Source organism: Pseudomonas sp. 7P_10.2_Bac1 (assembly GCF_025465935.1).
Taxonomy (GTDB): Bacteria; Pseudomonadota; Gammaproteobacteria; order Pseudomonadales; family Pseudomonadaceae; genus Aquipseudomonas.
Map to the genome: position 1 here is coordinate 112,595 of NZ_JANLNV010000085.1, position 57,671 is coordinate 170,265.

A 57,671-nucleotide genomic window follows, 5' to 3' on the forward strand; every position below is an offset into this window, starting at 1 on the left:
TTATTTCTCAGGGTGTGCTGGTTGTTCCTGCTGCGGGCGCAGGCCGACTTCGGCGGTGAGCTTCAGCTCTTTGCCATTGCGCAGTACCTGAATCGCAACCTTGTCCGAAGGCTTGATCCGCGCGACCTGGTTCATTGAGCGACGACCGTCGTTGGCCGGTTCGCCATCAATGCTCAGAATCACATCACCCAACTGCATACCGGCTTTTTGCGCCGGGCCATCACGGAAAATGCCCGCCACGACAATCCCTGGTCGGCCATTCATGCCAAACGACTCTGCCAGATCCGGCGTCAGCGACTGCACCTCGATCCCCAGCCAGCCGCGAATGACCTGGCCGTGTTCGATGATCGACTTCATGACCTCCATTGCCAGATTGATAGGGATGGCGAAGCCGATCCCTTGGGAACCGCCTGACTCCGAGAAAATGGCGGTGTTGATCCCGGTCAGGTTGCCATTGGCGTCCACCAGCGCGCCGCCCGAGTTGCCGGGGTTGATCGCGGCATCGGTCTGGATGAAGTCTTCGTAGTTGTTCAGGCCCAACTGGTTGCGCCCCGTGGCACTGATGATGCCCATGGTGGTGGTTTGCCCCACGCCAAACGGGTTGCCGATAGCCAGCGCGATGTCGCCGATGCGCAAGGCGTCAGAGCGGCCAATGGTGATCGAGGGCAGGTTTTTCAGGTCAATCTTGAGCACGGCCAGGTCGGTTTCAGGGTCGCTGCCGATCATGCGGGCCAGGGTTTCGCGACCGTCCTTGAGTGCCACGACAATCTGGTCGGCGCCGGCAACGACGTGGTTATTGGTCAGCAAATAGCCTTCCGGGCTCATGATGACGCCCGAGCCGAGACTCGATTCCATGCGCTTTTGCTTGGGAGCGTTGTTGCCGAAAAAACGTCGGAACTGTGGGTCTTCAAACAGCGGGCTGGCGTTCTTGTTCACCACTTTGGTGGTGTAAAGGTTCGCCACCGCAGGTGCTGCGCGGGTCACGGCGTCGGCATAGGTCACCGGGCCTTGCTGCACATAGGTGGTGCGCGGGGCTTGTTGCAGATTAACGTCCAGCGTCGGCAAGCCAACCCATTCCGGGTAACGTTGAATAATCAGCAGAGCGATAAGCACGCCGGCCAGCAGTGGCCAGCCAAAAAAACGCAAAGCCTTGAACATTGAACTTAATCCTGAAGGTTGCAGAGCCATCATGACGGCCCATAATGGCGGCCATTATACGAGTGCCCGAGCGCCTCTGAACGCTATATTTAGGAGTCTTTTATGGCTGTCGCCCTGAGCACGCTGGTACAAGAAGCAAATCGTTACCTGAACAGCGCTGCAATCAGCGATTACTGCCCCAATGGCCTGCAGGTCGAAGGCCGCCCGCAAGTATTGCGAATTGTTAGCGGGGTCACCGCCAGCCAGGCGTTGCTGGACGCCGCTGTCGAAGCTGAGGCCGATCTGGTCCTGGTGCATCACGGTTACTTCTGGAAAGGCGAAGACCCGTGTGTCACCGGCATGAAGCAGCGCCGTCTGAAAACCCTGCTCAAGCACGATATCAGCTTGTTGGCTTACCACTTGCCGCTCGACCTGCACCCTGATGTGGGGAATAACGTGCAATTGGCGCGGCAACTGGAAATCACCGTCGAAGGCCCGCTGGACCCGGCCAACCACAAAGTGGTGGGGTTGGTAGGCTCACTGGCCGAACCGATGACCGCGCGGGACTTTGCCCGTCGCGTTCAAGAAGCGCTCGGTCGTGAGCCGCTGCTGATTGAAGGCAGCGAAATGATCCGTCGTGTGGGCTGGTGCACGGGCGGTGGCCAGGGCTATATCGACCAGGCGGTGCTGGCCGGTGTCGACCTGTACTTGAGTGGCGAAGCGTCTGAGCAAACCTTCCACAGTGCGCGGGAAAACGACATCAGCTTCATCGCCGCCGGCCATCACGCCACTGAGCGCTACGGCGTACAGGCGCTGGGCGATTACCTGGCGCGGCGCTTTGCCCTGGAACACTTGTTCATCGATTGCCCGAACCCGATTTAACCCACATCTCCAATGTGTAGGCGCGAGCTTGCCTGGCGATCTTTTGATCTTGCAAAAGCTCGCAAGGCAAGCTCGCTCCTGCAGGAGGACGGTCAAACCTGACGATCTATTCTTAGATCGTTTAGGTCTACCCGGCGCCCTCAATAGAAGAGGGCGCTGTGCTAGCATTTGCCCCTCGAACACGGCCCGCAGGCCGTTAATAAGATAGTTTTCGTGAGTAGCCATGGTCGACAAACTGACGCACCTGAAACAGTTGGAGGCGGAGAGCATCCATATCATTCGCGAGGTGGCCGCCGAGTTCGATAACCCGGTGATGCTGTACTCCATTGGTAAAGATTCTGCCGTAATGCTGCACCTTGCTCGCAAGGCGTTTTTCCCTGGCAAGCTGCCGTTTCCGGTGATGCATGTCGATACCCAGTGGAAATTCCAGGAGATGTACCGCTTTCGCGACAAGATGGTTGCCGAGCTGGGCTTGGACCTGATCACTCACGTAAACCCGGACGGCGTGGCACAAGGGATCAACCCTTTCACCCACGGCAGCGCCAAGCACACCGACATCATGAAAACCGAAGGCCTCAAGCAGGCGCTGGACAAGCACGGCTTTGATGCCGCTTTCGGTGGAGCACGTCGCGACGAAGAAAAGTCCCGCGCTAAAGAACGCGTGTACTCCTTCCGTGACAGCAAGCACCGCTGGGACCCGAAAAACCAGCGCCCCGAGTTGTGGAATGTCTACAACGGCAACGTCAACAAAGGCGAGTCGATTCGCGTGTTCCCGTTGTCGAACTGGACCGAACTCGATATCTGGCAGTACATCTACCTTGAAGGCATCCCGATCGTGCCGCTGTACTTCGCGGCAGAACGTGACGTCATCGAGAAGAACGGCACCCTGATCATGATTGACGACGACCGCATCCTTGAGCACCTGTCTGATGAAGACAAGGCGCGCATCGTCAAGAAAAAGGTCCGTTTCCGTACGCTTGGCTGCTACCCGCTGACCGGCGCGGTGGAGTCCGAGGCGCAAACCCTGACCGACATCATCCAGGAAATGCTCCTGACGCGAACTTCCGAGCGCCAGGGCCGAGTCATCGATCACGATGGCGCAGGCTCGATGGAAGATAAAAAACGTCAAGGTTATTTCTAAGGGGTTGTCATGTCGCACGTATCTGATTTGATCAGCGAGGACATCCTCGCCTACCTGGGCCAGCACGAGCGCAAAGAGATGTTGCGCTTCCTGACCTGCGGCAACGTCGATGACGGTAAGAGCACCCTGATCGGGCGCCTGCTGCACGACTCCAAGATGATCTATGAAGACCATCTGGAAGCCATTACCCGCGACTCTAAAAAGAGCGGCACGACCGGCGATGACATCGACCTGGCGCTGCTGGTCGATGGCCTGCAAGCCGAGCGCGAGCAGGGCATCACCATTGACGTGGCGTACCGTTATTTCTCGACGGCCAAGCGCAAGTTCATCATTGCCGATACCCCGGGCCATGAGCAGTACACCCGCAACATGGCCACCGGTGCGTCCACCTGTGACCTGGCGATCATTCTGGTGGATGCCCGCTACGGCGTGCAGACCCAAACCCGTCGTCACAGCTTTATCGCCTCGTTACTGGGCATCAAGCACATCGTAGTGGCCATCAACAAGATGGACCTCAAAAACTTCGACGAAGGTGTATTCGAGTCGATCAAGGCCGATTACCTGAAGTTCGCCGAAGGCTTGAAAATGAAGCCTTCCAGCCTGCATTTCGTGCCGATGTCCGCCCTTAAAGGCGACAACGTGGTGAACAAGTCCGAACGCTCGCCGTGGTACACCGGCCAGTCGCTGATGGAAATCCTCGAAACCGTTGAAGTCGCGGCCGACCGCAACCTCACCGACCTGCGTTTCCCGGTTCAATACGTCAACCGTCCGAACCTGAACTTCCGTGGTTTTGCCGGTACGCTGGCCAGCGGCATTGTGCACAAGGGCGACGAGATCGTAGTGCTGCCGTCGGGTAAAAGCAGCCGCGTTAAATCCATCGTCACCTTTGAAGGTGAACTGGAGCAGGCAGGCCCGGGTCAGGCGATCACGCTGACCATGGAAGACGAGATCGATATCTCCCGTGGCGACTTGCTGGTGCATGCCGACAACGTCCCACAGGTGACCGATAACTTCGAAGCCATGCTGGTGTGGATGGCAGAAGAGCCGATGCTGCCGGGCAAGAAGTACGACATCAAGCGGGCAACCAGCTATGTACCGGGCTCGATTGCCAGCATCGTCAACAAAGTCGATGTGAACACCCTCGAAGAAGGCCCGGCCAGCGCGCTGCAACTGAACGAGATCGGCAAGGTCAAGATCAGCCTCGACGCACCGATTGCCCTGGACGGCTACGACAGCAATCGCACCACCGGGTCGTTCATCATTATCGACCGCTTGACCAACGGCACCGTCGGCGCGGGCATGATCATTGCCTCGCCGGTGGGGCATGGCAACGCGACGCATCACGGTGAGCTGGCGCACGTGACCACCCAAGAGCGTGCCCAGCGCTTTGGCCAACAACCGGCGACCGTTTTGTTCAGCGGCTTGTCCGGCGCAGGCAAAAGCACATTGGCCTACGCGGTAGAGCGCAAGCTGTTCGACATGGGCCGTGCGGTGTTCGTCCTGGATGGTCAGAACCTGCGCCATGACCTGAACAAAGGTCTGCCACAGGATCGTGCGGGCCGTACCGAGAACTGGCGTCGAGCCGCCCACGTGGCGCGTCAATTCAACGAAGCGGGTTTGCTGACCCTGGCCGCTTTCGTGGCGCCGGATGCGGAAGGCCGCGAACAGGCCAAGGCGCTGATCGGTGATGACCGCCTGCTGACCGTCTATGTGCAGGCATCCCCAGCCGTGTGCGCCGAGCGTGATCCGCAAGGTCTGTACGCCGCGGGTGGCGACAACATCCCGGGCGAATCTTTCCCGTATGACGTGCCGTTGAATGCCGATCTGGTGGTCGACACTCAAGCCCTCACCGTCGAAGAAGGCGTCAAGTTGGTGCTGGACCTGTTGCGTCAACGCGGCGCGATTTAACAGGGCAGCGGCAAACTTTTAGCTTCAAGCTGCAAGAAAAAACCCGTCACCGGTAAATGGGAGACGGGTTTTTTTTGTGCCTGGTAAATGTTCTGGAGGGGGATGCACGATCTATTCAATTGCACCCGTTATAAGCTCACTCAATGTGGCAACGGCGCGGGGAAGCGTGTGGATGTTTTAGTCAGGGCCCATGCATCGATCGCTGCATCCATTTGGTTGCGAATCTCGGCTACCCGACGCAAGTAACGTGCGCTGTTCATATCGGGTGACTTACGTAACAACTCATTCAATTGCTCAAAATACGGGGAGGTAAGCCCCGAAAATTCGTCTGGGCTTTTGCTGATCAAGTAGTTACGCCAAAACTCGGCGGTACTGACAAACTCGCTCAAGGCTGCCGTCTTTTCAATCACGTCTACCCGTGCCTTTGCAGTATCGAGATTGGCTTGTGTGACACCGGCAAGGACTGTGAACGTCATGCTCTTAGGTTGCCCTGGCAACTCAAGCGCATCTGCTAAACCGATGCGATAGGCCAAAAGAATTTCAAGCTCATCCGGTGCTTGTCCGCCTTCGACCAGCCGTGCAGCAAAATCCTCTGCGGCGATTTTGCTCACCTGCTCTAATCTGAACAACTTTGTTCCCAGTTTTAAAAGTTCAGACTCTTGGGGCGGCTTGTCTGAGGTCAGTTTTGCCAACTCCATTTGCACTTCCATCTCACTGAAAACGATTGCCACACTATCGATGCAACTGCGCGGCGCCGCCGCTACATCCATAAGGACGCGTCGCAATGTTTCGTTTTCATTAGCCACTTCAATCATTTCCCAGACACGACGACTGAGGTCTTGGCGGACCCGTTGAGCATCTGCCGACGCGGTCAAACGACTGAGCACTGTAAAAAAGTCATCGGACGCCGAATCGGTTCTCAGGGTATTCCACAGCAGTTCGCGACGGTTCAGCTCATGGCTGGTGATTCCAGCTGTCCAAAACTCGAATGCGGCCGCTTCACTCATCAACTGCTCACTGTTGATACCCATGCTACTGCCGCCTTGAAGGGCGTAACGTGCGAGACGTAATCGACTGGCGGGTGATAACGGGTTACCCGGCAAGGAAATATTACGTGTGACTGAAGCAGGCGCCTGATAAACCAGTTCGGGGATGTCGACAATCTGGTTTTCACGCAAATCGGCGAGTTCAAGCAGAGGCCGCGAAACCAAGCCTTCAGGCCATACAGCTATCCAGGTGCGGCGTAAGTACACACGGCGTAAGGCCGGCAGGTTTCTGAGATCGAGCAACGCCCCTAACAAGTTGTCATTCAAGTTGAGCATCTCAAGGGTACTTAATGAACTCAGTATCGAAACATCGTCTGCGGTCAAATACAGTAAGTTTCGCGCCATGGACACACTGCGCAACTTGGGCATTTGCTGCAATTGTGCGGGAAGATGATCCATTCGATTGTTGTCCATCTGCAAGGACACCAAGCCCGTGAATTGCGCCAGAAAATCATCTGCGGTTTCTCTACAGTCCATGTTATTGAGGTTCAACTCACCGATATGAGTGAAGTCGACATTAGTCGGAAATGTTGGCAACTTCGCTACCCGCAAGCCATCCAGACTCAAACTGAACACTCGGTTGGGGTTAATCCATGGCATATGGGCAGGATTGTTACGCCAGCTACGCTCAATCAACTTGGCCGCTTGGTATCGACTTTCCATGTAGTCATAGTTTGAAGAGGGCTGGGTGGGATAATTCTGCTTTCGCGCATCATCGATCCAGGCCTGTAAAGTCTCGCGCAATACCCGTCGCTCACGTTTGCGACCGCGTAAAAAGGTGAGCGGTTCCAAGCCACTATCGGTCACAGACTCGAGATAGGCGTGCACGTGTTCGTCACTGAACTCAGGATAAAGATCGCGTACGCGTCTCTGTATTGAACTGGAATATCGGCCCGCATCCAGACCGCACAAAGGGTAACCCAGCTGGCCGCTGGTCATGCGTGTTGGGGCTTTGAAGCCAGGGTTGACCGGTTGCATTCCCAGCACTTGAGCGGATGCTGGGCGGTCGTGGATTGCGAGCGTGGTAATCGCTGATTTGAACGAAATCTCTTGTTCCGGTTGAGCAAAGCCCAAGGCTTGGCGCTCAGTACCTGTGAGGGAGTTGAAGATAGCGGTGGACAATGATGATTCTGGGTAGACCTCGGCAATATGGGTGCGACCGCGAGTGCTGTAACGTTGATAACCTTGATCAAGCTTGACGATGACGCGCGTAGTGGCAAGTCGCGCATTGCCCCAGTGGTGAAGCACCTTGCCCTGTGCCGATCCTTCACGCAGCTCGAATGCGGCTGTCGAGGGCCAGTTTGGCAATTTCGTCAGGAAGTGCCGTATCAGCAATTCCGTATCGTTGTTGGCCTGAGTCTCCAGATAAAAGCCTTCAAAGGCGCGATTAAGCCGAGCGTCGTGTAAATACTCTCGTGCTTGCACCGCCAATTCGAAAGGCACTTTGGCAGTGCGTAACCTGTCACGTTGTACGTCACTGGCTGAGTCCACAATTAATTGGGTCACCGTCCTGGGCAAGCCAGAAAAGACTTTTTCTATAGGCAGTGCTTCGCCAGAGCTGGAGACATTAAAGCGCGCATACAAACGTTCAAAAACGGAGGAGCGGTTAGTGCTCGCGTAAGTGCTTAGTTTCTCTGCCAGAGCAAATATGGGTAACGGCGAGAGCGGTGTTCGGCTTCCCAATAATGCCTTCAATTGCTCTTGCGACAAGTTGGCCAACACCGTTTCCAGCACTTTGCCCTGTTTGCGCACCTCCGATGTGATTTTTATAGCGTTAGGGGTGCTTAAGAGTGCATCTGCATGGTCATCTAGCAGCAGTAACCCTTTTTCTGCGGGCCAGCCAGACAAGGAAGGCAGCAGCAAAAGTTGCAGTTCGACCAAATGAGCTCCGCTGTATTGATCGTTATTCATTTGCTCGATAAAGGTACTTATTTCCCGATCAATTTCGAATCGGCGCAAACTGACTTTCAGCAATGGCGGAGGTGCCAGGCTGTCCAGATGCACCTGTCGCATAACCCCAGGCTCCGTGTTGGTTAACAGCCTGACTCGCTCTAGGGTTTGTTCATCCAGTGTCGCTGCCGCCGCGCTTAAACGACCCACCAGAGTTTTGCTGCCTTGCCACTCCAGCGGATGCTCATGTGCAAGTTGCCACGCGCCTTGTTGATTGTGCAAAAGCCCGGGCTTGAACGCAGTCGCCCTGCGCGGATGGACGATGCGCCACTGTTTGAGCGCCTGATCCATCTCCACAGGGTAATGCTTGCCATCCACCGTGACATGTTGCTTGCCATTAACACTAAAAAAGCCCTGCTGATCACTGGCGTGAGTGTATTCGCCAGTGCTTTGGTGCTCGTAATGGCCAAGCTCTTTATTCCACAAACGGGCTGTACCGTCGTCGAGCTTGACGGGTTGAAAGCCTTCAAAAAACTGTTGGGTGACGCTACTTAAGCCACTGGCGGCTTTTTTGATTACAGCCGCACCGACCACAACGGCAGCAGTGCTCACTATATCCGTGGCAACATTCAGCAAGTGCTGGCGAGCGTGATCGATATCCCCATGTGCCCAATCATCAACCCCCTCAAATACTTCGCTCAGCATTTGCCCAACAGCCGCGGCCAGCATCAACTCTCCCAGTACCGGCACAAACAGTGCAGCCACATTGACTAAAAATAATCCGGCGCTTTCATATAGCTTCCACTGCTCTTCCCGGTTTCGCGCATCCAATACTCCAGTCGGCACTGCCAGCATTTGAGCGTCGGCAAACATGTTCTTGAGCTGAACCGAGCACAAGTAATGCCCTGCGCTCATGCCCAGCGGCTTCGATGTCAGGCTCAACCGCTCGGGTTTCTCGCTGACTTTTTGCATGAACGCTGCTCTTGCACTCAAGGCGACAAAACGAGAGAAAAAGGTCGCGTATTCAGCTCTCTGCAATCGGCCTTTGAGCTCATCAGTAAACTCGTGGAGTGAGCTGAATTCAAAAAAAGGCGCGACAGGATCATTCGGGATATAAACGATCAATCGATTGCCAGGATTTAGCAGTAAATCATCGGCCGAGAACACTATGATCCCCTCAATGAGCGTATCCAGAATCGAGATAGCGCTTTGAAGTATCAGTTTTCCATCCAGCCTCACGGACGTTTGAGAGGGTGAGTCGATATGTTCTGCCAGTAACTTCAACAACGCCGCATAAGCAGTGGCATTTATATTTTTTTTGAGATAAGCCGTGTGGGCATCAACTTCCATGTCGTAGCCTTTGAGCAATCGCAGATTGGACGCTGTCTCCAATTGCATTGCCGTCGGGTTTATTTCCCCTGTGGCTGCAACTCCGAGAAAACGCTGTAAATACTCTTGATACTTGCGACCAAGATCCAGCGTGCGAGTCATTGCTGCAAACTGATGGGGCCGGATTGGGCAGGGGTAGTTGGGCAAGCCTGCCATGTGAATATGACTTTGTGGATTAAACCCGGAAGAGACGGCCTCCTGCGCAGAGAAGTTCTGCAGCGCAGCCCACAACAAGGTTTTAGGCTCATCGTATGTTGAATAATGGCGAATCGTTACCAGCAGCGTGTCGTCAGTGATCAAGTGGGTGTGAACGACTTTCAACTGGTCACGAAAAATATCCAGTTCCCAGCCAAACTGGCGCTTTAGTGCAGCCAATAACAGAGGTGCACAGAAAGCCTCAACTCCTTCGAGTTCAGAGAACTTCTGCCCCACACGAGCATGATAAGAGCGGCTCTGGGACATGGCGGTATTTAATGCTGCAATGACTTCGGGTGTGGCCTCCAGCAACCACTTGGGCATATGGCTGCGAACCAGTTCGAGCGGCTCTAAATCACTGAGGGTTGATTCACGGGCATTAAGTGGGGGATTTTGCATGGCTTTGATCATGACAATTAATCCAGATAAGAGGACGGGGATTAATGGCTAACCTAATGTCATCCCGCGCATGTCATGACCTACATAGATATTTCCGCCTTGAACACTGCGAAAAATTGCTCCCTGCACTGGTACCGTTCACGGTGGTAAAACTTGATTAGGAACAACACACCCTTCGGCCAATAATTGTTTGGCGCGGTGAACTGCGCTGCACCGAACACGGCAACCCTTTTAGGTGCGTTTTACCTGATCAAAGGCTGGCGGCGTTGCAGGTGGTGTATCCCGGTAAATCGGTAACCACTGCCGGAACACATTGGCGGCAATAGCGTGGCTGATGGCGACGCCAGAGATGAATGCACCAGGTTGCAGGTGCTCCTGGACAACCTGGGCTGTGATCTAGGCTCTGTAGGAAATGAATCTGGGCCCGGTTATGCGGCGTTGAAAACGGGTCGAAATGCTCATTTACAACCCGCAAACTCCGTTGCTTTGTCTGTTTTCGCCTGACCTAACGTTGCGGGTATTCCCGGTGCAATTCGGCCAACAGTCGGTCTTTGTCTTCCCACAACTGGTTGATCCAGCCCTGGAACGCCAATTTGTAGGCCGGGTCCTGGTCGTAGTTTTTGCCGATAAACTCCGCCGGGATCTCCAGTTCTTCAAAGATCACCACCACGTCACGCACGTTGCCGCACAGCAAGTCCCAATAACCCGGGCGTCCGCCAGGGTAATGAATCGTCACGTTGATGATCGACTGCAACTGTTCGCCCATCGCATCCAGCACAAAGGCAATGCCCCCGGCCTTGGGCTTGAGCAGGTAGCGAAACGGTGATTGTTGTTCGCCATGCTTGGCTTCGGTGAAGCGTGTGCCTTCGACGAAGTTGAAGATACCCACAGGCTGGTGTTTGAACTTGGCGCAGGTTTTACGCGTGGTCGCCAGGTCGGCGCCTTTCTTGTCCGGGTGCTTGGCCAAGTAGGCCTTGGAGTAGCGCTTCATGAACGGGAAGCCCAGGGCCCACCATGCCAGGCCAATCACCGGTACCCAGATCAGTTCTTGCTTGAGGAAGAACTTTAGCGGGCGAATACGTTTGTTGAGCACGTACTGCAACACCATGATGTCGACCCAGCTCTGGTGGTTGCTGGTCACCAGATACGAGTGTTCATAGTCCAGCCCGTCGAGACCCTTGATGTGCCAGCGGGTGTTGCCGAGCAGGTTCATCCAGCGCTTGTTATTGCCGACCCAGGCTTGGTGAATGTGCCGCATCAGCTCATCGGTCACCCGTTGCGCTGGCTTGAACGGCAGGCACAGCTTGAAGATCGCGACAACAAACAGCGGCGTGCAACACACCACGGTGTTGATCGCCAAAAATAGTGAAGCAATGACGCCGCGTACCGGCGCAGGCAGAAAATCCAGCATTTACACATCCATAGGTCGGTTGGCGGCTTGAATCGCCGTGAGGGCGATGGTGTAGACGATGTCGTCCACTTGCGCACCACGGGGCAGGTCGTTCACCGGTTTGCGCAGGCCTTGCAGCATGGGCCCCAGGCTCACGCAATCAGCGCTGCGTTGCACGGCCTTGTGCGTGGTGTTGCCGGTGTTCAGGTCCGGGAATACAAACACCGTCGCACGACCCGCCACCTGGCTGTTCGGTGCAAGCTGGCGGGCCACTGCTTCGTTGGCGGCGGCGTCGTATTGCAACGGGCCGTCGATCAGCAGTGCGCGTTGGGTCTCGTGGGCCAGAAGCGTCGCTTCACGGACTTTTTCGACTTCTTCACCGCTGGCCGAGTCGCCGCTGGAGTAGCTGATCATCGCCACACGCGGGGTGATGCCGAACGCGGCGGCCGAGTCCGCACTCTGCAGGGCAATTTCGGCCAGTTCCGCCGCAGACGGGTGCGGGTTCATCACACAGTCGCCGTACACCAGCACCTGTTCCGGGAACAACATGAAGAACACCGACGACACCAGAGTGCAGCCCGGCGCGGTCTTGATCAGTTGCAGGGCAGGGCGGATGGTGTTGGCGGTGGAGTGAATGACGCCGGAAACCAGGCCGTCGACTTCATCCAGCGCCAGCATCATGGTGCCGATCACCACCGGGTCTTCCAGTTGCTGCTCGGCCATCGGTGCGTTAATGCTTTTGGTTTTGCGCAGGGCCACCATGGGCTCCACATAACGGCCGCGAATGGTGTCTGGGTCGAGAATCTCCAACCCCGGTGGCAGATCAAAACCGTGCGCCTTAGCCACGGCATGAACGTCTTCGGGCTTGGCCAGCAGCACGCATCGAGCGATGCCGCGGGCCTGACAAATGGCGGCGGCCTGAACCGTCAGAGGCTCGCTGCCTTCGGGCAGAACAATGCGCTTATTGGCGTTCTGCGCCCGCTGGATCAACTGGTAGCGGAACACTGCAGGCGTCAGGCGCATTTCCCGTGGTGTGCCGCAGCGTTGGTGCAACCACTGGGCGTCGAGGTGGCTGGCGACGAAATCGGTGATGATTTCTGCGCGCTCGCGGTCATCAATCGGGATTTCCTTGTTGAGTTGGTTGAGCTGGTTGGCGGTGTCATAAGAACCCGTACTTACCGACAGCACCGGCAACCCGGCTTGCAACGCGCCACGGCACAGTTCCATCAGGCGCGGGTCAGGCTTGGTATCACTGGTCAACAGCAGACCTGCCAGCGGCACGCCATTCATGGTGGCCACGCTGACGGCCAGGATAATGTCGTCACGATCGCCGGGGGTGACCACCAGTACGCCGGGCTTGAGCAGTTGCAGGGTGTTCAACACCGTGCGGGCGCAAAGGATGATTTTCGACATGCGCCGGGTTTCATAATCACCGGCGTTCAGCACCTGCGCCCCGAGCAGCTCAGCGACGTCACGTGTGCGCGGAGCATTGAGTTCAGGCTGGTACGGAATGCAGCCCAGCAGCTTGAAGTCGCCTGTACGCAGTAATGGCGAGTGCTCCTTGAGGCGTGCCGAGAACACTTCCATGCTCTCGTCGGTTTTCACCTTGTTGAGGATCACCCCGAGTACTTTGGGGTCCTTGGGGCCGCCGAACAGTTGCGCTTGTAACTCCACTCGGCCAGAGAGTTCGGTCAGCACTTCGTTTTCCGGGGCGGAGACCAGAATCACTTCGGCGTCCAGGCTTTTGGCCAGGTGCAAATTGACACGCGCGGCGTAACTGGCGGTGCGCGTGGGCACCATGCCTTCAACGATCAACACATCCTTGCCAACGGCGGCTTGTTGATACAGGCGGATGATTTCTTCGAGTAGCTCATCCAGCTGGCCATCACCGAGCATGCGCTCAACGTGGGCCAGGCCCAGGGGCTGTGGCGGTTTCAGGCCGTGAGTGCGGGCTACCAGTTCGGTTGAGCGTTCAGGCCCTGTGTCGCCGGGGTGCGGTTGGGCGATGGGCTTGAAAAAACCGACTTTCAGGCCTGCACGTTCCAGGGTACGAACCAGGCCGAGACTAATGGAGGTCAGGCCCACACCAAAATCAGTGGGGGCGATAAAGAAAGTTTGCATGCGAGCTTCCTGACGTAGCAGTGCAAAAGCAACACTCGATAAACGAGCCATGTGCTGGAATCAATTGCCAAGGTTAACGCTATCGGCCTCTTGAGCACACCAGCCACAATCAAAGGGTTGGCCTATTTTTTTCTGTCGCTGCTGGGGATCAAGCACCCAGGGGCGTGATTGCCAGGGTGGAAGATGGCGCTGATGCTGGGTATGACCACAAGAGAGCAGAACAATCCAATACTGTTCTTGATCTTGACGCCAGCCAATGATTATTGATGTTTTCAAAGTTACCCGTTGGTCTTGGTTGTGTTCGCTTTCGTACGAATGCTTGGTTAAACTTGCGAACTCATTATTTTTTTGCAAAAGGTCTCGCCCCATGACGATCGCCGCCAACAAGGCTGTCTCCATCGAATATACCCTGACCAACGACGCTGGTGAGGTCATCGACAGCTCTGCCGGCGGCGCTCCGCTGGTTTACCTGCAAGGCGCAGGCAATATCATCCCGGGCCTGGAAAAAGCCCTTGAAGGTAAAGCTGTAGGTGACGAGCTGAACGTTACCGTTGAGCCGGAAGACGCCTACGGCGAATACTCCGCTGAACTGGTCAGCACCCTGAGCAGCAGCATGTTCGAAGGCGTTGATCAACTGGAAGTGGGCATGCAGTTCCACGCTTCCGCGCCGGATGGCCAAATGCAGATCGTGACCATCCGTGATCTGGACGGCGACGACGTTACTGTAGACGGCAACCACCCACTGGCTGGCCAGCGTCTGAACTTCAAGGTCAAGGTTGTTGCAGTACGTGACGCGAGCGAAGAAGAAGTTGCTCACGGTCACGTACACGGTGAAGGCGGTCATCACCACTAACAGTGGCTGCTACGCTCACCTGCGAGCTAGTTGAAAAAGGCGCCTGTTGGCGCCTTTTTTGCACCCTTTAAACGATGGCAATCAGCGTCCTGCACGATTGTCTTACTGTAACCAGCACCTGTTGGAGATTGTCATGAGTGCTTTTCACGACCTAACCCTAAACGCACTGAAGGGCGAATCGCTGCCCCTGGAAACTTTCAAAGATCAGGTGGTATTGGTAGTAAACGTCGCTTCCCAGTGTGGTTTGACCCCGCAGTATGCAGCGTTGGAAAAGCTGTATCAGAAATATAAAGCCCAAGGTTTCAGCGTGCTGGGTGTTCCGTGCAACCAGTTCGCCGGGCAAGAGCCGGGCACAGAAGAAGAAATCCAGGCGTTTTGCAGCCTCAACTATGGCGTGACGTTCCCGTTGAGCAGCAAGATCGAGGTCAATGAGCCTGGCCGTCATCAGCTTTATCGGCTGCTGGCCGGTGAAGGTGCGGAGTTCCCGGGGGACATCACCTGGAACTTCGAGAAATTCCTGGTGGGCAAGGATGGTAGCGTGCTGGCACGCTTTTCACCCCGCACAGCACCGGATGACGCCACCGTTATTCAGGCAATTGAAAAAGCGCTGGCTTGACCTGCACGCCCGTAGGAGCGAGCCTGCCTCGCGATCTTTTTGATCTTCAAAGATCGTGAGGCTCTTGTCGTAGGCGCAGTTATTCTGGCATTGGCAGGGCGCCGGTCTGGCCCTGGCAGGCGCGCTGCAACTGGTTTTCGAACTGTTCGATAATCTCTGGCCAGCCTTGGCGGCATGCATGGTGACGCGCATTGAGGCGCACGGTGCGCAAGGTTTCCGGCTCTTCGAGCAGCCAGGCGGCGGCGTCGATCCAGGCGTATTCATCGCCCGGCATGGCCAGGACGCCGTTGTACCCGTGACGAATATGCTGGCCAGCCGCTGCTGCGTCATACGCCACCACGCCCAGGCCCGAGGCCAGGGCTTCAAGTACGACATTGCCGAAAGTTTCGGTCATGCTCGGGAACAGAAACACATCGCCGCAGGCATAGTGGCGAGCCAGGTCTTCGCCCGATTGGGCACCACAGAAGAATGCATCCGGCAGTGAAGCTTCCAGCGCGGTCCGCTTGGGCCCGTCTCCGACGATGATCAGCTTGAAGCGGCGGCTGGGGTAACGTTCTTGCAAGGCTTCCAGGCAGCGCTTGAGCGCCCCCAGATTCTTTTCCGGCGCCAGGCGACCCACGTGTAGCAGTGCAATGTCGTCTTCAGCCAGCCCCCAGCTTTGGCGCAAGGCGCTGTGGCGTTTGGATGGGCTGAACAGCCGGCTGTCGACGCCACGCTCCAGTAACTCCAGGCGATCAAAGTGGCGGCGCTCCAGCTCAAGGCGCTGGCTGGCGCTGGGCACCAGGGTCAATGCCGAGCGGTTATGAAACCAGCGCAAGTACTGGGTGAGCAGTCGGCTAAACACACCCAGGCCGTACACACTGGAGTAGTACTGAAAGTTGGTATGAAAACCGCTGACCACCGCAATGCCGAGTCGACGCGCCACCCGTAGCGCACATAATCCCAGCGGCCCTTCGGTGGCGATGTACACCACGTCCGGGCGCTGCAGTTGCCAGCGTTTCATCAAGCGATGAGTCGAGGCCATGCCCCATTGCAGCCCTGGATATCCCGGGATAGACCAGCCTCGGCACAGCATGACCTGATCGGTACTGCGTTGATTGCCATCGATGGTCTGGCGCGGGCGCACCAGCTCCACATGATGGTCACGCGCGCGCAGGCCATCAAACAAACGCCCAAGGGTGTTGGCCACGCCGTTTATTTCAGGTGGAAACGTTTCGGTGATCAGGGAAATATGCAAGGCAGTTGTCATAGCAACAGTCTCAACGTGGTCTGTGTCGACTACGTGTCAGCTTAATGATGAATTTGTGGCGAGCTCAGCCTCAGACAACAAAGGGACAGATTAGGTGCCGTGTGGCTCTCATCACATTAGTCGTTGCGATGAGAGCCATGGTTTTAGGCAGGCAGGTTTAAGCGGGCATTAACAGAGGAGGGCCGTTTTTTCGGTCATGACTCAACGTTTTTTTGTGGATAACGCCTCTTCGCCCCGTTCACGCACCCAGAACAGCGTGGCACCGGCCACCGCTGCCGGCATCATCAGCAGGTTGACGATCGGCACCAGCAGCACCAGATAGACGATGCCGCCGAAACTCAGGCTCTGCCAGCGCTTCTGGCGCAGCCAGGCGAGCATTTCGTTCCAGCCCAGTTTGTGGTTGTCCGCCGGGTAGTCGATGTATTGGATGGCCATCATCCAGACCCCGAAAATCAGCCATAGCGGCGCGGCGACCAGGTTCACCACTGGCACAAACGAGAGAATCAACAGGGCAATTGCCCTGGGCAGGAAGTAGCCCAGTTTGCGCATTTCACGTGCCAGTGTGCGGGGCACCATGGCAATCAGTTCGCCCCACGTAAACGGCGGCGAGTTATCGACACCACGCACTACGGCCTCGACCTTCTCCGACAAAAAACCGTTAAACGGCGCGGCGATGATATTGGCGAACATGGTGAAGGTGAAAAACACCATCAGAATGAGCAACACCACAAACAGCGGCCATAACACGTAGTTGAGAAAACTCAGCCAATTGGGCAGCGTCGGCATCAACGTGTCGACCCATAGGCTGAACTGATGCCCGGCGAAGTAAATCAGCCCGACAAACAGCACCAGGTTGATCAGCAGCGGCAACAGCACAAATAAACGCAGGCCTGGGCTCAGGACCAGCTTCAGGCCTTCACGCAGGTACTGCGGGCCAGATAGAACAGGGGCGGGCATAGTGGGCTCCGGGCAATGGAAAACCGGCCGACCTTAACGGCTTTGCGCACAGGGCGAAAGCCTGCAGGCGGATTCGACAATTACTGTAACAAAGACGTCCAATGTTGAATTTGAGCACATAGAGACCTGCTATGAGCTGGATTGTTAATGCGTATTTCCTTACTCTCAGCGGCCTATATACGCTGCACCTACATTTTTCAGGACCTGCGGGTTACAGGCTTGGCCTGAGCAGGTGAGCGGTTTCTTTTTATTCCAGCCGGTAAATCGGCGTTCCGCCCTTATTTCTACACGGGCGGCCTTAGGAGTGAGTCATGTCTGAAGTACGTCATTCGCGTGTGATTATTCTGGGTTCTGGCCCTGCCGGCTACAGCGCCGCGGTTTATGCTGCCCGGGCTAACCTCAAACCACTGCTGATCACGGGCATGCAGGCGGGCGGTCAACTGACCACCACCACTGAAGTCGACAACTGGCCGGGCGACGTTCATGGCCTGACCGGTCCGGCTCTGATGGAGCGCATGCGTGAGCACGCCGAGCGTTTTGAAACCGAGATCGTGTTTGATCACATCAATGCCGTCGATCTGAAAAACAAACCGTTCAGCCTGACGGGCGACAGCGGCACTTACACCTGCGACGCACTGATCATCGCCACAGGTGCCAGCGCGCGCTACCTGGGCCTGCCGTCTGAAGAAGCGTTCATGGGCAAAGGTGTTTCGGCCTGCGCAACGTGCGACGGTTTCTTCTACCGCAACAAACCGGTAGCTGTCGTAGGCGGTGGTAACACCGCGGTTGAAGAGGCGCTGTACCTGGCCAACATCGCCAGCAAAGTGACTTTGGTTCACCGCCGCGAAACCTTCCGCGCTGAAAAAATCCTGATCGACAAGCTGAACGCCCGTGTGGCTGAAGGCAAGATCGAGTTCAAGTTGAACGCCACCCTGGACGAAGTTCTGGGCGACAACATGGGCGTGACCGGTGCTCGTCTGAAGAACAACGACGGCAGCTTCGATGAAATCAAAGTCGACGGCGTATTCATTGCCATCGGCCACACGCCGAACACCTCGCTGTTTGAAGGCCAACTGGAGCTTAAAGACGGCTACATGGTGGTGAAGGGCGGCCGTGAAGGCAACGCCACTGCGACCAGCATCGAAGGCGTGTTCGCGGCGGGCGACGTGGCAGACCACGTTTACCGCCAGGCCATCACCTCGGCCGGTGCCGGCTGCATGGCGGCACTGGACACCGAGCGTTACCTGGACGGCTTGCAGAACGCTGAGTTCAAGTAATCCGCAGTGTCTGAAAAAACCGGCTTCGGCCGGTTTTTTTACGGGCAAAAAGCGTTTGGCGCACTTTGCGCTTTTCAAAGTAGCACGGCGTAAGGCCGGAACCCTAAGTGGCCGTTGCTGCAGCAATGGATAAGGTACTCAAACCCTCTCAAATCAAAAGCCCCTCACCCTAGCCCTCTCCCGAAGGAGAGGGAACCGATTGGGGGATGCTGAAGATATTCGGTGGCCTGCTTGCGGCGCGACAGCGCAGCGTCGAAGACGGGGCGCCGCCTCCTGCAAGGCTTTTTAAGCCTTGCGGGTCAGCGGTTGGGCCTGGAACTTGACCCCGGCCAACCCGTGCGCAATCAGCGCGCGGATATTGCCGTGGTCAGTGCCTTCAGGCGTTGCCAGTACCGAGCGGTAGTGTTCGCCGAACGCCAGCAGTGCTTCTTGATCGCTCAACCCTTCGAGCAGGGCCAGGCCCAGAGTCTTGCATGAGCCTTCGTTCTGACCGGCCGCGTTCTCGACGCCGCCGTTGTTAAAAGCCTGCGGTTGGTAATCGTACTGCGCGGCGACAAAGGCCAGCGTGTCAGCGAATACGTGTTCGCCACTATTGAGGCTGGCGCGCAGGGTGTGCAAATCAGTCATGCTGTTTTCCTTTGGCAAACGCCGCCACTTGTTCGGCGCTGGCTTCTTTCTGGTAGAGGGATTTCCATTCGGCGTACGGCATGCCGTAGACCACTTCACGAGCGTCATCGAGGCTCAGCTCGATCTGACGCTCGTCTGCCTCGGCCTTGTACCACTTGGACAGGCAATTACGGCAAAACCCCGAGAGGTTCATCAGGTCGATGTTCTGCACGTCTTTGCGGCTGTCCAAATGCGCCACAAGGCGGCGAAAGGCAGCTGCTTCAAGTTCCAGGCGTTCTTGGGGCGTCATTGGCGTTCTCGTTGTGTTCGGGACAGGGGGAAGCAGCTTGGCGCTTATCGACAAGCCGCTAGCGTAATCGATACCGATTCAGCAAAGCGCAGGGCGTGGGGTTTGTCGACTTCGACTTCGGCGTACTGCACGGCGGTGTTGCTCATCACCAGGTCCAGCAGTTCCTGTGTCAGGCGCTCAAGCAGGGCGAAGCGGTTTTCTTCTACGTGCTGAATCACCGCCTTGGTGATGGTCCGGTAGTTCAGGGCGTGGTCGATGTCGTTGTCACGCACTGCTTCTTGCGCGGCATACAGGATGGTGAGGTTGATCAGCACATCCTGCTTGTTGAGGATTTCATCCTCATTGATCCCGATAAAGGTGCGCAGACGCAGGTCTTTGACACGGATGCGGGCCGTTCCTGGCTGAAGTTGTGGCATTACGACTTGCTCCGTCCAATCAATTGCAGAAACTCCATGCGGGTGCTGCTCGAGTCGCGGAACGCGCCAAGCATGACCGAGGTGTTCATGGTCGAATTCTGTTTTTCTACACCGCGCATCATCATGCACATGTGCTTGGCTTCGATCACCACGGCAACGCCGGCGGCCTGGGTAATGCTCTGGATGGCGTCGGCGATTTCGCGGGTGAGGTTTTCCTGGATTTGCAGCCGGCGGGCAAACATGTCGACGATGCGGGCCACTTTCGATAACCCCAGAACTTTGCCGGTCGGGATGTAGGCCACGTGTGCCTTGCCGATAAAGGGCAGCAGGTGGTGTTCGCACAACGAGTACAGCTCGATGTCGGCGACAATCACCATTTCATCGCTGTCAGAGGCAAACAGGGCGCCATTGACGATTTCTTCAACGCTCTGGCTGTAGCCATGACACAGATACTGCATGGCTTTGGCAGCGCGCTTGGGTGTGTCGAGCAGGCCTTCGCGTTCAGGGTTTTCACCGAGGCCGACCAGGATCTCGCGGTAATGCTCAGGCAATGATGTGCTCATGAAAGTGTTTCCTCGCGGACGTCTTACTTGACGTGTCGTCCGCCATTGACGGTCAAGGTAGTGCCGGTCACGTACGGGTTATCCAGCAGGTAGCGCAGGCTTTGATAAATCACCTCGGCGCCAGGCTCGAAGCCCAGTGCAGACTTGGCCAAGGCTTTGGCGCGATACGCCGCGTCGTCGTCAGGGTTGAACATCAGCAAGGCCGGGGCGATGCCGTTGACTTTGATGTGGGGCGCCAGTTGCGCGGCAAACGACAGCGTCAAGCTGTCGAGGCCAGCCTTGGTGGCGCAATAGGCGATGTGCTTGCTGCTGCCTTTGCGCGTCACGTCATCGCTGATATGGACGATGTCCGCCGGGCTTGAGCGCAACAATAACGCACGGCAATGCAGGTTGATCAGATACGGGGCGAGCATGTGCACGCTGAACATCTGTGCAAAGGCGCTGGTTTCGGTCCCGGGTGTTTCCGCCAGCCATGCCGAGGCATTGTGCACAATGGCCCGCAAGCAGTCGGTATGGCTTTTAAGGCGTTCAATAAAGTCGAGAATGCCGGCTTCTGTGGAAAAGTCGGCATACAACGCTGTCGCACCCAGCTCGCGCAAAGCCTGGACACCCGGCTTGTCGGTTCGATAGCTGACAATCACGGAAAAGCCGGCCGCCAGCAGTTGTTTTGCGCAATGCAAACCAACACGCTGGCCCGCGCCTGTGATCAGAATCGGAGCTGTGGGAGAGAACATGACGGACTCTGTGTGGGAAAACAGGAATAGTTTTAAGAGAAAATCAAACTATACCAGCGTCCGCGACAGAACGGCCAAGCCTGAATCAGTGTTTGGTGGGGTGGGCCGTGATGGCGTTGGCCACCGTTTTGTTGGATGAACTGTGCAGCCAGCCCGCGAGCAAATGGGTCGAGAGCGGGATAAACCAGTAAACCATCAATGGCGTCAGGGCGAGGGTGCTGACGAACACGCGCGGCAATAGGCTCAACTCGCCCAGGAGCGGGCCCAGAGCAAAGTTAAACAACAGTGATACGGGAAAGAACGCCAGCCAGATAGCCACGGCCTGTTTCCAGCGGGGAGGGCGTTGAGCGCTGGCGAACCAGCCATCAATTCCGCTGACCCGATGTTCTGAGGGGTGGGCGAACAAGTGGCTGCCGCGTTGCAGCCAGGCCTTGCGCGAAACGGAGTGTTCCCAGGCATGCAACGTGGATTCGTCGGCAAAGCGGAACACCATCTGAAACTCATCGTCGCCCGGAGGCGGTGCCAGAACGCCTGAGCCCAGATAACCGGGAAAGTCGGTGGCTAATTGTTCGCCTTCGTGCAGCCAGGCGATCATTTCCTGGTAACGGCCTTTCGCGACACGGCGCGCGACCATCAAGGTGACAGGGGCGGTAGACATTGTGTATCTCCATGAGGCTGATGCTGCCCGGGTAGGGCAATCACAAAACACAGCGCCGGGGTGGTGGGCCGTGTGTGAAAAAACAAGCAAGGATTGTTCCTTAATGAGCTGCTGAGCCTGCACGTTTACCCTGCTCGGCAAGCGCTCTTGGCAAGCTCGCCTCCACAGGCAGTGGCAGGGAGCGTAGAATCCCTCCAAACACCTTTGCTCCAGGCCCTGATAATGCCCGTGATGACTGAAATTGAGCCCGTTGCGCTAGCGACCGATGAGCCTGAACTGCCGGGTTTATACCCGATCAGGGAAGTTGCCCGACTCACCGGAGTTAACCCGGTGACGTTGCGTGCCTGGGAGCGGCGCTATGGTTTGATACAGCCGACACGCACCGAAACAGGGCATCGGTTGTACACGATGAGCGATATTGAGGCAGTGCGTCAGGTCATGGGCTGGCTTGAGCGCGGCGTTGCTGTCAGTAAAGTGGCTGAATTGCTGGCGCGACCGGCAACTGCTGAGAACATGCCGCGAGAAGCCCTGGCAGACGAGTACGCACAGTGGCAATCGCGGGTTCAAGGTGCGCTCAGTGCCTTCAACGAAATCGAGCTGGATCGCCTCTACGGGCAGATCTTCTCCAGTTACCCGCTCGACATCGTGTTCCAGCGCATCTTCATGCCGCTCTGGCAGCAATTGTTGAAAGTTCAGGATGAATTCGGCCGCACCAGTGAATGGTTGCTGCTCGATGGTTTCTTGCGTGGCCGCGTGCAACAGCGTCTGCACCTGCAGCCGACGGATGCCCGCGAATGCGTGCTGCTGGTAGGGCTGCCTGAGCTGTGTCGTGAACTGCAGCTGTTGGTCGCCGGTTTACTGCTGAGCCGCAATGACCGCGCTATCAAGGTGTTGGCTATCGGTCAGCCGCTGGACGAATTGCCACTGATTGGTGAGAAGGTTAAGCCGCAGGCCGTGGTGGTGTTCGCCCATCACGTGTTGAGCGCGGCTCATCAACGCCGATTATTACGTTTGGCACAATCCCTTGATTATTCGTTGGCGCTGGCCGGTGAGGCGGCGAATGTGGCGCAAGAAGCGCTGGCCGGCTCATCAATTGTTTGTCTGGGCAGCGAAGCCCGGCTGATGAACCAGCGTCTGGACGCTGAACTCAGGGAAGCTGCGGTTCGCTGACGCGATTTGCGGCTTTCAGGGCTTCCAGTTCTGCCTTGACGGCCGCCAGTTCGATTTCCAGCTGGGCCGCTTTTTGCTGGGCCTTGACCTGCTGGGTGACATCTTTTTGCACACCAATAAAGTAGGTCAGTTGATCGCTGTCGTTGAACACGGGGGTGATCGACAGTTCGTTCCAGAAGTGCGAGCCGTCCTTGCGGTAATTGCGCAGTACCTGACGTGTGGGTTCACCGCGGATGATGGCCTCGCGGATCAACTGCAGACCGGTCTGGTCGCGGTCGCCGGACTGCAAAAAGCGGCAGTCCTGATACAAAATGTCGTCGCTGCTGTAGCCCGTCAACGCTTCAAACGCTTTGTTGACGTAAATAAGGATATTGTCCTCACCTTCCTGTTCAGCCACCACGATACCGTCCTGGGACGCGTCCACCATGCGTTGCAGTAAACGGGCATTGATCATGGTGCAGCACTCCAGAGGTCAGATAAATTCAAGTCATTCTAGGACATCGCGACAAGCTGTCCACGTGCTATCACCGAAAGCGCCGTGGCACCTGTTAGTATCCCTGCCTTTTAGTCAGTTACAGGATCAGATTGATGAAAGTCGCCATCCTTTCCGGCTCGGTGTACGGCACCGCAGAAGAAGTCGCCCGTAATGCCAAGCAACTGCTGGCCGATGCCGGTTTTGAGGTTTTGTTCAATCCGCGCGTCAGCCTGGCCGATATCGAGGCCTTTGAACCTGATGCTTTTTTGGCGGTGACTTCCACCACCGGCATGGGCGAACTGCCAGATAACCTGATGCCGTTGTACAGCCAAATCCGTGATCTGCTGCCTCCCGCCTGGCGCGGTCTGCCGGGCGCTGTGATCGCCTTGGGCGATTCGAGCTACGGCGATACCTACTGCGGTGGCGGTGAGCAGATGACAGAGCTGTTTGCCGAGCTGGGCCTGCGCGAAGTGCAGCCGATGCTTCGTCTGGATGCCAGCGAAACCGTTAACCCGGAAGGCGACTCCGAGCCGTGGGTGCAAGACTTCATCACAGCACTGAGCCAGTAATCGGCCGCTCACGCAGCAGCTCCAGCCAGGCTTGAGCTGCGCGTGACAAATACGCGCCTTCGCGCCAGATAAAGGCAATGTCCCAGCGCAGATAGTCCGGAGCAATGAGCTTCAAGCGCACCACGTCAGGGCGCACCAGTTCGCGGGCAACCACGCTGGGCAACAGCACTACGCCTTGGCCTGCCGCCACCAACGCCACCAAAAAGTCCGACTGGGCGCTGCGGCCGCCTTCTATGGGGGTAAAGCCCATTTGCTGGCAGGCCTGCACCACGCGATCGTTGAGCACAAAACTGCGCTGATAGAGCAAAAACGGGGTCTCGGCCAATTGCTCCAGTCGCACGCTGCCATCTTCGGCCAGTGGGTGATCGGCTGGCAGCAAGGCATCCAGCGGCTCGTCACAAAAGGGTTGGTAGGAAAAGGTGTGGCCGTGTTTCGGGGTCAGGCTGCCACCCAGCTCCAGCTCGCCGCTCAACACGGCCTGTTCAATATTCAGGCTGCCGCCTTCGAGCAACTGCACCTTGATATTGGGATAGCGGCGGCGATATTCGGCAAACAGATTGGCAAACAGAGCGTTCCCGCCCAGTAGTGGCAGCCCGAGTTTCAATTCGCCCCGGGCCAAGTGGCTCAAGTCATCCAGCTCACTGAGTAGTTCATTGTGCAACCTCAGCAGGCCTTCGGCGCGTTGCAGCACCACGCTTCCGGCGGCAGTGAGGCGCACCTGTGAACCCAGCCGATCGAACAGCGGCGTGCTGAGGCTGTGTTCCAGTTGCGCAACCTGTTTGCTCACCGCCGATTGGCTGATGTGCAGGTGCTGGGCGGCCTGGGTAAAACCGCCATGGCGCGCCACTGACACAAAGGTGCGTAGTTGTTTGAATTCCATGAGTGTGATTCCAGATTGGAATGTCGGTCAGTCTAACAATTCGTTTCAGGTATGGAAGGTGCATCTTTAAACTGGAGCTCTGTCTGGACTGGAAACAATATGAAACGCTTCGATGTAAAACGTGTGGGTCGGTTGATCACTGAAATTACCGTATTGCTGGCTATTTATTTTTTGGGCAGCCAGATCGCCGCGTGGCTGCACGTGCCGATCCCGGGCGGTGTGATGGGCATGGCCCTGTTGCTGCTGGCGTTTGCCCTGGGCTGGGTCAAACCCGCGACGTTGCAGTTAGGGGCCGGAGTGCTGATGGCCGAGATGCTGCTGTTTTTCATCCCCGCCTTGATGAGCCTGCTCGATTACGGCGCATTGGTGCGCAATGAAGGCTGGCGCATCTTGCTGGTGATTGGCATCAGCACCGTGCTGGTGATGATCGTCACGGCATTTACCGTCGAAGCGGTGTGCCGCTGGAAGCTACGTCATGAAGCTTGAATGGATGTCGATGTTCTGGCTGTTTTTTACGCTGGCAACCTATGGCTTGAGCCGCTGGCTGTACCGACGCACAGGGCGCTATCTGTTTTCACCGTTGATATTGGTGCCTGCTTTATTGCTGGCGGTCGCCGCGCCGTTGCACACCGCCTACGCCGAATACTCCCGTGATACCCATTGGCTGATGCTGGTGCTGGGCCCGGTGACCGTGGCGTTCGCTGTGCCGATCTGGCAGCAACGTGCCTTGCTGGCGCGGCATTGGCTGGCGTTGTTGCTGGGCATGCTGGCGGGCAGCCTAGCGTCGATTGGCAGCTCGTACTGGCTGGCCAAGGCGCTGGCGCTCGATACCTCTCTCACTTTGTCGTTGGTGCCGCGTTCAATTACTACACCGTTTGCCATGCCCGTGGCGCAAAGCCTGGGCGGAGTGCCGGAGCTCACGGCAGTGTTCGTGATGTTCACCGGAGTCTTTGGCGCGATGCTGGGCGGCATCCTGCTCAAGTGGTTGCCGTTGCGCAGCAGCCTGGCGCGCGGCGCGCTGTTTGCCGTCGGTGCGCACGGGGCGGGTGTCAGTCGTGCCCGGGAAGTGGGCAGCGAAGAAGGCTCGGTGGCGGGGCTGGTCATGGTCCTGACCGGGATTCTCAACTTGCTGGCCGCGCCTTTGCTGATGCTGGTGGTTTGAAATCCACAAGGGGTATTTCAAATTTCGGGCATAAAAAAGGCCGCTGTAAAACAGCGGCCAAGGAAGACGTTCATCAAGGAGCAGCAAATCAACGTCAGGGTAAACAGTTCGAGCAGAATCGCTGAGACTCGATGCTCTGGCGGGCGGGTTGTGCCCGGCAAGTGCGGCAAGAATAAGGGCTCGCTGGCCTGGGAGTAAGACCGGTTTATGACAAGCTCTGTTACAAATTAGGCAATAGTCCTCGGGTCCTGCAACGCTCTGCGTCGCGGCTTGCCACGGCATGTGCAGTGAAGCGATTCATGCAAATCGTTCACTAAGGCATCCCTGATTTCGGTCTTAAACCGACGTTGTTTCCCGCTCAGACTGGTCGGACTTCTGAAAGGGGATCCACATGAAAAAAACCATGTTAATCACAGGCAGTTCCAGTGGCGTTGGCGCCGCAACGGCCAAATATTTTGCCGAGCACGGCTTCAATGTGGTCGCGACCCTGCGCAATCCCGACGCCGCGCATGGGTTGGAGGGCATTGCGAACCTGGAGGTGGTGCGCCTGGATGTCGAAGACACCGCGAGCATCGACAACGCGCTGAAAGTCGCGGTGGAGCGCTTTGGCCGTATTGATCTGGTTATCAACAATGCGGGCTATGGCCAGTACGGAGTGATCGAAGGGATGCCCATTGAAAAGGTCCGTAAAAATTTCGATGTCAATGTGTTCGGCGTCATCAATGTGATTCAGCGTGTCATCCCGATTTTCCGCCAGCAGGGCGGTGGGATGATCCTGAACGTCGGTTCCTGTGGCGGTATTTTCGGCCTGCCCAACAGCTCGGTGTACCTCGCGACCAAGTTCGCCCTCGAAGGCTTTACCGAATCGATTGCCTATGAATTGGCCTCGCAGAATATTGTCGTCAAGCTGTTCGAGCCGGGCGGGATTATGACGCCTTTCCATGAGCGCTCTGCTCGCGAGAGCAACGGTGATGGCAACGTGCCGGGTTACGACGTTTTTCTGGCCCGCACCGAGCAAGCCATGGCCAAGCTGGCCGAAGGCGTGGCCACGCCGCAGCAGGTTGCGCAAGACATTTATGCTGCCGCCACCGATGGCACTGACCGTCTGCGTTATTGCGCGCCGTATGGCGTGGAGCATTTGGTCAAGGCGCGGCGCGAGTTGGATGATCACGCCTACGAGCGCTTCATGCGGGCCCAGTTTCCTGGTGTGAACTGATGCGTGCGTCGAACAGGCCCTACGTCATCTGCCATATGTTGACGTCGATCAATGGCAAAACCACGGGTAGTTTTTTAAAGGACCCACACACGCTGGCGGCAATCAGCGCGTATGAGACCACCAATGAGACGTTCAACAGCCGCGCTTACTTGAGCGGCCGTGCGTCGATGGAGGAGCACTTCACCCAAGGCCGAGCACCCGTGCTGGACGATAATGCGCTGTTGTACCCGCGTGAGGACTTTATCGCCGACCCTGCGGCAGACGCTTACCTGGTTGTGGTGGACACGGCTGGCAAACTGGGCTGGCAGCGCAACATCATTGAATACATGGATCGCCCGCCTTGCCATGTAGTGGTGTTGCTGACAGACAAAGCACCGGCCGCGTACAGGGACTTCCTCAGGAAGCGCGAGATCTCATACATCTTCGCAGGGGACAACTCGCTGGACGCTCGATTAGCTTTGCACAAACTCAACCGGTTGCTGGGCATTGACACCCTCGTGCTCTCGGGTGGCGGCAAGACCAATGAGTACTTTCTGCAGGCGCAGTTGATTGACGAGATCAGCCTGGTGGTTGCGCCGATCGTCAGTCATGACGTTGAAGAAACCGACGTGTTTCAACACTTAGCCAGCCGTTCAACCGACAGCGCATTGCCCTTGACCCTGATGAGCATTGAACAAGTGGCCGAAGGCACAGTCTGGCTGCGCTACCAGTTCAAGCCGTCACTCTGATAAACCCCGTAGGAGCGAGCTTGCCTCGCGATCTTTTGATCGTTTAAAGGTTCGCGAGCAAGGTCAGTTTTTAAGCGGGCGATCACTGCGCAAACTGTCTATCAATGCCCGCAATCCAGATGGCACAAGCCGATGCCCTGGGTAATAAAGCGCCAGCCCTGAGAAGGGCTCGCACCAGTCGAGCAGCAAGGGGACCAATGCGCCCCTGTCGACTTCGGCCCTGACGCTGGCGTCATCGACGTAGGCGATCCCCGCACCGTGTTTGGCGCCTTCGACGATCAAGGTCTGGGCATTGACGATGAAATTGCCTTGCGGCTTGATCAGCGTACGCTCATGCCCGCGCACAAACTCCCAGTGGTAGATTTGCCCGTTCGAAAAACGGTAGGCCAGGCAGTTGTGCTGACTCAGTTCATCGGGTGATTGGGGCGTTCCGTGGCAGGCGAGGTAGTCGGGGGAGGCGACCACCAGTGGGCGAAACACTTCCGGGCCCAAGGCCACGGCAATCATGTCTTTTGGCACTTGATCGTGCAGGCGGATGCCTGCATCCAAGTTGTCCGCCACGATATCGACCAACCCTTCCTGCACTACGAACTCGACCTGCATATCTGGAAAACGCTGCAAAAATGCCGTGAATGCCGGGTACAGCACAATCCGTGCGGCCGTTTCCGAAGCGCTGATGCGCAGCGTGCCCTGGGGCGATTGCCGGAAGGCATTGAGGTCTTCTTCGGCCAGTTGAATCGCATCAAGCGCCGGGCCGATGCGTTCGACAAACACTTTGCCCGCTTCTGACAGCGACACCGAGCGGGTGGTCCGGTTAAACAACCGGGTGCCCATGCGGGCTTCCAGATTGGTGATGGCGTGGCTCAATGCCGACGCTGATATCTCGAGTTCATCGGCCGCCTTGCGAAAGCTCCTGTGGGTGCTGATGGCCAACACCGCATGCAAGTCGAACAAGGTGGTTTTACTGGGTTTCATCGAGCGCGGCCTGGACGGGTTGGAAGCCCATGCGCCAACTGATGGCGTTGGCGGCGGCCAGCAGACGCTGCGCGGCCGGGCCATGTTCATCGGCATGGAACAGCGAAGTGGGGCCCACCACGGTCAACACACCCGCCACCTTGCCGGTTGCCTCAAACACGGGGGCCGATAAGGCATCGACGCCGGGCATCAACAAGCCATGTACAAAATGCAGGCCGCGGGCACGAATCTGCTCGCTGATCGCAGCGTAGGCCGTGGCAGGTTGCAGTGGGTGCAGTTGCTCGGTGGTGAGTTCCAGTTCGCGTAGTTCGGCGGTTTCGCGGTCTGGTAAAAAGGCGTTGAACACCAACCCCGTGGAGGAGCTCAGCAGCGGCAGCACCGAGCCCAGTTTGGTCACCACCGTGACCGCGCGAACGGCGGCTTCAATGTGCACCACGGTCGCCCCTTGATTACCCCACACCGCCAGAAAACAGGTTTCGTTCAGCTCATCCCGCAGCTCAGCCATCGGCAGGGCGGCGACTTTCAACACGTCCATGCTATTGAGCGCGGCCAGGCCAACGCGCAACGCTTCGCGGCCCAGGGCGTAATGGTTGGTGGCGGTATTTTGTTCGGCAAACCCGCTCGCAATCAGCGCCTGCAAGTAACGGTGAACCTTGCTCGCCGGCATTTGCACATGTTCGGCCAAGCGCGATAACGAGGTCGAAGGTGACAACTGGGCCAAGGCCTTGAGGATGTCGGTACCGACTTCTGCGGAGCGCACTTTCTGTTTGCCGGTGCTGTCAGTGGAGCTGGGAGGCTTTTGCATGGAGGCGCGGGTTCTCGGGAGGAATGGGCGTCTTTATAGCTTGACGCTGATTACCAATCAAATTACGTTATGCGTAATTCGATTACGATAAAAATAACGCAGTGACACAGACAAGGTTCCAGCGTGTGTGAGTCCACTGCCTTCTCCACTCTGGAGGCTCCATGAACCTCGACTCGTCATTGTCTGCCCTCACGTATCAATCCGGGTTTGGCAACGAATTCAGCAGCGAAGCGTTACCCGGTGCATTGCCTGTCGGGCAGAACTCCCCGCAAAAAGTCCCCTATGGCTTGTACGCCGAATTGTTATCCGGCACGGCGTTCACCATGGCTCGTAGCGAGTCGCGGCGAACCTGGATGTACCGGATCAAGCCCTCCGCCAATCACCCGGCCTTCATCAAGCTTGAGCGCCAATTGTTGGGTGGCCCGCTCGGGGCGGTGACGCCCAATCGCTTGCGTTGGAACCCGCTGCCGATACCTGTCGAACCCACAGATTTTATCGACGGTCTGGTCGGCATGGCTGCCAACAATGGTCCGGACAAACCGGCCGGGATCAGCATTTATAGCTACTGCGCCAACACCTCGATGCAGCGCGTGTTCTTCAATGCCGATGGCGAGTTGCTGTTGGTGCCAGAGCAGGGCCGTTTGCGCATCGCCACCGAGTTGGGGCGCCTGGACCTTGAGCCGTTGGAAATTGCCGTGATCCCGCGCGGGCTCAAGTTCCGCGTTGAACTGCTCGACGCCCAAGCGCGTGGCTACCTCGCAGAAAACCATGGCGCACCGCTGCGCCTGCCCGACCTGGGGCCGATTGGCAGCAATGGCCTGGCCAACCCGCGTGACTTCCAAGCACCGACGGCACACTACGAGGACACCCGGCAACCGGTCACTCTGGTGCAGAAGTTTCTTGGCGAGCTATGGGGGTGTGAGCTGGACCACTCGCCGCTCAACGTGGTCGCATGGCATGGCAATAATGTGCCGTACAAATATGATTTGCGCCGTTTTAACACCATCGGCACGGTCAGCTTCGATCATCCCGACCCGTCGATCTTCACCGTGCTGACCTCGCCGACCAGCGTGCCGGGCATGGCCAACCTCGATTTTGTGATCTTTCCGCCGCGCTGGATGGTGGCTGAAAACACCTTCCGGCCGCCATGGTTCCACCGCAATTTGATGAACGAATTCATGGGCCTTATCCAAGGCAGCTACGACGCCAAGGCTGAAGGCTTTTTGCCCGGCGGCGCTTCGCTGCACAGTTGCATGAGCGCCCACGGTCCGGATGCAGAAACGTGCGCCAAGGCCATTGCGGCGGATCTGAGCCCGAGCAAAATCGACAACACCATGGCCTTCATGTTCGAAACCAGCCAGGTGCTGCGTCCCAGCCAATTCGCCCTCGAGTGCCCACAACTGCAACCGCAGTACGACGCGTGCTGGGCTTCATTACCCTCGACCTTTAATCCGAACCGGAGATAACCATGACCCAGTCCTCCTTGACCCGTAGCTGGATCGCCTCCGCCAATGGTCATAGCGATTTCCCATTGCAAAACCTGCCGTTGGGAGTGTTCAGCATCCAGGGTGGTGCCCCACGCAGCGGCGTTGCGATTGGCGAACATATTTTTGATCTGCAAGCCGCACTGGCTGCCGGCCTGTTTGAAGGGCACGCCAAAATCGCTGTGGAAGCCTCGTTGGGCGGCGCCTTGAACGCCTACTTTGCCTTGGGCAAAAGCGCTCGCGTTGCCTTGCGTGAACGCTTGCTCGAACTGCTGAGCGAAGGCAGTACCCTGCGCGGCAAGATCGAAGCCCAGGGCGCCAAACTGCTGCCGCTGGCGGCGGATTGCCAACTGCACCTGCCGGCAAAAATCGGTGACTACACCGACTTCTATGTCGGCATCGAGCACGCGAAAAACGTGGGCAAACTGTTCCGCCCGGACAATCCATTGCTGGCGAACTACAAATACGTGCCCATTGGTTATCACGGCCGAGCCTCAACCATTCGCCCATCGGGCGTCGATGTGCGCCGTCCTAAAGGCCAAACCCTGCCAGCGGGGCAGACCGAACCTACTTTCGGCCCTTGCGCACGTCTGGACTATGAGCTGGAACTGGGCATCTGGATCGGCCAGGGCAACGACATGGGTGAAGCCATCGCGATCAGCGAGGCGAGCGAACACATTGCTGGTTATTGCCTGCTGAACGACTGGTCGGCGCGAGATATTCAAGCGTGGGAGTACCAGCCGCTGGGTCCGTTCTTGTCCAAAAGCTTTATCACCAGCATCTCGCCGTGGGTGGTCACAGCTGAAGCGCTGGAGCCGTTCCGTCGTGCACAACCAGCGCGCCCGGCAGGTGATCCACAGCCGTTGCCGTACCTGCTGGACGCCATGGACCAGGCCAATGGTGCGCTGGACATCGAACTGGAAGTGCTGCTGTTGACCGAGTCGATGCGCGAGCAAAACCTGCCTGCGCAGCGTCTGGGCTTGAGCAACAGCCTGAACATGTACTGGACAGCCGCGCAACTGGTGGCCCACCACAGCGTCAACGGTTGCCAGTTGCAGCCAGGGGACCTGTTCGGTTCGGGCACCTTGTCGGGGCCTGATCACTCGCAACTCGGTAGCCTGCTGGAAATCACCGAAGGCGGTAAGCACCCGGTGGAATTGGCGTCGGGAGAAGTGCGCAAATTTCTTGAAGACGGCGATGAGATCATCTTGCGCGCCCGCTGCACGCGCGAAGGTTTTGCTTCCATCGGTTTTGGCGAGTGCCGGGGCAAGGTTGTCGCTGCACGCTGACAGGAGTGAGCCATGGAACTCTTTGCCTATTACCGTTCGACGTCTTCCTATCGGCTACGAATCGCGCTGGCGCTCAAGGGCCTGGATTACCAGACCGTGCCGATCAATCTGCTCAAAGGCGAGCATCGTCAGCCGGTGTATCAGACCATCAACCCGCAAGGCCGCGTACCGGCCTTGCGTACAGACGACGGCAACGTTCTGATCCAGTCACCGGCGATCATCGAATACCTGGAAGAGCGCTATCCGGTGCGGCCCTTGCTGTCTGATGACCTGATCACCCGTGCTCACGAGCGCGCTGTTGCGGCTCTGATCGCGTGTGATATTCACCCGTTGCACAACGTCAGCGTGCTTAATCAACTGCGCCAACTGGGGCAGGGCGAAGAGCAGGTCACGCAGTGGATTGGCCATTGGGTCAGCCAAGGGTTGGCAGCCATCGAGCAATTGATTGGCGACAGCGGCTATTGTTTTGGCCCGGAGCCGGGCTTGGCAGATGTGTACCTGATCCCGCAGGTTTATGCGGCGCAACGATTCGATGTACCGCTGGCGGCCTACCCGCGCATTGCGCGGGTGGCGGCGCTGGCCGAGCAGCATCCGGCTTTCCTCAAGGCCCATCCGGCCCGGCAACCGGATACCCCGGCTTAACAGGCTCGCGATCTTTTGATGTCAACGATCAAAAGATCGCGAGGCAAGCTCGCTCCTACTGTTTTGGGGTGAAGTTGCCGAGCTCCACAAGGCTACGTCCGAGTGCAGATCAATCGAAAACCCGTACCTCGGGTCTAACAGGCAATCCAATAAATCGCTGCGGGTACCCGCGCTGACCAAAAGCAGGTCGCGTGGCATTGCCGGGCCTGTGGATGTCCCCATATATCTGCAACCCCCACAAACCCCTGAACCTTATTCCTGCTCGCTTCAGCAACTTTTTTGCATCGGCCTATACTGGCGATTAACTTTCACCGATCGAGGGCTGGTTGATGTTTGCTCTCATGCAAAGCGCCCATGTGGAGTCGCTGCACCTCAGTGTTGATCCCGTCACAGGGCTCAAGGCCGTTATTGCCATCCATAGCAGTCGCTTGGGGCCAGCGTTGGGAGGTTGCCGTTATCTGGCGTATCCCAATGACGAAAGTGCAGTCAACGATGCGATCCGCCTGGCTCAGGACATGAGTTACAAAGCGGCCCTGGCTGGCCTGGCAGTCGGTGGGGCAAAGGCCGTCATCATGCGCGCGCCGCATGTTGAAAGTCGGTCGGCGTTGTTTGAAGCCTTTGGTCGCTGTGTGGAGCAACTTGACGGTCGCTACATCACGGCCATCGATAGCGGCACCTCCACCGCCGACATGGACTGCATTGCTCAATACACCCGTCACGTCACCAGCACCACGGTGGCAGGTGACCCTTCGGCCCACACGGCCATGGGCGTATTTGCCGGCATTCGCAGTACCGCGTCATCGCGCCTGGGCAGCGACAACCTCGAAGGCCTGCGGGTCGCCATTCAGGGGCTGGGCAAAGTTGGATACGCCCTGGCCGAGCAACTGCACGCGGCAGGTGCCGAGTTGCTGGTGTGTGACACCGATCCGGGCAAAGTGCGCTTGGCCATGGAGCAGTTGGGGGCTCACCCGATTGCTTGTGAAGCGTTGCTCAGTACGCCGTGCGACATTCTGGCACCGTGCGGCCTGGGCGGTGTCTTGAACTGGCACAGCGTCGCCCAGTTGCGTTGCTCGGCCGTGGCCGGCTGCGCCAACAACCAGCTGACCAACCTGCAAGTGGCCGATCAGCTAGAGCGTCGGGGCATTTTGTATGCCCCCGATTACGTCATCAATTCGGGCGGGCTGATCTACATGGCCTTGACCCACCAAGGGGCACAGCCAGAAAGTATCAACCAGCACCTGCTGCGCATCAGCAAACGCCTGACCGGCATTTACGCCCATGCCCAAGCAGAAAAACGCTCACCGGCCCGGGTCTCGGATGAGTTGGCGAAGAAGCTGTTGTATGGGGGGGATTAGGTTGCGAGCGGCAAGCTTCAAGCTGCAAGCCCGAGCCTAAAGCCCCGGGTTACTCGCTCTCTACCAGCAGCTCGGACAGTGCGTCGGGCTGGCTCTTGAACGCCTTGGCGAATACATCGCGGTTCTTCGCCATGTAGATGCCGGCTTCTTCAACTTGCTGCTCGTTCAACGACGGCACAGCCTTTTGCAACACTTCAGCCAGCAGCTCGGCCAGTTCGAGCATTTTGTCATGACGGTCAGCTTCGGCTTTATCCATGAACAAACGCTCCAGATCTCGGCTGCTGCGGTATACCACTTCGACGGCCATTTACCACCTCATATGCCTTCACGATAAGTTATCTTGCTAGTACTGTGTTTTTATACAGCTAAAAGCATAAGCCAATCGCTGCGCTTTGGGTAGCGACTTTTTGACTCTAGCTGCAAATGGCCGGTGACGTGTCTAATCGCTGCTGGCCATCATCTTACTGGCGATGACTGGCCTTTTTTCTGCATGCAGAAAGCGTCACGTTCATCGCGGATGATCCGTTTTAACCGACTCAAGGAGCTTCATCGTGAGAGTAAACAAAGCTGAGAAGCTACGACGCCGGGTCCATGAACTGGCCGAATCGATGGGCAATTTGTTCGTTGAAACCTTCCATTACATGGCCTTGTTCGCCATTGGTGCTGTCACTGCCTGGGCGGCGGTGATGGAGTTTCTGCAGATGGTGGAAAAGGGCAACATCACCATCGACGATATTCTGCTGCTGTTCATCTACCTGGAACTGGGAGCGATGGTCGGGATTTATTTCAAGACCAACCACATGCCCGTGCGTTTCCTCATTTACGTGGCGATCACGGCGCTGACCCGCTTGCTGATTTCCAACGTCTCGCACCACAACCCGCCAGACATGGGCGTGGTGTACCTGACCGGGGCCATTTTGCTGCTGGCGTTTGCGATTCTGGTGGTGCGCTATGCGTCGTCACAGTTCCCGTCGGTCAAGATCGAGAACCCCCATCGCAAGACCGGCGCCGGTTCCGGCGAGCACCCGGAGGTGGAGAAGGGCGAGTTGTAATCTGGCGCTTTTTGCACCACAAAAAAGGGCGGGCTTACCTAAGTAAGCCCGCCCTTTTTAATGCGCCCCTGGCGCTGAATCAGCTATTGAGGACGGCCTGTTCTTTTTCCAGAAATTCTTCTTCGAGCAACGCATCTGCGCTTTCTTTGTGCTCTTTGACTCCAAACCCGTCAACGGGCAGTTTGGCGGTGTGTTTGCCACGCAGCTTGCCGAACAAATGTGCCAGAGCGTGCTCCAGTTTGGTCGCAGCGCCTTCAACGGCGAGTGTCAGTTCATCAGCGTCGTGGGATACCAGAATCGGCTGGTGACCTTTTGGACGAGCCTCCATTTTGCAGCGTTTGTCTTTGGGACCGGATTTACCGCCGTTCTCGTCGGTTACATGCACGATCACTCGAGTCAGGTCTAATAAATGACGTTCGAGCGTAACTTCAACTGTAGCTGTCACCCAATTTTGGGTACGTACGTCAACAGCGATGTTCTTATCGGAAAAGACTTCAGTTTGCATAATTCTTCCCTTTTATAACGTGCTCGTGTGAGTTCTGACGGCCTCGCTACCCAAAGGTTCATCGTCATCGCTCACCTACAGTGTTTGAGCCGATGAGCAAATATTTCAAGCACTATTTTCAGGAAAAACCATTCGCCCTGACCCGCGTCAGTCTTTGACACGGACAAAGGCCCGCGTGTGCGGGCCATGGCGGATTTATATCAAAATGCAACCGAGGTCTGGAGGTACAGGGTGCGAGGTTCGCCGACGTACTTACCCTTGTTGTTGTCGTCAAACGAGCGGGTGTAGTACTCGTGGTTGAAGATGTTTTTCACCCCGATGGCAACGTTCAAGTCAGCCAGTTGGTGACCAAAATCGTAGGCCACGCGGCTGTTGAACACCATGTAGCCAGGGATCAGGCCCGCGCTGCCGTCTGCGCTTTCAGCGCGGGTGTTGGCGTTGTCGGCGAACTGATTGCTCTGGAAGGTGCTGTCCAGATTGGCCTTCCACGGGCCTTCGGTGTAGGCGACACCCAGGCTGCCTTTGTTTTTCGAGGAGAACGGCACACGATTGCCTTTGGTAGGCCCCTCTTCGCGGATGGTCGCGTCAACATAGGCGTAAGTGGCGTACACGTCGAACCCTGCCAGCACGGGGCTCAAACCTTCCAGTGCGTAGTTGACGCTGGCTTCGATGCCTTGATGGCGCGTTTTACCCCGCGCGATGACAGAATCGGTGGTCTGGTCGCTGTCGTACTGATTATTGAAATTGATCAAAAATGCGCCGATCTCCGCGCGTAGGTTGCCATTGTCGTAGCGTGTGCCCAGTTCCCAGGTGCGAGCTTTTTCAGGTTTTACTTCGCCTTCATTGACCCGGTTCGGCATCTGGCTGTACTGCACGCTGCCGAATGAGCCTTCGGTGTTGGCGTAGATATTCCAGTTGTCGGTGACGTGATACATCACGTTGAGTGCCGGCAGTGCCGTGTTGTAGTTCCCTTTGTATTTCACTTGGGTCAGCAGGTTGGTTTGCTGCTGATCGATCATTTCGTAGCGAATACCCGGGGTGAAGGTCCACTTGCCGATGTCGATTTTATCGTCGATGAAGAAAGCATTGGCCTCGGTGGCGCCACGGGTATCGCGGTCGTTTCGGCTATTGGTGGTGGGCAGTTGGTTGTCGGCGATGGGCGTGCGATAGCGCAACTCGTGCCCGGCTTCGTTGATATAGCGATAGCCCACGCCGACTTCATGGACGCTACTGCCCAGGTCGAAGCCTTGCGCCAGTCGCGTTTCAATCCCGCGTACCCAGTATTGGCGCGGCGACAGCGAGAGGAAGCTGCCTTGGTCCAGATAACCGCTGCGCAGGGTTTTAGTGAAGAAACTGTTCACGGTGAATTCGCGGCGATCTTGCTCATAGCGATAGCCGAAGTTGATCAATGTGCGTCGACCCCAGAACTTGTCGTTCGGACGGGTTGACTGGTATGGGTCGGCCCGGTAAGCGGCAGCGCTCAGGCCGCCCGGCATTTGTGCTTCACCGTCGTAATACTGAGCCATGGCGTTAAAGCTGTTGGCCTCGTCGAGCTGGTAATGGCCTTTGAGGATCAGGTCGTCGATACGTGTGTCGCTGTGTTCACGCCAGTCGCTACCGCGAGTTCCGGAGTAGAGCAGGGCGCCGCCCAAGCCGTTGTCAGCGGTGCCGCCCGCCAGCAGGTTGGCGGTTTTCTTGAACCCGTCCTGGGTCGACGACGGGCTGGTTTCTGTCTGCACACCGACTTTGACCGTCGGCTCGTCAGGAATCGCCCGGGTCACGAAGTTGACGATGCCGCCCACGTTTTGCGGGCCATAACGCACGGCTCCGCCACCGCGCACCACATCGACCGCGTCCATGTTGCCCATGCTCACCGGGGCAAAAGACAGCTGTGGCTGGCCGTAAGGGGCGAAGGGCACCGGAATGCCGTCCATCAGCACCGTCGAGCGCGTGGCCAGACGCGGGTTGAGGCCACGGATACCGAAGTTGAGCGCCATGTCATGGCTGCCGGTGCCGTTGTTTTCCGGGGCGTTGACGCCGGGGATGCGATTGAGCACTTCGCGCGCAGAAGTGGCGCCCTGGCGTTCGAATTCTTCGCGGCGGATCACGTCACGCGCCCCGGGATGCTCAAACACATTGATCTGCGCCGCATCGCCCAGCCAGTCGCCAACCACGCTGGATGTGCCCAGTTCGATACTCTGCGGGGTGTCGGCAGCCGGTGCCGGTTGCAAGCTATAGGCTCCTTGGCCTTCGGCACGGGCTTGCAGGCCCGTGCCTTCGAGTAGCGCCTGCAAGCCTTGTTCCGGGCTGAAGTTACCTTCCAGGCCATGACTCTGCAGGCCGCTGGCGGCCGCCGAGCTGAACGAAATCAACACGCCCGCCTCGCGTCCAAACTGATTCAGTGCGTTTTCCAGAGAGGAGGGCGCGATGTGATAAGGCTTGGTGTCTGTTTGGGCGTCGGCGGTGAAACTCAAGCTGGCACCCAGCAACACACTGGCCAGGGACGTAAGACGGAACGGCTGAATGGGCATGACAAAGTCCTGAGAAGAAGATAAATCGAAGTGGCTTACCTCCTCTGTCACGTCAGATTTGAAAACAGCTCATCTTTTTTGAAATAAACACACAGGGTGTAGAAGCAAGCTTGCCTGGCGGTCTTTTGATCTTTAAAAAAATCGCGAGGCAAGCTCGCTCCTACAGGGGTTACGCACGCGCCTCGACGGTCACCCAGTACCGGGTAAAGCGTTTGATTCGCACCGGCAGACTGACTTCCAGCATGCTGAGGATTCGCTCGCTGTCGTCAATCGGGTAAGTGCCGGAGATCAGCAGCTCTGCGACTGTCGGGTCGCAATTGAGCTGGCCACGGCGATAACGTCCCAGCTCGGTCAGGAAATCCTCCAGACGCATGTGTGCGGCCACCAGCATGCCTTCGGTCCAGGCACCGCTGCCGGCGTCCAGTGCGTGTGGGGGGCTCCAGGCCGCGCGGTTGAAGCTCACTTGCTCAGACGCCTGCACCCACAGCGGGCTGCCTGTGTGGTCGGCAGGTGTCAGTGCCACACGACCGTCAAATACGGCCAGTTCGGTGCGGTTGTCGAACTGGCGCACATTCAAGCGCGCGGCCTGGGGCTGCAGTTGGCCGTCTGCGGTGAGTACCTGTAGAGGTCGTGAGTCCTGGGCTGCAATCAGATGCATCTCACCTTCTAGCAGACGAATCACACGCTGCTGGGCGTTGAATCTCACATCTACCGAACTGGCCGTGTTGAGCTGGAGTTGGCTGCCGTCTTGCAGGTGTACTTTGCGCCGCTGACCGACCGGGCTGCTGTAATCCGCCAGCAGCGGCTTGATTGGCAGTTGGTCGCGCAAGCCGTAGGTCAGTGCCGAGCCCGCTCCCAGCAACAGCAAAACCTTGAGCGCATGGCGACGGCTGCTGCTTTTGGGCGCGTTCAACGCGGCGTGAGCCAGCGGTGATGACAAACCGCGCAGTCGTTGATTGACTCGCTGAATATGCTCCCACGCCCGCTGGTGTTCGCTGTGAGCCTGCAACCAATGCTCCCAGGCTTGCTGGCGACGCGGGCTGAGCGCGCCGCCCTGCATTTCTACCAGCCAGCTCACCGCCTGCTCGGCGACCTTGGGGGCAATGTCGGGCGGGTTGTTAAAGGTGCCGTTCATAGAGCGAAATAGCAGCGCAAGGCGGCTTTATTCAAATGACGTTTGACGGTGGCGATCGAAATGCCCAGTTGCGCACCGATTTCGGCGTAGCTCAGCCCGTCGATCTGTGCCAGCAGGAAAGCGTGCTTGACCGGCGAAGGCAGCCCGTCGAGCAGTTGATCCAGCTCCACGAGGGTCTGCAGGATGATGGCTTTGTCTTCTTCGGAGGGCACCAGCAGCTCGGGCAGAGCTGCCAGCGCCTGTAAATACGCGCGCTCCAGATCTTGGCGGCGGTAATGATTAAACAGTACGCGCTTGGCCACTACCGTCAGAAAAGCCCGAGGTTCGGCAATGGTCGGCGTCTCGCGGGCGGTTAGCAGCCGCATGAACGTGTCTTGGGCCAGGTCGGCAGCGCCGTGCGGGCAGCCGAGCTTGCGCCGCAACCAGCCTGTGAGCCAACTGTGGTGGTCCTGATACAGAACCTCGACGGTGTTTGACGGGGGCACGACCACTCCAATTGCGCCGAAGACGCTTTAGAGAACAAGAATTGTTCGCATTGTAGTGGCGAGCGATTGGATTGAGCAATCGCACTTGATCAATGGATTCAGCACAGCCCGTCATCTGCTTTTGCATATGAGAATATTTATCATTAATATTCGTTTTCTTTTGACTCCCGTCTCGACGCCCATGAACCCTCCCGAACTCAAGGATGGCCCCGGCAGTGAATCGCGCCATGGACGTGCGCATTTTCTGCAGGTGTTTTTATCCCAGCGCCCACAAATGGAGGCGTTAGTCAGCCGTCGCGTGGGCTGTCGGGCGACGGCCGCCGATCTGGTTCAGGATTTGTTTTTGCGTTTCTGGCGCCGCCCCCTGGTGCAAGTCGAAGAGCTGGGGACGTATTTATTGCGCTGCGCGGGCAATATCGCCATTGATCATCTGCGCAGCGAAGGAACCCGCGACCGTCTCAACCAGCAGTGGGAAGCCGAGCCTGATGCGCAGGCTTGTGAGCCGCAAGCAGCGCTGGAAGCGGGCAATGATTTGCGTCAGGTCGAGGCGGCCTTGCGCAGTCTGCCTGAGCGCACGCGGCATATCTTTTTGCTCAATCGCATCCATGGCCGCACCTATGCCGAGATCGCCAAGGTCATGGGCGTGTCCCAAAGTGCCGTCGAAAAACATATGATGCGCGCCCTAGAGACCTGCAAGGCCAGCTTGCGTGAGCCGCCAGGGACAGCATCGTGACCCAATTTTCGAAGATCCAGGTGACACCCGAGCAGGAGCGCACCGCCCTGCAATGGCTGAGCGTGCTGCACGATCAGCCCGACAGCGGCGACCAGGCGACCTTCAGCCGCTGGCTGCAAGCCGATCCGGCTCACGCTGAAGCCTACGCCCAGGCACAAGTGATCTGGGAACTGAGTGAAGTGGCGGGCAGCACGCTGGCTAATGAAGAGGCGCTGGTGATGCAGCGCTACCTGACGCAGATGAACACCCACCGCCGTACGCGTCTGGTCCGCTGGTCCAGCGGCCTGGCCGTGGCGGCTTGCCTGTTGCTGATGTTGGGTGTGCTGGCCGGTTGGCAGCCGATGCGCTGGATGAATGACCTGGGCGCCGATTACGTCAGCGCGCCGGGGCAGGTGCGCACACTGACCCTGGCCGATCAATCCGAAGTGACGCTGGGGGCCGACAGTGCCATTGCGGTGAACTTCAAGGGTAATGAGCGACACGTCGAATTGCGTCGGGGTATGGCGTTTTTTCACGTCACCCACACCGGCCAGCCCTTTGTAGTGGATGCCGACGGCGGCGAAGCCCGGGTCTTGGGCACCGAGTTTGAGGTTCGCCTGCAATCGGGGGGCGCACAGGTCACAGTGTTGTCCGGGCGGGTGGGGGTCAAGGCGGACAAAAATGCCCCGCAGCAGATCCTCACTGCCGATCAACAAGTGGCCTACGCCGCTGGCACGGCAGACACCGTGCACCGCGTCGACAGCCTCGCGCAACTGGGCTGGCGCACGGGCTGGCTGACGTACTACAAAACACCGATGGCCGACGTCGTGGCCGATCTCAAACGCTACTACCCGGGGCGCATCGTGCTGCTCAACGCAGAGTTGGGGGACCGACGCATCAGCGGCAGCTTCTCCAGCCGCGACCCGCAAGCGGTGATTAATTCGCTGCAAGGGGTGCTGGGATTTGAACAGCACAGCGTGTTTGGGCGGTTGATTGTGCTGCGTTGACGATTTGCCCTGGAGACTTCTTAACCGTCGAAATAAAAATTATTTTCGGCAGCAGGTGAGGTAACCCCCGGGCTCATCCGTGTAGTGCTTGAAAATGCGAAAAGTTCGCATTCCGTAGCAGGTCACACACAGGTCATGAGCATGAAGTCCAGGGCAAGGTCGGCGGCAGGTGGTTCGGTTAAACAGTGGATGGGCGCATCTGCGTTGGTGATGGCAGGCCTGGCGCTCAGCCCGTTGAGCGTGGCGTTGGCGCAAGACGTTGTCCAGCAGCAGGCGGTGGCGCTGTTTGATTTCAATCTGCCGGCCAAACCCTTGCCTCAGGCACTCAACGATTTCAGCCGCCTGACCGGCCTCAGTGTGGTCTACACCGATGAAGCGCCGTTCGGCCTGCAAGCCCCGGCTGTCAAAGGCCGCATGAGTGCGGATCAGGCCCTGCAGCAATTACTGGCGCATTCCGGGTTCAATGTGCGCCGTATCGACGGCGCCACCTATGCCCTTGAGCCGCAGCCGACGGGTGATGCCTTGAATCTGGGAGCGACCAGCATTACCTCGCAGATGCAAAACGACACTACGTATCAGCCGCCAGCAGTCTCGTCAGTGATGCGCGGCACGGGTTCGTCGATGGAAACTCCGCAAACCATCAACGTGGTGGCCGCCCAGGTGATTCGCGATCAGGCGCCGCGCAACCTGGATGACGCGTTGAACAACATCAGCGGCATCACCCAAGGCAATACGCTGGGCAGCACCCAGGACTCGGTCATGAAGCGTGGCTTTGGTGACAACCGTGATGGCTCGATCATGCGCGATGGCATGCCCATCGTGCAGGGGCGGGCGCTCAACGCCACCGCTGATCGTGTCGAAGTATTGAAAGGCCCAGCGTCGCTGCTCTACGGCATTCAGGACCCCGGCGGGGTGGTCAACGTGGTCAGCAAAAAGCCGCAGTTGGAGCAGTACAACGCCCTGACCGTACGCGGTTCGAGCTACGGATCGGGTAAAAATGGCAGCGGCGGCAGCCTGGACAGCACTGGGGCCCTGGGTGATTCAGGGCTGGCGTACCGGATGATCATCGACCACGAAGACGAAGATTACTGGCGCAACTTTGGCGTGCACCGTGAAACCCTGGTGGCGCCCTCGCTGGCCTGGTACGGCGATAACACCCAAGTGTTGCTGGCCTACGAGCACCGCGAATTTCTCTCGCCGTTTGATCGCGGCACCGCCATCAACCCCCAGACCAATCGCCCGCTGGACATCCCGGCCACTCGTCGTCTGGATGAACCGTTCAACAACATGCAAGGGCGCTCTGATCTGTACCGTCTTGAAGTCGATCACGACATCAATGATGACTGGAAAGCCCACGCCGGCTTTAGCTGGAACCGCGAAACCTACGACGCCAGCCAGGTGCGGGTGACGGCGGTTGATCCGCAGACCGGCACCTTGACCCGTAAAATGGATGGCACCAAAGGCGCCAACACCACCGACCGCTTCTCCACGGTCAGCTTGCAAGGCAAAGTCCAATTGGCGGGCATGCAGCATGATCTGGTGTTCGGTGCCGACGATGAGTACCGCAAAATCTACCGCGCCGAGCTGATCCGGCAAGACAGCCAGTCCACGTTCAACTACGAAGACCCGGTCTATGGCAATGAAGTGCCGGGTACCACGGTCAGCCCTAAAGACAGCAATCAGACGGACTTGCTGCGCAGCGACTCGCTGTTTGCCCAAGACTCCGTTCATCTCACCGATCAATGGATTCTGGTGGCTGGAGCGCGCTTTCAGAAGTACGACCAACTGGGCGGCAAAGCCATTCCGTTCAAGGCCAGTACCGATACCAACGGCGTGAAATGGGTGCCGCGTGCCGGGTTGGTATACCGCTACACCGATGAGCTTTCTTTTTATGGCAGCTACACCGAATCATTCAAACCAAACTCCAGCATTGCTCCGTTGAGTGGTGGTGTGGTGCTGGATTCAGCGGTTGCACCTGAGCAGGCCAAATCCTGGGAACTGGGCGCCAAGCTGGACATTCCGGGGCGGATCACCGGCACCGTGGCCTTGTACGACATCAAGAAGCGTAACGTGTTGGTGTCGACCACCGTGGGCCGGGACACCATTTACTCGACAGCAGGCCAAGTGCGCTCCCGTGGCCTTGAGCTGGATGTCAGCGGCCAGTTGAGCGACAACTGGAGCCTGATCGGCAGCTATGCCTACACCGATGCTGAAGTGACCAAAGACAACCTTTACCAAGGTATGCGCTTACAGAACGTGGCCAAAAACAGCGGCTCGGTGTCGGCGGTTTATGATTTCGGCAGCCTCATTGGCGGTGACAAATTGCGCGTCGGTGCAGGTGCCCGTTATGTGGGCGAACGGGCAGGTGATGCCCTGAACGACTTCGATCTGCCTGCCTACACCGTGGCAGATGCCTTCGCCACCTACGACACCCGCATCGAAGGGCAGCAAGTCAGGTTCCAGTTCAACGTCAAAAACCTGTTTGACCGCACGTACTACACCTCGGCAGCCAGCCGCACCTTCGTCTCGATTGGCGATTCACGGCAGTTCACCCTCGCCAGCACCCTGGAGTTTTAAACGCCTGGGACAACCTCTTTGGTGGGCGCGGGCTTGCTCGCTCCCACAGCAAAATTGATCACGCTCCGGCAGACCCTGTCGAAGGTGCTGGCCAATTTTTGTCTTGGGTAATTAATAACTTTCAGAAAAGTCCGATTTACTTCTGGTGCACGCAGATCCAGGGTGCTGGCTTTCAATCAAACTATTTCACTCATTGTCATCAACACGGATGCGCACCAGACACAGTGCATTCGCGCAAATGGCAAAAGGAAAGTAGTCCAAAGCACTCAGGACCCTCCAAATGCATGCCTCATTGACCTTGTTGTATACCCGTGAGGCCTGCCCTGACTATCTGCGAACGCTAAATGACTCGCTCTTTTCTGAGCAGCAAGGCAGGGGGCCGATGCCGGATGATTTCGATCTTTCGGTTGAGGGCTGAGCCATGGGACGAGGAAGTGTCAACGGCATAGGGCAAGGTCTGCATGGTGACCTGACGACCACTGGCGCGGTGTGTATCAGCAGTTTGGCAAGTGCTATACAAGGAGGCAGAGGCGTATTACGGCTCGGGGATAAAACGACACCCTGCCCGCAATGCGGAAAAATCGGCGTCATCGTTGATAGCCTGCCATCCATGGTTTGGATGGGCATTGCGACGGTACTGGATGGCGCAGCCATTCATTGCGGCTGTCCTGCCGGGCATAACCGCCTGATCGCACCTGCCAACGCGCGCTCTGTAACGCAAAACACCTCAAGCCGCGTAGCCGTCACCTCAGAAACTCCAACCCAAACCCCCGCTGTCACGCGCGCAACGCGCCCGACACACTTCACATCGGCTTCCACTCCATCCTTCGGCCTCACGGAAACACTGTGCTTAAAGCAGCCGCGCAGTTTGACGCCCTGTTAAACAGCACCGAACGGCATCGGATCGAACAGGCCATTGATGATATTGCCAAAGGTCAGGGCGCCCGATGAGCCGGACCTGGCCAACAGGTTGGCGACGTGCCGGGCTTGGGCTAATTGTTGTTGCACTTCTGGTATGGGCGTAGCGCGTTTTTTTGCCGATGAACCGGAAATTGCGTTAATACCCGGCGAGCCCTGGGAGGACATGCGTCAGCGCTCCAGTGCCGCAATTGATCCCGCCATTCCCGGAGAAATTTGGGGAAGACTTCCGAAGTCTGATGCACGCCTTCGCCTCATAGATCCTCAATACGGTTTCGTAACCCCGGCTGCTCGTTTTTTTATGGTTAGCTTCAAAAATGAACGAATCGAAAATGTCAGTTTGTCCCCTCAAGTCGAGCCCTTATTACTCGACGACACCCTCAAGGTCGTACTGGATTTACAGGAGCAATGGCGCCAAGGGGGCTGGGTGCCCATACGAGTCAATTACGACCCCCCGTTCGCCGACACCCCACAATGGCGTGCTCAATTACGCAATGTGAACAAAGGGGGGACGTCTTATTGGCAGGCGGGAGACAAATACCAAGTGATGCTGGTAGTTAACCGCTTCAAGGATTATCGGCACCCCACAGAGGAGCGATATCTCATCAAATTGGACTTGGCCCAACCGTGGGTAACACAGTGACCCGCCACTCAATGTGGCGGTCAATTTTTCTCATCGTGCACGCCCAGCAAACCTTCGTTTGATGGGCGCGCAGAACAATCGCAGTTAATCCTGATCGATGCCGATGAGGTGCAGGCCATTGCGTTATGGCTTGTACACCGCCCGGTATTCTCCCGGCGTGGCGCCCATGCTCTGTTTGAACCGATTGGTGAAATGGCTGGCGCTGGCAAAGCCACAGGCCAGGGCGATATCGCCCAGCGCCAGGGAGCTATTGCGCAATAAATCACGCGCGCGGGCCATGCGCCGGGCCAGCACGTATTGATGCGGCGGCACGCCAAAGCTTTCGCGGAACATGCGGGCAAAGTGGTAGGGCGACAGCGCGCAATGCGCCGCCAACTGTCCGATGCTGATCGGCTCGGCCAGTGAGTGTTCAATGTGCTCAACCAGTTGACGACGCTGATGCGCCGCCAGCCCGCCCTTGAGTTGCAGACCGTCGCGCAGGCCCACCTGATTCAGCAACGCATGATCGAGCAGCTCACTGGCCAGCGTGCTGGTTAAAAGACGCTCGCCCGGCTCGCTCCAGTTCAGTTTGATCAGTTGATGAAAGCGCAGGCTTTGCTGCGGGTCTTCCTGAAAAGTCAGTTCGCGCAGTTGCAGGCTGCGCGGTTCGCGGTCGAGCAGGGTGATGCAACCCAGGGCGAATTGCGCCTGGCTGACATACACGTGGGCCAGGCGGATTTCGCCATTGATGATCCACGAAGACTGATGCCCGGCGGGCAGCACGCAAAGCTTGCCCGGCGAGCCTTTGCTGCCCGGTTTTTCGCGACGAAAGGTACCGGTACCGCCCGAGATGTAGCACGACAAGGTGTGATGTGTCGGCGCTTCGTAGGTCCGTGCGTCGTGATGGTTGCTCCACAACGCCGCAGCCATGCCGTCGCCCAGCTCGCAGCTGTGCTCCAGTCGTGAATTGGGCGAGCTGCCCATGGCTTGAAAGACTTGCAGGGTGTGCAGTGTGTGCATGGTCAGTTCTCCAACGCTTTGCATCCTACTCCCTCACGCACCGCCTGCCAGCCCCGCACAAACAAAAGCGCAAGAATCTGCAAGTGCCGCAAGACCGCCTGGCTGCACACTGAAGGCCATTGACTGGAGTGCGCCATGAACCTGTTTTTGTATGTGTTAACTGTGCTGATCTGGGGCACCACATGGATCGCCCTCAAGCTGCAATTGGGGGTTGTGGCGATTCCGGTGTCGATTGTGTACCGCTTTGGCCTGGCCGCGTTGGTGCTGTTTGCGGTGTTGCTGCTCAGCCGCAAGCTGCAGGTCATGAATCGTCGCGGCCACCTGATTTGTCTGGCCCAGGGCTTGTGTCTGTTTTGCGTGAATTTCATGTGTTTTTTGACCGCCAGCCAGTGGGTGCCGACGGGGTTGATTGCAGTGGTGTTCTCCACGGCCACGCTGTGGAACGCCTTGAATGCGCGGGTGTTCTTCAAACAAAAAATAGCCCGCAACGTGATTGCTGGCGGCTCGCTGGGGTTACTGGGGCTGGCGCTGTTGTTCTGGCCCGAATTGACCGGGCACACCGCGACCCCGCAGACCTTGCTGGGGCTGGGCCTGGCCTTGATCGGCACGATGTGTTTTTCGGCGGGCAACATGCTGTCCAGTTTGCAGCAAAAGGCCGGTCTCAAGCCGCTGACCACTAACGCCTGGGGCATGTTGTATGGCGCGAGCATGCTGGCGGTGTACTGCGCGTTTAACGGTATTGCCTTCGACATGGAATGGAACGCCCGCTATATAGGATCGCTGTTGTACCTGGTGATTCCTGGCTCGGTGATCGGCTTTACTGCGTACCTGACTTTGGTAGGGCGCATGGGCCCGGAGCGGGCAGCGTATTGCACGGTGCTGTTCCCACTGGTGGCGCTCAACGTGTCGGCATTTGTGGAAGGCTACCAGTGGACCGCACCCGCCCTGGCCGGGCTGGTGCTGGTGATGTTGGGCAATGTGCTGGTGTTCCGTAAGCCCAAGCCGATAATTGCGCGTGAAAAAAGCCACCGTATGGCCTGATTGCAGGTGTTCAGCTCAGGTGTGCGCAGGTGGTAGTTATCTAACGAGTTTTGAGAGGGCGCGTGGTTAGTCTCAGGATTTAACTCCTGAGTAGCGCCCATGCCCCTACCTGATCATGACGCCCCGGCTTCCCCTTTTTTAACTGCAACACAATGGGCCGAACACGCGGTCCTTGAGCATTTACATCAATCGGTCAGCAGCCAGTTCGCCTCGCTCACTGATGCCGAACAACGTCGCTACCGTCACTTGGCGCAACAGTATGCAACGGCTACAAAAGACGTAGAACGTGAAGACCAGTCCCTGAAAGACGCGTTTCAAGCCCAAGGTGTCGCCCGCATTCGGGAGCGGTTACTGGCCGTGACCGGAAAAGACCTGGACCCGCTCAAGGTCTATATCCACACCCGGTACTTGCACACTCCGCAGAGGACGCTGCAATGGCCTCAACGCGCCAGACGTTCGCCGTCAACGGTTGAGGGTGAGCCCAGGCTCCCTGAGCCGCTCGCCCGCCTCGACGAGGGCACGCCCATGGCGCATGTGTTGAGCATGACCCTGTGGGAGGCGGCCTGTATGAACTTTGGTTTTCTTGCCTATTTTGCGAGTTACCGAAGCGACAGCCTGGTCAATGCCAGTTTCATCAATCTGTCTCCGGGTGTTGGTTTCAGAACTGCGCAGGTTCCTGAAAACATCGACACGACGTCGCTGATCCCGGTGCAGGCGTTCATTGATGCGGCGCGCAGCCTTAACCTGGGCGAAGAGCTTCAATTGCGGATCATCGAGAAGCTGCAGTTCAGCTCAACGCTTCAAAGCCTGATGCGCACGCAAACAGCGGCGCATCTGCAGTTCAGCCTCATGGAGTTTTATCGAAGTTGTGGCCCGAACCCGCAAAAGCGGGCAGCTGTCCAGGCGCTCAGCACCGCACTAAATAGTGGATCTACTGCTTTGACCGTCAGCCAGATTGTCTTGACGATCAAGTTCACGCCTGCAGAGTTGTTAAGTGGTCACGGGTTTCATCCGCAGCGGGGTTTTTCTGTCTCAACTCGTCCAGCACCGACAGCGCAAAAGGACGCCGGGCATTTCATCATTCCGTTTTATCAGCTTGAACTGCCGGGTACGAAGGGGGTGTTCAGTTTTTTTCCGGGACGCCCTAAAGGAGAGTTGCGTTGGCATGGGGTTCCCTCGCAGGTGATCGCTGACTTTCGCGAACAGTTACTCAAGGACCGCGCCGATAACAAGCTGGACTGGTTCCACGTGCAATTGTCCGAAGAGCTCAAGGACAAGTTGATAACGGTTGTCCCGCAGCCTGCCGGTGCGGGCACCCTTGGCTACACGATCCCGGGCCAGTTGCCTCCTCTGCGGCGAGAGTGGATAGCCTTTGACGATTTGGGCTTCAAGGTTGTCAGCGATCAAAACTCTCTGGAGTTACCGCTTTTTTATTATCAATGCGGGCTCTATGCCAACCGCGCCTTGCAATTGGCGCAGGAGAAAAGCGCAAAAGACTGGCAAGACCTGGTGTCGGCAGTCAGTACCTTGTTTGACGAGTTGGCCGCGTTGTTATTGATCCCGATACCCGGTGCGGTCAAGGGCCTGAGCAGAGTCATTCAATTGCTGTTCCTGGGGAGCACCGCCCAGGAGGCATTCAGTGCATTGGAGCAGTCGTCCCGGGGGGATCACAGCGGCGGCGCGCAACTGCTGCTCGATGCCCTCGATATTCTGGTCACGCCCTTGCTGAACAGGAAGGCGGGCACAGTGGCCCAGCTTCGCCACGCAAAAATGCTGCAACAAATGGGGCAACCCAGGACCTTTACCCGGGTTGATGGCCGCACTGATCTCTGGCAAAGCGATGTGGCCCTTTTTACCCTGGCACCCTCGTCGGTCACTGACCACATGGTGTTGGATGAGCAAGGTATTTACCGTCAGGCCGGGCATGACTATGTCTTTCTGGAAAAAGACGGCCAGCGCCATGTTGTCGAAGTGGAACGCAACACGGATGGCACCTGGCGCGCAATTGCAAAGGTTGACCCCAATGCCTACAGGCCGCCTGTGGTGTGGGACGAAACGCAACGGCGCTGGCAATTGGCGCTGGATGACAGTCAGGGCTTGAGCGACAGTCAGTTGTTGTGCCGGATGGTGAGTGGCATGACTGCCCAGGTCGCGCAAAGGGCGCTGGATATCAGTGCAGTGAGCCGCGCCGATTTGCAGCGCCTGTGGGCTGGCGATCATGCACCGTCAGCGCTGACAGATGCGGTGACCCGCTTTCAGGCCGATACCCAACTCCAGCGTTGCATCCAGGGCTTGAACCAGTATGGACAATCCCCCGCGATTCTTGAGGGGCCCGTGTTGTCGCTGATGCCCAGCCTTGAGTATTGGCCCAAGGGCACGCTGCTGATGGTGCTGGATAGCAGCGAGACTTTCAGCGAAGTGTACGGTCAGGTTGCCTATCCTGCGGGCAGTCGCAATGGCGTGATTTTAAAGCGTCTGGATGACGGTGAACTGGTGACCACAACCTCTTTGCCCCTGAGGGCGTTCCCTGATGATCTGTTGACCGACGTCATCAAACAGTTGTCGTTGCCAACCGATAGGTTGCAGATGAGCCAGCAACTGGCGTCACAGCTCAACGTACACAAAGACACTTTATTTACCGCGCTGACCGTGGGTAAGGATGAGCTCACGGCCAGCGGCATCACCGAAGGCCTGGTCGAATACCGGCCCACCGTCGCCGTGTCTCCCGTCGTGCTCGGGTTGCGCAGTGTTCACCCGGGGCTTTCCATGGCGCGTTGTCATGAGTTGCTGCGCCTTTATCCGGATCTGGCCCGGCATCTCAACCACTTGAGTGACACGCTGCAACGCCACGCATTGCTGCGTTCAAGGCGCTTGCCCAAGCCTTTGCATGATGCGGTCTTCAGGGCTGTTTTTTCAGCAAGGGTTGAGCGGTTGCTGGATGCGGTATACCACCCTCGCGCGTTTAATCAGGACGTCGATCAATGGTTCAAGGAACTGTGCGCGTCCAAGCTCAAGCAATGGCTGGACGTGGAGTTGATTGTTTATACCGAAGCCGAAAATGTGGTGGCCGGGGCCGGTTATGAAAAATACCGCAAGAATGAACTGGTGCTCATCGATCAAGGTGCCGGCACGTATTCGGCCTATGACATGCAGCATCACACGGTCATACCCGCGGTGAGCGGCCCGGACAGTTTTCTGGCAGCCGTGATTGCAGGGCTAGGGACGTCTACGCGAATCCAGAACCGTCTCGGCGCGGTACCGGTGACGGTGTCGGGATGGCGCGAGGTGATCGGGAATGAACTCGTTGCCCAGCGCACGCCTGCAGGGTTCATTGACCCGGCCTTTGCGCAGGTAGAACGCTATGCATTGACTGGCGCAGACATACCCTCTGAATGGGAGCCTAATGCCAAGGGGATTCATCCCCACAATAATCGCCCTCGCATTGCGCTGGATTTTCAGTGTTATGACGTTGAATCCCCGACGCTGGGTCGGGTGAATGCAATCATCGATTCGAGTCGTTTTGGTCGCGCGCCGATTCCGCTTTATGGCAACGATCAAGGCAGCTGGCGCCATCACTATGAACAACCCCTGGAGTGGGATGGGTTGTATCTGTTAAAGCGCCTTGGACATAGCGCGTCAGGTTTTAACAGCGATGAAATGACGGGGATTCTGCACGTCAGCAACACCACTGATGACATGCTCAGGCGGGTGCACGTTAACCGTGAGCCCATCCCGGCCCTGCTGGTGGATACCCTGGCGCGATTCCGACACGCCCAACGCCTTAAAGCCTTGCTTATACAGCGTGATCAAAATGTGGATCGGTCTTTGTTCTCAGCGATTACCGAGGCGTTTGACCGCAATGGGCGCACCGGCCTTATGGCAACCTTGACGCCGTCTCAGTTGGCGGCGCTCCAGCAGTCAATACGGCCAGACGATACCTACGCTGACCTGCTCAGCCACACCCCCAGTGACGTGCGGTATGTGCATGCGCTCTATCATTATCTGGTCCGCTCCACAGGCGGCATGACACCGGCCTTGTTTGAGGCGGTGGCGCAGGTTTCCGAAAACCAGCCAGGCCCGTCCGTCGCATTGATCAAGCGGGTCTTCCCGGGCTTGCCCGCGTGCATTGCCAGTGAGCTGGTGCGCAGTGCCAATCAGGCTGAAACCCTTCAACTGACAGAACAGGGCCGTGTGCCGTTACGGATTGGCGAGGAGGCTCGCTGGTATTTACGTGAATTGAGAGTCAACCGTGCCATTGAGGGTTTCTATCTGCCCGCCCTGCAAAACAACGACAGCGTGAGGCTGATGCTGCACTCGCTTGGCACACTGGCGGGATGGTCTGCCACGGTCAGGGTGCAGGCCCGGGAGGGTTCTGTTAATGGCGCGCTGATCGGTCACTTGGGGCCGGACAATGGCACGGTGCAGTTAACCTTGGTCAACACCACGCAAGGTTGGCAAGAGGGCTCGGTGTCTGGGCGCGACGTCAACGCCAGCCCCCAGGATTTTTTCACGGTGTTGATGGCCGCATTGCCAGACGCTGAGCGTCAGGCACTGGGCGATGCCTATCCCGGTGGCGCCGAGTTGCTCAAGGAGAAACTGATCGTGAGAGTCATCAAGGACCGCGACCAGGTCTATAGCCTCTTGGGCATGGTGGCGAAGCGTCCCTGGTTTGCCCCGCCTAAACGCTTTGCTGGCGGGCGAATCGGCTATGCCTTGAGTGGCCGAGGGCAAGCATCCGGCGAGACTGTGACAGAGCCGGAGTTAGTCCGGCGTTATCAAAACATATATCCGGCCAGCGGCGAGTTTGAGGCTACGCAAGCCTTTGCGCAGATGCGCGAGCGTAATCTGAATGTTGTCAGTGAGCTCTCTCGACTCAAAGACGAGGCAACGAAACTGCTGCAAGACCTCGACGCCTGGGTCGCACAGAGAACTGACCTTGAAGGGTACAACTCTGCTGCTCAAGCGCAAAAGCAGGCGATGGCCCAAGCCTTGAGCAGCGCATGGCGCAAGGAGTCACGCGGCCGAGTTGATTTGAGCGGGAATAGTGTGGGGTACGCGTTGGCGCTGGAGAACTTTCGAGTACCGACATTACCTGTTCTTTCTGCGCAATTTAGTCATGTAGTCGACTTATCGATGCTCAGGCTTGAAGTGGGTGCCGGGATGGCTTTCGTCGACGCGAATAATATTGAGCAATTCTTAGGTCGTTTTGGTGCGTTGACGTCCTTGAAAATAGAGCGCTGTGATTTCACTCATTTGCCGCAGGCCATCGAGCAATTGTCAGGTTTGACTCAACTGGCCATAACGGACAACATCGTTCGCTTGCGCCTGAGGCGTCAGGAGCTGGCGATGATCAGCGGGCTGGTTCACTTGCAGGCGCTCAATTTAAGAGGGTGCGTACTCCCCGAGCCGCTGGATGTCAGTCGCCTGACTCAACTGCGCACGTTGAATCTGGCCTCGACTCACTCCCAGGCGTGGCCTTCAGGTGTACTGCAGTTGAGCCGTCTGACCGATCTGGATTTAAGCAATAACCTCATCACCCAGATACCGCCTGAGGTCTTCACGGCACATTGGAGAATCAACAACGGCACCCATCTGGCGGGCAATCCACTGAGTGCGGCTGCCTTGCAGCAACTGCGTGATTTTCCATTTCGCCCCCGGGTCAATTTCGGCTTGCACCTGGATGCCGACCATCCCCCTGCACAGTCGACTTTCGATCATCTGGTTTGGCTTGATGGACTGGCTAGCGAGAAGAGGGCTCCCCTGTCTATTGAGGTTCAATCGCTGGAAGACCTGCCGCGCTCCGAGAGCTTTTTCACACTGATCGATGGCTTGAAAAGCACCCAGGATTTTGTAAAAGACAAAGATGATCTGGTCCGACGTGTTCAGACAATGCTCAAAGCGGCTGCCCATCATGAAACCCTGCGTGATTCATTGTTTGATCTGGCAGAAGAACCCAGGCAGTGCTGCGATTCGTTAGCGCTGATGTTCAGTCGGCTGGAAACCCAGGTCTTGGTCTTTGAGGCACTGGCGGATGGGGACCCTGCTCGCACTGAGAGGAATCTGGCCAGACTCGTGCGGGGTCAGTTCCGAGTGCACCAGTTGGATCGGCTGGCAGCCGAATACACCCGTAAAAAGAAGGACGAAGGAGAGGTCTTAGATGAACTGGAAGTGGCTCTTTCGTACCGCTTGGCACTGACGCAGGCCTTACAACTGCCCGCTCAGCCTAAAAACATGAAGTTTTCCGAACTGGGGAAGCTTGATGACGGTGCTGTTGTACTGGCGCGTGATGCAGTTCTGGCAATGGATACCAACGAGCAGATGCTCGCGTATATGACTGAAGACCGTTTCTGGGTGGATTTTTTAGAGAAGCGCTACGCGCAGCCATTCAGTGCCTTGAAAGAAAAGTTCAGGCAACCCTTGGCGCAGGCCATGGAACAAGGGGAAGACCACGGGCAGGCCGTCGCAGTGGATTGGGCTCATGAGCGCAAAGCCCTTTTGACTAAGCTTACCCGGCAAGCGTTGAGCCAGTTGTAGCCGCCAGTTAAACAGCGGGCGCCTGTTTTGTGGAGGCGCCCGTTGACCGATTAGCCTTTAAACACCTGGGGGTTGACCAGGTCGTGTGGGCGTTCACCCAGCAAGGCGCTGCGCAGGTTGTCCAGTGCTCGGTTGGCCATGGCCTCGCGGGTTTCCTCGGTCGCTGAGCCAATGTGCGGCAGGGTCACGGCGTTTTTCAACGCAAACAAGGGCGACTCGGGCAGTGGCTCTTTCTCGTAGACATCCAGGCCTGCCCCGCGAATCGTATTGTTTTGCAGGGCTTTAATCAGCGCCGCTTCGTCGACCACCGGGCCGCGAGAAATGTTGACCAGAATCGCGCTTTTCTTCATCAGGTTGAGCTCGCGCTCGCTGATCAAGTGCTTGGTTTTCTCGCTCAAGGGCACCACCAGGCACACAAAGTCGGCTTCGGCCAGCAACTCATCCAGGCTGCGGAACTGCGCGCCCAGCTCTTGCTCAAGTGCCGGCTTGCGGCTGTTGCCGCTGTACAGAATCGGCATGTTGAAGCCCAGACGGCCGCGACGGGCAACGGCTGCACCGATATTGCCCATGCCGACGATGCCCAGGGTTTTGCCGTGCACATCGGTACCGAACAAGGCGGGCCCCACGCTGGCCTTCCATTCCCCGGCCTTGGTCCAGGCGTCCAGCTCGGCTACGCGGCGGGCACTGCTCATGATCAAGGCAAAACCGACGTCGGCCGTGCTTTCGGTCAGCACGTCGGGGGTATTGGTGAGCATGATCCCGCGCTCGTTGAAGTAGTCGACGTCGTAGTTGTCATAACCCACCGACACACTGGACACCACCTCAAGGTTTTTGGCGTTTTCCAGTTGCTGACGCCCCAGCTTGCGGCCAACGCCGATCAAACCGTGGGCGTGGGGCAGGGCTTGCTCAAACTGGGCATTGATATCGCCCAGCTTGGGGTCCGGCACGATGACGTTGAAATCCTCTCGCAGGCGCTCGACCATTGCTGGCGTGACGCGGCTGAAGGCAAGTACGGTTTTCTTGGTATTAGAAAGACTCATCGGTACAAGGCTCGTCGGCTGTCGGGAATGTAAGCACGCTAACATTCCCGCCGAAATTGTGCAGCCCTGATTATCTGTGTGGGGGCCTTAGCTGTACGTTGCCAGCTCAATTTGATGCGCGGTCAAAATCTCGGGTAGCGAGCCGCGCAGGAACTCCACCCAGGTTTTGATCTTCGCATCCAGGTATTGGCGTGAAGGGTAGATGGCGTACAGGTTGAGCTCTTGCGAGCGGTACTGGGGCAGTATCCGCACCAGCGTGCCGTTGCGCAGGCCTTCGATGGCCGAGTACAGCGGCAATACCCCTACGCCCATACCGCTGATGATCGCGTTGCGCATAGCATCGGCCGAGTTGACCAAAAACGGCGAAGAATTGATCAACACCATTTCCTGGCCTTCGGGGCCTTCAAAGACCCATTTGTCCAGGGCAATCACCGGGCTGACCAGGCGCAGGCAGGCGTGGTTGAGCAAGTCGCTGGGTTTGAGCGCTTTGCCATTGGCTTTTACATAGTCGGGGGAAGCGCAGACGATGCTGTAGGTGATGCCAAGGCGCTGGGACACAAACCCCGAGTCCGGCAGTTCGGTGGCCAGCACGATCGAAATGTCGTAGCCCTCGTTGAGCAAATCCGGCACGCGATTGGCCAGGGTCAGGTCGAAGGTGACGTCTGGGTGGGTCTTGCGATAGCGGGCAATGGCGTCGATCACGAAGTGATGGCCAATACCGGTCATGGTATGCACTTTCAGTTGCCCGGCCGGGCGCGAATGGGCATCGCTGGCCTCGGCTTCAGCTTCTTCGACATACGCCAGAATTTGCTCGCAACGCAGCAAATAGCGCTTGCCGGCTTCGGTCAGGGCAATGCGTCGCGTGGTGCGGTTGAGCAAGCGGGTTTGCAGGTGAGCCTCAAGGTTGGAGACCGCGCGCGAGACGTTAGCGGTGGTGGTGTCCAGCATGGCGGCCGCGGCGGTAAAACTACCGGCTTCGGCCACGCAGCTGAAGGCGCGCATGTTTTGCAAAGTGTCCATGAAGTGCTCTCAGGGGCGGTGTAGGGGACAGCAACAAAGGAGACAGCGACAAATTGTGACATGAAGTTTCAGGATTTACTGGCCGGATCTCATGCGACTTACGGATTATTCTGTGAACGGTAATAAAGAATCACAGTTATGCCAGCTTATCGTTGCCCCTGCCAAGCCATAGACTTATCTATCTCGAAAAACCTCCCCCCACGTCAGGAATTTGCAGCAGTGCAGCGTCGCATCAGCAGAGAGCTTAAAGCCCTCAGTGTTCTGGCTTTATCGTTGGCATTAAATGGCTGTATCGGTTTCGGTGGTATCGCCCCAAAGGGCGAGATGTTCAATGCCAATACCCTGGCCACGGACGAGGCGATTCAAAGCGCCGCACAAGACGCAAACTGGCCCAAAGCCCAATGGTGGCGCGCTTATGGCGACCCGCAACTGGATAATTGGATCAGTCTGGCGGTGCAAGGCAGCCCGACCATGGCCATTGCCGCCGCCCGTGTACGGCAGGCCAAGGCCATGGCCGGTGTGGCCGAATCGGCTGAGTCGCTGCAAGTCAATGGCGAGTCGACGCTCAAACGCCACCGTTGGCCGTCAGACCAGTTCTATGGCCCTGGTGGTCTGGACAGCGCCAACACGTGGGACAACAACGCCCAGTTAGGCTTCAGTTATGCCCTTGACCTGTGGGGGCGCGAAAGCAATACCACCGAGCAAGCGGTGGACATGGCGCACATGAGCGTCGCCGAGGCGCGCCAGGCACAACTGGAATTGCAGAACAATGTCATTCGCACCTATATCCAGTTGTCGCTGCACTATGCGCAACTCGACATCGTCGAATCGACCTTGCACCAGCAAGAGCAAATCCGCGATCTGGCCCAACGCCGTCTGGACGGTGGCATCGGGACTCACTTTGAAGTCAGCCAGGCCGAAGCGCCGCTGCCCGAAACCCATCGCCAGATCGACGCACTGGAAGAAGAAATCGCCCTGACCCGCA

49 protein-coding genes and 1 pseudogene (1 of these 50 cut by a window edge) are annotated in these 57,671 nt (G+C 57.6%); 25 read left to right on the top strand and 25 right to left on the bottom strand.

The window, feature by feature from the left end; translation table 11 throughout:
* Entirely contained in the window at positions 1-1,158 is a 1,158-nt protein-coding gene (algW, locus tag NTD86_RS19960; protein WP_262204758.1) for a Do family serine endopeptidase AlgW, read from the bottom strand.
* Positions 1,159-1,260: 102 nt separating this feature from the next.
* On the opposite strand from algW, the gene NTD86_RS19965 reads away from it, so the two are divergent.
* From NTD86_RS19965 to cysN, 3 genes are all read left to right on the top strand, one after another.
* The gene (locus NTD86_RS19965; protein WP_262204761.1) at positions 1,261-2,019 is read left to right on the top strand and encodes a Nif3-like dinuclear metal center hexameric protein; all 759 of its coding nucleotides are present in this window, start codon (positions 1,261-1,263) and stop codon (positions 2,017-2,019) included.
* A 223-nt stretch (positions 2,020-2,242) separates the two neighbouring features.
* Positions 2,243-3,160, top strand: coding sequence for a sulfate adenylyltransferase subunit CysD (gene cysD, locus NTD86_RS19970; protein WP_262204764.1), 918 nt, complete (start codon positions 2,243-2,245; stop codon positions 3,158-3,160).
* A gap of 9 nt (positions 3,161-3,169) precedes the next feature.
* Positions 3,170-5,068 carry a sulfate adenylyltransferase subunit CysN gene (gene cysN / locus NTD86_RS19975; RefSeq protein WP_262204767.1) on the top strand — a complete coding sequence of 633 codons (1,899 nt, stop codon included), beginning with the start codon at positions 3,170-3,172 and terminating at the stop codon, positions 5,066-5,068.
* Positions 5,069-5,208: 140 nt separating this feature from the next.
* On the opposite strand, the gene NTD86_RS19980 is transcribed toward cysN, so the two are convergent.
* The 4 genes from NTD86_RS19980 to NTD86_RS19995 all read right to left on the bottom strand — a co-directional run bounded on the left by NTD86_RS19980 (position 5,209) and on the right by NTD86_RS19995 (position 13,897).
* Positions 5,209-9,999, bottom strand: coding sequence for an NEL-type E3 ubiquitin ligase domain-containing protein (locus tag NTD86_RS19980; RefSeq protein WP_262204770.1), 4,791 nt, complete (start codon positions 9,997-9,999; stop codon positions 5,209-5,211).
* 493 nt (positions 10,000-10,492) lie between these two features.
* The gene (locus tag NTD86_RS19985; protein WP_262204773.1) at positions 10,493-11,398 is read right to left on the bottom strand and encodes an acyltransferase; all 906 of its coding nucleotides are present in this window, start codon (positions 11,396-11,398) and stop codon (positions 10,493-10,495) included.
* Entirely contained in the window at positions 11,399-13,498 is a 2,100-nt protein-coding gene (gene pta / locus NTD86_RS19990) for a phosphate acetyltransferase (RefSeq protein ID WP_262204776.1), read from the bottom strand.
* Positions 13,499-13,558: 60 nt separating this feature from the next.
* Positions 13,559-13,897 (bottom strand): DUF3565 domain-containing protein, encoded by a 339-nt coding sequence (locus NTD86_RS19995; RefSeq protein WP_262204779.1) that lies wholly within the window; start codon positions 13,895-13,897, stop codon positions 13,559-13,561.
* Here NTD86_RS19995 and NTD86_RS20000 point away from each other — a divergent pair.
* Together NTD86_RS20000 and NTD86_RS20005 are read left to right on the top strand one after the other, a co-directional pair.
* Positions 13,866-14,351, top strand: a complete 486-nt coding sequence (locus NTD86_RS20000) for a peptidylprolyl isomerase (RefSeq protein WP_262204816.1) — start codon at positions 13,866-13,868, stop codon at positions 14,349-14,351. The genes NTD86_RS19995 and NTD86_RS20000 overlap by 32 nt on opposite strands.
* Positions 14,352-14,484: 133 nt before the next feature.
* Positions 14,485-14,967 carry a glutathione peroxidase gene (locus NTD86_RS20005; protein WP_262204817.1) on the top strand — a complete coding sequence of 161 codons (483 nt, stop codon included), beginning with the start codon at positions 14,485-14,487 and terminating at the stop codon, positions 14,965-14,967.
* Between the two features lie 79 nt (positions 14,968-15,046).
* On the opposite strand, the gene NTD86_RS20010 is transcribed toward NTD86_RS20005, so the two are convergent.
* Positions 15,047-16,216, bottom strand: a complete 1,170-nt coding sequence (locus NTD86_RS20010; protein WP_262204819.1) for a glycosyltransferase family 4 protein — start codon at positions 16,214-16,216, stop codon at positions 15,047-15,049.
* A 201-nt stretch (positions 16,217-16,417) separates the two neighbouring features.
* Positions 16,418-17,173 carry a sulfate transporter CysZ gene (gene cysZ, locus NTD86_RS20015; protein WP_262204821.1) on the bottom strand — a complete coding sequence of 252 codons (756 nt, stop codon included), beginning with the start codon at positions 17,171-17,173 and terminating at the stop codon, positions 16,418-16,420.
* 311 nt (positions 17,174-17,484) lie between these two features.
* Between cysZ and trxB the strand changes: the two genes are divergently transcribed.
* Positions 17,485-18,450, top strand: coding sequence for a thioredoxin-disulfide reductase (gene trxB, locus NTD86_RS20020; protein WP_262204824.1), 966 nt, complete (start codon positions 17,485-17,487; stop codon positions 18,448-18,450).
* A gap of 285 nt (positions 18,451-18,735) precedes the next feature.
* Here trxB and NTD86_RS20025 read toward each other — a convergent pair whose 3' ends face one another.
* From NTD86_RS20025 to NTD86_RS20050, 6 genes are all read right to left on the bottom strand, one after another.
* On the bottom strand, positions 18,736-19,077 hold the full coding sequence (locus NTD86_RS20025; RefSeq protein ID WP_262204826.1) for a HopJ type III effector protein: 342 nt from the start codon (positions 19,075-19,077) through the stop codon (positions 18,736-18,738).
* A complete protein-coding gene (locus NTD86_RS20030; RefSeq protein WP_262204827.1) occupies positions 19,070-19,366 on the bottom strand; it encodes a DUF1244 domain-containing protein in 297 nt (98 codons plus the stop codon). The genes NTD86_RS20025 and NTD86_RS20030 overlap by 8 nt, the downstream gene beginning before the upstream one ends.
* A 44-nt stretch (positions 19,367-19,410) precedes the next feature.
* Positions 19,411-19,782 (bottom strand): dihydroneopterin triphosphate 2'-epimerase, encoded by a 372-nt coding sequence (gene folX, locus NTD86_RS20035; RefSeq protein WP_048368312.1) that lies wholly within the window; start codon positions 19,780-19,782, stop codon positions 19,411-19,413.
* Positions 19,782-20,345: a GTP cyclohydrolase I FolE gene (gene folE, locus NTD86_RS20040; protein ID WP_262204828.1), complete on the bottom strand. Its 564-nt coding sequence runs from the start codon at positions 20,343-20,345 to the stop codon at positions 19,782-19,784. The genes folX and folE overlap by 1 nt, the downstream gene beginning before the upstream one ends.
* A 23-nt stretch (positions 20,346-20,368) precedes the next feature.
* Entirely contained in the window at positions 20,369-21,079 is a 711-nt protein-coding gene (gene folM / locus NTD86_RS20045) for a dihydromonapterin reductase (RefSeq protein ID WP_262204831.1), read from the bottom strand.
* A gap of 85 nt (positions 21,080-21,164) precedes the next feature.
* Positions 21,165-21,737, bottom strand: a complete 573-nt coding sequence (locus tag NTD86_RS20050; RefSeq protein WP_262204833.1) for an antibiotic biosynthesis monooxygenase — start codon at positions 21,735-21,737, stop codon at positions 21,165-21,167.
* A gap of 222 nt (positions 21,738-21,959) precedes the next feature.
* Between NTD86_RS20050 and NTD86_RS20055 the strand changes: the two genes are divergently transcribed.
* Positions 21,960-22,907: a MerR family transcriptional regulator gene (locus NTD86_RS20055; protein WP_262204835.1), complete on the top strand. Its 948-nt coding sequence runs from the start codon at positions 21,960-21,962 to the stop codon at positions 22,905-22,907.
* Here the strand turns inward: NTD86_RS20055 and NTD86_RS20060 are convergent.
* Positions 22,885-23,361 carry a PAS domain-containing protein gene (locus NTD86_RS20060; RefSeq protein ID WP_262204837.1) on the bottom strand — a complete coding sequence of 159 codons (477 nt, stop codon included), beginning with the start codon at positions 23,359-23,361 and terminating at the stop codon, positions 22,885-22,887. The two genes, NTD86_RS20055 and NTD86_RS20060, sit on opposite strands and share 23 nt — an antisense overlap.
* 134 nt (positions 23,362-23,495) lie before the next feature.
* Here NTD86_RS20060 and NTD86_RS20065 point away from each other — a divergent pair, with 134 nt between their 5' ends.
* The gene (locus NTD86_RS20065) at positions 23,496-23,951 is read left to right on the top strand and encodes a flavodoxin (protein WP_262204840.1); all 456 of its coding nucleotides are present in this window, start codon (positions 23,496-23,498) and stop codon (positions 23,949-23,951) included.
* Here the strand turns inward: NTD86_RS20065 and NTD86_RS20070 are convergent.
* The gene (locus tag NTD86_RS20070) at positions 23,932-24,831 is read right to left on the bottom strand and encodes a LysR family transcriptional regulator (protein WP_262204843.1); all 900 of its coding nucleotides are present in this window, start codon (positions 24,829-24,831) and stop codon (positions 23,932-23,934) included. The two genes, NTD86_RS20065 and NTD86_RS20070, sit on opposite strands and share 20 nt — an antisense overlap.
* 99 nt (positions 24,832-24,930) lie before the next feature.
* On the opposite strand from NTD86_RS20070, the gene NTD86_RS20075 reads away from it, so the two are divergent.
* The 4 genes from NTD86_RS20075 (at position 24,931) to NTD86_RS20090 (ending at position 27,937) form a co-directional block, all read left to right on the top strand.
* Complete coding sequence (locus NTD86_RS20075; RefSeq protein ID WP_262204845.1) at positions 24,931-25,317, top strand: CidA/LrgA family protein; 387 nt, start codon at positions 24,931-24,933, stop codon at positions 25,315-25,317.
* Complete coding sequence (locus NTD86_RS20080) at positions 25,307-25,993, top strand: LrgB family protein (protein WP_262204847.1); 687 nt, start codon at positions 25,307-25,309, stop codon at positions 25,991-25,993. Before NTD86_RS20075 ends, NTD86_RS20080 begins: the two co-directional genes overlap by 11 nt.
* 391 nt (positions 25,994-26,384) lie before the next feature.
* Positions 26,385-27,209 (top strand): SDR family oxidoreductase, encoded by an 825-nt coding sequence (locus NTD86_RS20085; protein WP_262204849.1) that lies wholly within the window; start codon positions 26,385-26,387, stop codon positions 27,207-27,209.
* Positions 27,209-27,937: a RibD family protein gene (locus NTD86_RS20090; RefSeq protein WP_262204851.1), complete on the top strand. Its 729-nt coding sequence runs from the start codon at positions 27,209-27,211 to the stop codon at positions 27,935-27,937. Before NTD86_RS20085 ends, NTD86_RS20090 begins: the two co-directional genes overlap by 1 nt.
* Before the next feature lie 63 nt (positions 27,938-28,000).
* On the opposite strand, the gene NTD86_RS20095 is transcribed toward NTD86_RS20090, so the two are convergent.
* Positions 28,001-28,912, bottom strand: coding sequence for a LysR family transcriptional regulator (locus NTD86_RS20095; RefSeq protein WP_262204854.1), 912 nt, complete (start codon positions 28,910-28,912; stop codon positions 28,001-28,003).
* A complete protein-coding gene (locus NTD86_RS20100) occupies positions 28,899-29,717 on the bottom strand; it encodes an IclR family transcriptional regulator (RefSeq protein WP_262204857.1) in 819 nt (272 codons plus the stop codon). The genes NTD86_RS20095 and NTD86_RS20100 overlap by 14 nt, the downstream gene beginning before the upstream one ends.
* A 161-nt stretch (positions 29,718-29,878) precedes the next feature.
* Here NTD86_RS20100 and hmgA point away from each other — a divergent pair, with 161 nt between their 5' ends.
* The 4 genes from hmgA (at position 29,879) to NTD86_RS20120 (ending at position 34,487) form a co-directional block, all read left to right on the top strand.
* Complete coding sequence (hmgA, locus tag NTD86_RS20105; RefSeq protein WP_262204860.1) at positions 29,879-31,183, top strand: homogentisate 1,2-dioxygenase; 1,305 nt, start codon at positions 29,879-29,881, stop codon at positions 31,181-31,183.
* A gap of 2 nt (positions 31,184-31,185) precedes the next feature.
* Positions 31,186-32,490: a fumarylacetoacetase gene (fahA, locus tag NTD86_RS20110; protein WP_262204862.1), complete on the top strand. Its 1,305-nt coding sequence runs from the start codon at positions 31,186-31,188 to the stop codon at positions 32,488-32,490.
* Between the two features lie 12 nt (positions 32,491-32,502).
* Complete coding sequence (gene maiA, locus NTD86_RS20115) at positions 32,503-33,132, top strand: maleylacetoacetate isomerase (protein ID WP_262204865.1); 630 nt, start codon at positions 32,503-32,505, stop codon at positions 33,130-33,132.
* Positions 33,133-33,461: 329 nt separating this feature from the next.
* Entirely contained in the window at positions 33,462-34,487 is a 1,026-nt protein-coding gene (locus NTD86_RS20120; protein ID WP_262204868.1) for a Leu/Phe/Val dehydrogenase, read from the top strand.
* A gap of 49 nt (positions 34,488-34,536) precedes the next feature.
* On the opposite strand, the gene NTD86_RS20125 is transcribed toward NTD86_RS20120, so the two are convergent.
* On the bottom strand, positions 34,537-34,794 hold the full coding sequence (locus NTD86_RS20125; RefSeq protein WP_048368282.1) for a YebG family protein: 258 nt from the start codon (positions 34,792-34,794) through the stop codon (positions 34,537-34,539).
* Between the two features lie 244 nt (positions 34,795-35,038).
* Here NTD86_RS20125 and NTD86_RS20130 point away from each other — a divergent pair, with 244 nt between their 5' ends.
* Positions 35,039-35,539: a phosphate-starvation-inducible protein PsiE gene (locus NTD86_RS20130; RefSeq protein WP_262204870.1), complete on the top strand. Its 501-nt coding sequence runs from the start codon at positions 35,039-35,041 to the stop codon at positions 35,537-35,539.
* Positions 35,540-35,618: 79 nt separating this feature from the next.
* Here the strand turns inward: NTD86_RS20130 and NTD86_RS20135 are convergent, their stop codons facing one another.
* The 4 genes from NTD86_RS20135 to NTD86_RS20150 form a co-directional block, all read right to left on the bottom strand.
* Positions 35,619-36,044: an HPF/RaiA family ribosome-associated protein gene (locus tag NTD86_RS20135; protein ID WP_262204872.1), complete on the bottom strand. Its 426-nt coding sequence runs from the start codon at positions 36,042-36,044 to the stop codon at positions 35,619-35,621.
* A gap of 200 nt (positions 36,045-36,244) precedes the next feature.
* Positions 36,245-38,575 (bottom strand): TonB-dependent Fe(3+) dicitrate receptor FecA, encoded by a 2,331-nt coding sequence (gene fecA / locus NTD86_RS20140; RefSeq protein WP_262204874.1) that lies wholly within the window; start codon positions 38,573-38,575, stop codon positions 36,245-36,247.
* Positions 38,576-38,744: 169 nt separating this feature from the next.
* Positions 38,745-39,710: a FecR domain-containing protein gene (locus NTD86_RS20145; RefSeq protein WP_262204876.1), complete on the bottom strand. Its 966-nt coding sequence runs from the start codon at positions 39,708-39,710 to the stop codon at positions 38,745-38,747.
* Positions 39,707-40,195, bottom strand: a complete 489-nt coding sequence (locus NTD86_RS20150) for a sigma-70 family RNA polymerase sigma factor (RefSeq protein ID WP_262204878.1) — start codon at positions 40,193-40,195, stop codon at positions 39,707-39,709. The genes NTD86_RS20145 and NTD86_RS20150 overlap by 4 nt, the downstream gene beginning before the upstream one ends.
* A 181-nt stretch (positions 40,196-40,376) precedes the next feature.
* Between NTD86_RS20150 and NTD86_RS20155 the strand changes: the two genes are divergently transcribed.
* The 5 genes and pseudogenes from NTD86_RS20155 to NTD86_RS20170 all read left to right on the top strand — a co-directional run bounded on the left by NTD86_RS20155 (position 40,377) and on the right by NTD86_RS20170 (position 46,052).
* The gene (locus tag NTD86_RS20155; protein ID WP_262204881.1) at positions 40,377-40,928 is read left to right on the top strand and encodes an RNA polymerase sigma factor; all 552 of its coding nucleotides are present in this window, start codon (positions 40,377-40,379) and stop codon (positions 40,926-40,928) included.
* A complete protein-coding gene (locus tag NTD86_RS20160) occupies positions 40,925-41,914 on the top strand; it encodes a FecR family protein (RefSeq protein WP_262204884.1) in 990 nt (329 codons plus the stop codon). Before NTD86_RS20155 ends, NTD86_RS20160 begins: the two co-directional genes overlap by 4 nt.
* A gap of 141 nt (positions 41,915-42,055) precedes the next feature.
* Complete coding sequence (locus tag NTD86_RS20165; protein WP_262204918.1) at positions 42,056-44,491, top strand: TonB-dependent siderophore receptor; 2,436 nt, start codon at positions 42,056-42,058, stop codon at positions 44,489-44,491.
* Between the two features lie 421 nt (positions 44,492-44,912).
* Entirely contained in the window at positions 44,913-45,374 is a 462-nt protein-coding gene (locus tag NTD86_RS24380; RefSeq protein ID WP_410017000.1) for a PAAR domain-containing protein, read from the top strand.
* A gap of 64 nt (positions 45,375-45,438) precedes the next feature.
* Positions 45,439-46,052: pseudogene (locus tag NTD86_RS20170) on the top strand (hypothetical protein).
* Positions 46,053-46,175: 123 nt separating this feature from the next.
* Here NTD86_RS20170 and NTD86_RS20175 read toward each other — a convergent pair.
* A complete protein-coding gene (locus tag NTD86_RS20175; RefSeq protein WP_262204887.1) occupies positions 46,176-47,051 on the bottom strand; it encodes a helix-turn-helix transcriptional regulator in 876 nt (291 codons plus the stop codon).
* Positions 47,052-47,186: 135 nt separating this feature from the next.
* Between NTD86_RS20175 and NTD86_RS20180 the strand changes: the two genes are divergently transcribed.
* Positions 47,187-48,092 (top strand): DMT family transporter, encoded by a 906-nt coding sequence (locus NTD86_RS20180; protein ID WP_262204889.1) that lies wholly within the window; start codon positions 47,187-47,189, stop codon positions 48,090-48,092.
* A 99-nt stretch (positions 48,093-48,191) separates the two neighbouring features.
* On the top strand, positions 48,192-54,626 hold the full coding sequence (locus tag NTD86_RS20185) for an NEL-type E3 ubiquitin ligase domain-containing protein (protein ID WP_262204891.1): 6,435 nt from the start codon (positions 48,192-48,194) through the stop codon (positions 54,624-54,626).
* 50 nt (positions 54,627-54,676) lie between these two features.
* On the opposite strand, the gene NTD86_RS20190 is transcribed toward NTD86_RS20185, so the two are convergent.
* Both NTD86_RS20190 and NTD86_RS20195 read right to left on the bottom strand, forming a co-directional pair.
* Positions 54,677-55,666 (bottom strand): 2-hydroxyacid dehydrogenase, encoded by a 990-nt coding sequence (locus tag NTD86_RS20190; protein ID WP_262204893.1) that lies wholly within the window; start codon positions 55,664-55,666, stop codon positions 54,677-54,679.
* 87 nt (positions 55,667-55,753) lie between these two features.
* Positions 55,754-56,686, bottom strand: coding sequence for a LysR family transcriptional regulator (locus NTD86_RS20195; protein ID WP_262204895.1), 933 nt, complete (start codon positions 56,684-56,686; stop codon positions 55,754-55,756).
* Between the two features lie 219 nt (positions 56,687-56,905).
* Between NTD86_RS20195 and NTD86_RS20200 the strand changes: the two genes are divergently transcribed.
* Positions 56,906-57,671, top strand: partial view of an efflux transporter outer membrane subunit gene (locus NTD86_RS20200; protein ID WP_262204897.1) — the 5' portion only. 737 nt of this gene lie beyond the right edge of the window; the window shows 766 of its 1,503 coding nt (coding positions 1-766); its start codon is at positions 56,906-56,908; its stop codon lies beyond the right edge, outside the window.

Bases quoted from the DNA above. Each gene is read 5' to 3' on its own strand.
- algW (WP_262204758.1), bottom strand. From the start codon at position 1,158: ATGTTCAAGGCTTTGCGTTTTTTTGGCTGGCCACTGCTGGCCGGCGTG.
- NTD86_RS19965 (WP_262204761.1), top strand. From the start codon at position 1,261: ATGGCTGTCGCCCTGAGCACGCTGGTACAAGAAGCAAATCGTTACCTG.
- cysD (WP_262204764.1), top strand. From the start codon at position 2,243: ATGGTCGACAAACTGACGCACCTGAAACAGTTGGAGGCGGAGAGCATC.
- cysN (WP_262204767.1), top strand. From the start codon at position 3,170: ATGTCGCACGTATCTGATTTGATCAGCGAGGACATCCTCGCCTACCTG.
- NTD86_RS19980 (WP_262204770.1), bottom strand. From the start codon at position 9,999: ATGATCAAAGCCATGCAAAATCCCCCACTTAATGCCCGTGAATCAACC.
- NTD86_RS19985 (WP_262204773.1), bottom strand. From the start codon at position 11,398: ATGCTGGATTTTCTGCCTGCGCCGGTACGCGGCGTCATTGCTTCACTA.
- pta (WP_262204776.1), bottom strand. From the start codon at position 13,498: ATGCAAACTTTCTTTATCGCCCCCACTGATTTTGGTGTGGGCCTGACC.
- NTD86_RS20000 (WP_262204816.1), top strand. From the start codon at position 13,866: ATGACGATCGCCGCCAACAAGGCTGTCTCCATCGAATATACCCTGACC.
- NTD86_RS19995 (WP_262204779.1), bottom strand. From the start codon at position 13,897: ATGGAGACAGCCTTGTTGGCGGCGATCGTCATGGGGCGAGACCTTTTG.
- NTD86_RS20005 (WP_262204817.1), top strand. From the start codon at position 14,485: ATGAGTGCTTTTCACGACCTAACCCTAAACGCACTGAAGGGCGAATCG.
- NTD86_RS20010 (WP_262204819.1), bottom strand. From the start codon at position 16,216: ATGACAACTGCCTTGCATATTTCCCTGATCACCGAAACGTTTCCACCT.
- cysZ (WP_262204821.1), bottom strand. From the start codon at position 17,173: ATGCCCGCCCCTGTTCTATCTGGCCCGCAGTACCTGCGTGAAGGCCTG.
- trxB (WP_262204824.1), top strand. From the start codon at position 17,485: ATGTCTGAAGTACGTCATTCGCGTGTGATTATTCTGGGTTCTGGCCCT.
- NTD86_RS20025 (WP_262204826.1), bottom strand. From the start codon at position 19,077: ATGACTGATTTGCACACCCTGCGCGCCAGCCTCAATAGTGGCGAACAC.
- NTD86_RS20030 (WP_262204827.1), bottom strand. From the start codon at position 19,366: ATGACGCCCCAAGAACGCCTGGAACTTGAAGCAGCTGCCTTTCGCCGC.
- folX (WP_048368312.1), bottom strand. From the start codon at position 19,782: ATGCCACAACTTCAGCCAGGAACGGCCCGCATCCGTGTCAAAGACCTG.
- folE (WP_262204828.1), bottom strand. From the start codon at position 20,345: ATGAGCACATCATTGCCTGAGCATTACCGCGAGATCCTGGTCGGCCTC.
- folM (WP_262204831.1), bottom strand. From the start codon at position 21,079: ATGTTCTCTCCCACAGCTCCGATTCTGATCACAGGCGCGGGCCAGCGT.
- NTD86_RS20050 (WP_262204833.1), bottom strand. From the start codon at position 21,737: ATGTCTACCGCCCCTGTCACCTTGATGGTCGCGCGCCGTGTCGCGAAA.
- NTD86_RS20055 (WP_262204835.1), top strand. From the start codon at position 21,960: ATGCCCGTGATGACTGAAATTGAGCCCGTTGCGCTAGCGACCGATGAG.
- NTD86_RS20060 (WP_262204837.1), bottom strand. From the start codon at position 23,361: ATGATCAATGCCCGTTTACTGCAACGCATGGTGGACGCGTCCCAGGAC.
- NTD86_RS20065 (WP_262204840.1), top strand. From the start codon at position 23,496: ATGAAAGTCGCCATCCTTTCCGGCTCGGTGTACGGCACCGCAGAAGAA.
- NTD86_RS20070 (WP_262204843.1), bottom strand. From the start codon at position 24,831: ATGGAATTCAAACAACTACGCACCTTTGTGTCAGTGGCGCGCCATGGC.
- NTD86_RS20075 (WP_262204845.1), top strand. From the start codon at position 24,931: ATGAAACGCTTCGATGTAAAACGTGTGGGTCGGTTGATCACTGAAATT.
- NTD86_RS20080 (WP_262204847.1), top strand. From the start codon at position 25,307: ATGAAGCTTGAATGGATGTCGATGTTCTGGCTGTTTTTTACGCTGGCA.
- NTD86_RS20085 (WP_262204849.1), top strand. From the start codon at position 26,385: ATGAAAAAAACCATGTTAATCACAGGCAGTTCCAGTGGCGTTGGCGCC.
- NTD86_RS20090 (WP_262204851.1), top strand. From the start codon at position 27,209: ATGCGTGCGTCGAACAGGCCCTACGTCATCTGCCATATGTTGACGTCG.
- NTD86_RS20095 (WP_262204854.1), bottom strand. From the start codon at position 28,912: ATGAAACCCAGTAAAACCACCTTGTTCGACTTGCATGCGGTGTTGGCC.
- NTD86_RS20100 (WP_262204857.1), bottom strand. From the start codon at position 29,717: ATGCAAAAGCCTCCCAGCTCCACTGACAGCACCGGCAAACAGAAAGTG.
- hmgA (WP_262204860.1), top strand. From the start codon at position 29,879: ATGAACCTCGACTCGTCATTGTCTGCCCTCACGTATCAATCCGGGTTT.
- fahA (WP_262204862.1), top strand. From the start codon at position 31,186: ATGACCCAGTCCTCCTTGACCCGTAGCTGGATCGCCTCCGCCAATGGT.
- maiA (WP_262204865.1), top strand. From the start codon at position 32,503: ATGGAACTCTTTGCCTATTACCGTTCGACGTCTTCCTATCGGCTACGA.
- NTD86_RS20120 (WP_262204868.1), top strand. From the start codon at position 33,462: ATGTTTGCTCTCATGCAAAGCGCCCATGTGGAGTCGCTGCACCTCAGT.
- NTD86_RS20125 (WP_048368282.1), bottom strand. From the start codon at position 34,794: ATGGCCGTCGAAGTGGTATACCGCAGCAGCCGAGATCTGGAGCGTTTG.
- NTD86_RS20135 (WP_262204872.1), bottom strand. From the start codon at position 36,044: ATGCAAACTGAAGTCTTTTCCGATAAGAACATCGCTGTTGACGTACGT.
- fecA (WP_262204874.1), bottom strand. From the start codon at position 38,575: ATGCCCATTCAGCCGTTCCGTCTTACGTCCCTGGCCAGTGTGTTGCTG.
- NTD86_RS20145 (WP_262204876.1), bottom strand. From the start codon at position 39,710: ATGAACGGCACCTTTAACAACCCGCCCGACATTGCCCCCAAGGTCGCC.
- NTD86_RS20155 (WP_262204881.1), top strand. From the start codon at position 40,377: ATGAACCCTCCCGAACTCAAGGATGGCCCCGGCAGTGAATCGCGCCAT.
- NTD86_RS20165 (WP_262204918.1), top strand. From the start codon at position 42,056: ATGAAGTCCAGGGCAAGGTCGGCGGCAGGTGGTTCGGTTAAACAGTGG.
- NTD86_RS24380 (WP_410017000.1), top strand. From the start codon at position 44,913: ATGGGACGAGGAAGTGTCAACGGCATAGGGCAAGGTCTGCATGGTGAC.
- NTD86_RS20175 (WP_262204887.1), bottom strand. From the start codon at position 47,051: ATGCACACACTGCACACCCTGCAAGTCTTTCAAGCCATGGGCAGCTCG.
- NTD86_RS20180 (WP_262204889.1), top strand. From the start codon at position 47,187: ATGAACCTGTTTTTGTATGTGTTAACTGTGCTGATCTGGGGCACCACA.
- NTD86_RS20185 (WP_262204891.1), top strand. From the start codon at position 48,192: ATGCCCCTACCTGATCATGACGCCCCGGCTTCCCCTTTTTTAACTGCA.
- NTD86_RS20190 (WP_262204893.1), bottom strand. From the start codon at position 55,666: ATGAGTCTTTCTAATACCAAGAAAACCGTACTTGCCTTCAGCCGCGTC.
- NTD86_RS20195 (WP_262204895.1), bottom strand. From the start codon at position 56,686: ATGGACACTTTGCAAAACATGCGCGCCTTCAGCTGCGTGGCCGAAGCC.